Annotated in this window: 56 protein-coding genes and 5 pseudogenes; 32 read left to right on the top strand and 29 right to left on the bottom strand. The window is 61.2% G+C overall.

The window, feature by feature from the left end:
• The 3 genes and pseudogenes from HV770_RS38310 to HV770_RS34710 form a co-directional block, all read right to left on the bottom strand.
• Positions 1-210, bottom strand: a 210-nt coding sequence (locus tag HV770_RS38310) for a hypothetical protein (RefSeq protein ID WP_217468682.1), incomplete at its 3' end; no start/stop codon positions are given.
• Positions 198-392, bottom strand: a pseudogene (locus HV770_RS39950) (SMP-30/gluconolactonase/LRE family protein); the annotation flags it as partial. The pseudogene HV770_RS39950 and the gene HV770_RS38310, both read right to left, overlap by 13 nt.
• 304 nt (positions 393-696) lie before the next feature.
• Positions 697-1,143 carry a winged helix-turn-helix transcriptional regulator gene (locus tag HV770_RS34710; RefSeq protein WP_175165979.1) on the bottom strand — a complete coding sequence of 149 codons (447 nt, stop codon included), beginning with the start codon at positions 1,141-1,143 and terminating at the stop codon, positions 697-699.
• Positions 1,144-1,291: 148 nt separating this feature from the next.
• Here HV770_RS34710 and HV770_RS34715 point away from each other — a divergent pair, with 148 nt between their 5' ends.
• The 3 genes from HV770_RS34715 to HV770_RS39155 all read left to right on the top strand — a co-directional run bounded on the left by HV770_RS34715 (position 1,292) and on the right by HV770_RS39155 (position 3,238).
• Positions 1,292-2,146, top strand: coding sequence for an SDR family oxidoreductase (locus HV770_RS34715; RefSeq protein ID WP_175165980.1), 855 nt, complete (start codon positions 1,292-1,294; stop codon positions 2,144-2,146).
• Between the two features lie 476 nt (positions 2,147-2,622).
• Positions 2,623-2,913 (top strand): NIPSNAP family protein, encoded by a 291-nt coding sequence (locus HV770_RS39150; protein ID WP_246291494.1) that lies wholly within the window; start codon positions 2,623-2,625, stop codon positions 2,911-2,913.
• Positions 2,888-3,238, top strand: a complete 351-nt coding sequence (locus tag HV770_RS39155) for an NIPSNAP family protein (protein ID WP_246291496.1) — start codon at positions 2,888-2,890, stop codon at positions 3,236-3,238. The genes HV770_RS39150 and HV770_RS39155 overlap by 26 nt, the downstream gene beginning before the upstream one ends.
• A gap of 224 nt (positions 3,239-3,462) precedes the next feature.
• On the opposite strand, the gene HV770_RS34725 is transcribed toward HV770_RS39155, so the two are convergent.
• Both HV770_RS34725 and HV770_RS34730 read right to left on the bottom strand, forming a co-directional pair.
• Positions 3,463-3,879 carry a nuclear transport factor 2 family protein gene (locus HV770_RS34725; protein ID WP_175165981.1) on the bottom strand — a complete coding sequence of 139 codons (417 nt, stop codon included), beginning with the start codon at positions 3,877-3,879 and terminating at the stop codon, positions 3,463-3,465.
• A 178-nt stretch (positions 3,880-4,057) separates the two neighbouring features.
• A complete protein-coding gene (locus tag HV770_RS34730; protein WP_175165982.1) occupies positions 4,058-5,053 on the bottom strand; it encodes a hypothetical protein in 996 nt (331 codons plus the stop codon).
• Between the two features lie 1,698 nt (positions 5,054-6,751).
• Between HV770_RS34730 and HV770_RS34740 the strand changes: the two genes are divergently transcribed.
• Together HV770_RS34740 and HV770_RS34745 are read left to right on the top strand one after the other, a co-directional pair.
• The gene (locus HV770_RS34740; protein ID WP_175165984.1) at positions 6,752-7,012 is read left to right on the top strand and encodes a type II toxin-antitoxin system Phd/YefM family antitoxin; all 261 of its coding nucleotides are present in this window, start codon (positions 6,752-6,754) and stop codon (positions 7,010-7,012) included.
• Positions 7,009-7,431 (top strand): type II toxin-antitoxin system VapC family toxin, encoded by a 423-nt coding sequence (locus tag HV770_RS34745; RefSeq protein ID WP_217468683.1) that lies wholly within the window; start codon positions 7,009-7,011, stop codon positions 7,429-7,431. Before HV770_RS34740 ends, HV770_RS34745 begins: the two co-directional genes overlap by 4 nt.
• A 242-nt stretch (positions 7,432-7,673) precedes the next feature.
• Here HV770_RS34745 and HV770_RS34750 read toward each other — a convergent pair whose 3' ends face one another.
• The gene (locus HV770_RS34750) at positions 7,674-8,063 is read right to left on the bottom strand and encodes a 6-pyruvoyl trahydropterin synthase family protein (RefSeq protein WP_175165986.1); all 390 of its coding nucleotides are present in this window, start codon (positions 8,061-8,063) and stop codon (positions 7,674-7,676) included.
• Positions 8,064-8,181: 118 nt separating this feature from the next.
• A pseudogene (locus HV770_RS34760) lies at positions 8,182-8,712 on the bottom strand (GTP-binding protein); the annotation flags it as partial.
• A 188-nt stretch (positions 8,713-8,900) separates the two neighbouring features.
• Here HV770_RS34760 and HV770_RS34765 point away from each other — a divergent pair.
• Genes HV770_RS34765 through HV770_RS39600 form a run of 5 tightly spaced genes read left to right on the top strand, consistent with a single transcriptional unit; the run spans position 8,901 to position 11,821 of the window.
• Complete coding sequence (locus HV770_RS34765; RefSeq protein WP_175165987.1) at positions 8,901-9,188, top strand: ExbD/TolR family protein; 288 nt, start codon at positions 8,901-8,903, stop codon at positions 9,186-9,188.
• 47 nt (positions 9,189-9,235) lie between these two features.
• Positions 9,236-9,400 carry a hypothetical protein gene (locus tag HV770_RS38315; protein ID WP_217468684.1) on the top strand — a complete coding sequence of 55 codons (165 nt, stop codon included), beginning with the start codon at positions 9,236-9,238 and terminating at the stop codon, positions 9,398-9,400.
• Between the two features lie 5 nt (positions 9,401-9,405).
• Positions 9,406-9,651 (top strand): FeoA family protein, encoded by a 246-nt coding sequence (locus HV770_RS34770; RefSeq protein ID WP_175165988.1) that lies wholly within the window; start codon positions 9,406-9,408, stop codon positions 9,649-9,651.
• Positions 9,648-11,498: a ferrous iron transporter B gene (feoB, locus tag HV770_RS34775; protein ID WP_175165989.1), complete on the top strand. Its 1,851-nt coding sequence runs from the start codon at positions 9,648-9,650 to the stop codon at positions 11,496-11,498. The genes HV770_RS34770 and feoB overlap by 4 nt, the downstream gene beginning before the upstream one ends.
• A complete protein-coding gene (locus tag HV770_RS39600) occupies positions 11,495-11,821 on the top strand; it encodes a DUF6587 family protein (protein WP_343048396.1) in 327 nt (108 codons plus the stop codon). Before feoB ends, HV770_RS39600 begins: the two co-directional genes overlap by 4 nt.
• A gap of 213 nt (positions 11,822-12,034) precedes the next feature.
• Here HV770_RS39600 and HV770_RS34780 read toward each other — a convergent pair whose 3' ends face one another.
• A complete protein-coding gene (locus HV770_RS34780; protein ID WP_175165990.1) occupies positions 12,035-12,244 on the bottom strand; it encodes a hypothetical protein in 210 nt (69 codons plus the stop codon).
• A 247-nt stretch (positions 12,245-12,491) separates the two neighbouring features.
• Here HV770_RS34780 and HV770_RS34785 point away from each other — a divergent pair, with 247 nt between their 5' ends.
• From HV770_RS34785 to HV770_RS34810, 6 genes are all read left to right on the top strand, one after another.
• A complete protein-coding gene (locus HV770_RS34785) occupies positions 12,492-12,755 on the top strand; it encodes a BufA1 family periplasmic bufferin-type metallophore (protein ID WP_175165991.1) in 264 nt (87 codons plus the stop codon).
• Positions 12,756-12,841: 86 nt separating this feature from the next.
• Positions 12,842-13,687, top strand: coding sequence for an MNIO family bufferin maturase (gene bufB, locus HV770_RS34790; RefSeq protein WP_246291499.1), 846 nt, complete (start codon positions 12,842-12,844; stop codon positions 13,685-13,687).
• Positions 13,671-14,435 carry an HvfC/BufC N-terminal domain-containing protein gene (locus tag HV770_RS34795; protein WP_175165993.1) on the top strand — a complete coding sequence of 255 codons (765 nt, stop codon included), beginning with the start codon at positions 13,671-13,673 and terminating at the stop codon, positions 14,433-14,435. The genes bufB and HV770_RS34795 overlap by 17 nt, the downstream gene beginning before the upstream one ends.
• A gap of 341 nt (positions 14,436-14,776) precedes the next feature.
• Positions 14,777-15,346, top strand: coding sequence for a HoxN/HupN/NixA family nickel/cobalt transporter (locus HV770_RS34800; RefSeq protein WP_343048397.1), 570 nt, complete (start codon positions 14,777-14,779; stop codon positions 15,344-15,346).
• Positions 15,347-16,149: 803 nt separating this feature from the next.
• Positions 16,150-16,419: a MoaD/ThiS family protein gene (locus HV770_RS34805; RefSeq protein ID WP_175165994.1), complete on the top strand. Its 270-nt coding sequence runs from the start codon at positions 16,150-16,152 to the stop codon at positions 16,417-16,419.
• Positions 16,420-16,502: 83 nt separating this feature from the next.
• Positions 16,503-17,639: a WD40/YVTN/BNR-like repeat-containing protein gene (locus tag HV770_RS34810; protein ID WP_175165995.1), complete on the top strand. Its 1,137-nt coding sequence runs from the start codon at positions 16,503-16,505 to the stop codon at positions 17,637-17,639.
• Positions 17,640-18,094: 455 nt separating this feature from the next.
• Here the strand turns inward: HV770_RS34810 and HV770_RS34815 are convergent, their stop codons facing one another.
• Both HV770_RS34815 and HV770_RS34820 read right to left on the bottom strand, forming a co-directional pair.
• Entirely contained in the window at positions 18,095-18,727 is a 633-nt protein-coding gene (locus HV770_RS34815; protein WP_175165996.1) for an alkyl hydroperoxide reductase subunit F family protein, read from the bottom strand.
• A gap of 159 nt (positions 18,728-18,886) precedes the next feature.
• On the bottom strand, positions 18,887-19,234 hold the full coding sequence (locus tag HV770_RS34820; protein WP_175165997.1) for an OmpA family protein: 348 nt from the start codon (positions 19,232-19,234) through the stop codon (positions 18,887-18,889).
• Positions 19,235-19,250: 16 nt separating this feature from the next.
• On the opposite strand from HV770_RS34820, the pseudogene HV770_RS39160 reads away from it, so the two are divergent.
• A pseudogene (locus tag HV770_RS39160) lies at positions 19,251-19,541 on the top strand (transposase); the annotation flags it as partial.
• Positions 19,542-20,265: 724 nt separating this feature from the next.
• Here the strand turns inward: HV770_RS39160 and HV770_RS34830 are convergent.
• The 3 genes and pseudogenes from HV770_RS34830 to HV770_RS34840 form a co-directional block, all read right to left on the bottom strand.
• Positions 20,266-21,036: a DUF2182 domain-containing protein gene (locus HV770_RS34830; protein ID WP_217468685.1), complete on the bottom strand. Its 771-nt coding sequence runs from the start codon at positions 21,034-21,036 to the stop codon at positions 20,266-20,268.
• A 22-nt stretch (positions 21,037-21,058) separates the two neighbouring features.
• Positions 21,059-21,661, bottom strand: a complete 603-nt coding sequence (locus tag HV770_RS34835) for a DUF1326 domain-containing protein (protein ID WP_027803920.1) — start codon at positions 21,659-21,661, stop codon at positions 21,059-21,061.
• 464 nt (positions 21,662-22,125) lie between these two features.
• Positions 22,126-22,559: pseudogene (locus tag HV770_RS34840) on the bottom strand (PDDEXK nuclease domain-containing protein).
• Between the two features lie 127 nt (positions 22,560-22,686).
• Between HV770_RS34840 and HV770_RS34845 the strand changes: the two are divergent.
• On the top strand, positions 22,687-23,580 hold the full coding sequence (locus HV770_RS34845) for a LysR family transcriptional regulator (protein WP_175165998.1): 894 nt from the start codon (positions 22,687-22,689) through the stop codon (positions 23,578-23,580).
• Between the two features lie 129 nt (positions 23,581-23,709).
• Here the strand turns inward: HV770_RS34845 and HV770_RS34850 are convergent, their stop codons facing one another.
• Together HV770_RS34850 and HV770_RS34855 are read right to left on the bottom strand one after the other, a co-directional pair.
• A complete protein-coding gene (locus tag HV770_RS34850; protein WP_175165999.1) occupies positions 23,710-25,068 on the bottom strand; it encodes an MFS transporter in 1,359 nt (452 codons plus the stop codon).
• A gap of 34 nt (positions 25,069-25,102) precedes the next feature.
• On the bottom strand, positions 25,103-25,390 hold the full coding sequence (locus tag HV770_RS34855; RefSeq protein ID WP_175166000.1) for a hypothetical protein: 288 nt from the start codon (positions 25,388-25,390) through the stop codon (positions 25,103-25,105).
• An 11-nt stretch (positions 25,391-25,401) separates the two neighbouring features.
• Between HV770_RS34855 and HV770_RS34860 the strand changes: the two genes are divergently transcribed.
• The 3 genes from HV770_RS34860 to HV770_RS34870 all read left to right on the top strand — a co-directional run bounded on the left by HV770_RS34860 (position 25,402) and on the right by HV770_RS34870 (position 28,632).
• Positions 25,402-26,250, top strand: coding sequence for a sugar phosphate isomerase/epimerase family protein (locus HV770_RS34860; protein WP_175166001.1), 849 nt, complete (start codon positions 25,402-25,404; stop codon positions 26,248-26,250).
• Positions 26,247-27,149: an alpha/beta fold hydrolase gene (locus HV770_RS34865; RefSeq protein ID WP_175166002.1), complete on the top strand. Its 903-nt coding sequence runs from the start codon at positions 26,247-26,249 to the stop codon at positions 27,147-27,149. Before HV770_RS34860 ends, HV770_RS34865 begins: the two co-directional genes overlap by 4 nt.
• A gap of 106 nt (positions 27,150-27,255) precedes the next feature.
• Positions 27,256-28,632 (top strand): MFS transporter, encoded by a 1,377-nt coding sequence (locus HV770_RS34870; protein WP_246291501.1) that lies wholly within the window; start codon positions 27,256-27,258, stop codon positions 28,630-28,632.
• Between the two features lie 15 nt (positions 28,633-28,647).
• Here the strand turns inward: HV770_RS34870 and HV770_RS34875 are convergent, their stop codons facing one another.
• The gene (locus HV770_RS34875; protein ID WP_175166003.1) at positions 28,648-29,556 is read right to left on the bottom strand and encodes a LysR family transcriptional regulator; all 909 of its coding nucleotides are present in this window, start codon (positions 29,554-29,556) and stop codon (positions 28,648-28,650) included.
• A gap of 141 nt (positions 29,557-29,697) precedes the next feature.
• Between HV770_RS34875 and HV770_RS34880 the strand changes: the two genes are divergently transcribed.
• Genes HV770_RS34880 through HV770_RS34890 form a run of 3 tightly spaced genes read left to right on the top strand, consistent with a single transcriptional unit; the run spans position 29,698 to position 32,219 of the window.
• On the top strand, positions 29,698-30,471 hold the full coding sequence (locus HV770_RS34880) for a 3-ketoacyl-ACP reductase (protein ID WP_175166004.1): 774 nt from the start codon (positions 29,698-29,700) through the stop codon (positions 30,469-30,471).
• A 49-nt stretch (positions 30,472-30,520) separates the two neighbouring features.
• Positions 30,521-31,276, top strand: a complete 756-nt coding sequence (locus HV770_RS34885; RefSeq protein WP_175166005.1) for an alpha/beta fold hydrolase — start codon at positions 30,521-30,523, stop codon at positions 31,274-31,276.
• Positions 31,277-31,334: 58 nt separating this feature from the next.
• On the top strand, positions 31,335-32,219 hold the full coding sequence (locus tag HV770_RS34890; protein WP_175166006.1) for an alpha/beta fold hydrolase: 885 nt from the start codon (positions 31,335-31,337) through the stop codon (positions 32,217-32,219).
• Here the strand turns inward: HV770_RS34890 and HV770_RS34895 are convergent.
• From HV770_RS34895 to HV770_RS34905, 3 genes are read right to left on the bottom strand one after another with little or no spacing between them, the layout of a single operon-like run.
• Positions 32,216-33,262, bottom strand: coding sequence for a Gfo/Idh/MocA family protein (locus HV770_RS34895; RefSeq protein ID WP_175166007.1), 1,047 nt, complete (start codon positions 33,260-33,262; stop codon positions 32,216-32,218). The two genes, HV770_RS34890 and HV770_RS34895, sit on opposite strands and share 4 nt — an antisense overlap.
• A complete protein-coding gene (locus HV770_RS34900; RefSeq protein ID WP_175166008.1) occupies positions 33,263-34,153 on the bottom strand; it encodes an alpha/beta fold hydrolase in 891 nt (296 codons plus the stop codon). It lies immediately after the preceding gene.
• Positions 34,154-34,165: 12 nt separating this feature from the next.
• Positions 34,166-35,047: a shikimate dehydrogenase family protein gene (locus HV770_RS34905; protein WP_175166009.1), complete on the bottom strand. Its 882-nt coding sequence runs from the start codon at positions 35,045-35,047 to the stop codon at positions 34,166-34,168.
• Positions 35,048-35,317: 270 nt separating this feature from the next.
• Between HV770_RS34905 and HV770_RS34910 the strand changes: the two genes are divergently transcribed.
• The 4 genes from HV770_RS34910 to HV770_RS34925 are packed head-to-tail and all read left to right on the top strand — an operon-like array spanning position 35,318 to position 38,691.
• Entirely contained in the window at positions 35,318-35,917 is a 600-nt protein-coding gene (locus HV770_RS34910; RefSeq protein ID WP_175166010.1) for a nuclear transport factor 2 family protein, read from the top strand.
• Positions 35,917-36,996: a maleylacetate reductase gene (locus HV770_RS34915; protein WP_175166011.1), complete on the top strand. Its 1,080-nt coding sequence runs from the start codon at positions 35,917-35,919 to the stop codon at positions 36,994-36,996. The genes HV770_RS34910 and HV770_RS34915 overlap by 1 nt, the downstream gene beginning before the upstream one ends.
• 32 nt (positions 36,997-37,028) lie before the next feature.
• Positions 37,029-37,874, top strand: a complete 846-nt coding sequence (locus HV770_RS34920) for an intradiol ring-cleavage dioxygenase (RefSeq protein ID WP_175166012.1) — start codon at positions 37,029-37,031, stop codon at positions 37,872-37,874.
• 16 nt (positions 37,875-37,890) lie between these two features.
• The gene (locus HV770_RS34925) at positions 37,891-38,691 is read left to right on the top strand and encodes a sugar phosphate isomerase/epimerase family protein (protein ID WP_175166013.1); all 801 of its coding nucleotides are present in this window, start codon (positions 37,891-37,893) and stop codon (positions 38,689-38,691) included.
• 5 nt (positions 38,692-38,696) lie between these two features.
• On the opposite strand, the gene HV770_RS34930 is transcribed toward HV770_RS34925, so the two are convergent.
• From HV770_RS34930 to HV770_RS34945, 5 genes and pseudogenes are all read right to left on the bottom strand, one after another.
• Complete coding sequence (locus HV770_RS34930) at positions 38,697-39,476, bottom strand: IclR family transcriptional regulator (protein ID WP_175166014.1); 780 nt, start codon at positions 39,474-39,476, stop codon at positions 38,697-38,699.
• A gap of 93 nt (positions 39,477-39,569) precedes the next feature.
• A pseudogene (locus HV770_RS39955) lies at positions 39,570-39,934 on the bottom strand (alpha/beta fold hydrolase); the annotation flags it as partial.
• 273 nt (positions 39,935-40,207) lie between these two features.
• Positions 40,208-41,242, bottom strand: coding sequence for a Gfo/Idh/MocA family protein (locus HV770_RS34935; protein WP_175166015.1), 1,035 nt, complete (start codon positions 41,240-41,242; stop codon positions 40,208-40,210).
• A 14-nt stretch (positions 41,243-41,256) separates the two neighbouring features.
• Positions 41,257-42,612: an MFS transporter gene (locus HV770_RS34940; RefSeq protein ID WP_175166016.1), complete on the bottom strand. Its 1,356-nt coding sequence runs from the start codon at positions 42,610-42,612 to the stop codon at positions 41,257-41,259.
• 29 nt (positions 42,613-42,641) lie between these two features.
• Positions 42,642-43,487 carry a sugar phosphate isomerase/epimerase family protein gene (locus tag HV770_RS34945; RefSeq protein WP_175166017.1) on the bottom strand — a complete coding sequence of 282 codons (846 nt, stop codon included), beginning with the start codon at positions 43,485-43,487 and terminating at the stop codon, positions 42,642-42,644.
• Between the two features lie 136 nt (positions 43,488-43,623).
• Here HV770_RS34945 and HV770_RS34950 point away from each other — a divergent pair, with 136 nt between their 5' ends.
• The 3 genes from HV770_RS34950 (at position 43,624) to HV770_RS34960 (ending at position 45,878) form a co-directional block, all read left to right on the top strand.
• Positions 43,624-44,406: an IclR family transcriptional regulator gene (locus tag HV770_RS34950; RefSeq protein ID WP_175166018.1), complete on the top strand. Its 783-nt coding sequence runs from the start codon at positions 43,624-43,626 to the stop codon at positions 44,404-44,406.
• A gap of 387 nt (positions 44,407-44,793) precedes the next feature.
• The gene (locus HV770_RS34955) at positions 44,794-45,231 is read left to right on the top strand and encodes a RidA family protein (protein ID WP_175166019.1); all 438 of its coding nucleotides are present in this window, start codon (positions 44,794-44,796) and stop codon (positions 45,229-45,231) included.
• A 203-nt stretch (positions 45,232-45,434) separates the two neighbouring features.
• A complete protein-coding gene (locus tag HV770_RS34960) occupies positions 45,435-45,878 on the top strand; it encodes a VOC family protein (RefSeq protein ID WP_217468686.1) in 444 nt (147 codons plus the stop codon).
• Between the two features lie 229 nt (positions 45,879-46,107).
• On the opposite strand, the gene HV770_RS34965 is transcribed toward HV770_RS34960, so the two are convergent.
• The 3 genes from HV770_RS34965 to HV770_RS34975 form a co-directional block, all read right to left on the bottom strand.
• On the bottom strand, positions 46,108-46,521 hold the full coding sequence (locus tag HV770_RS34965; protein WP_175166020.1) for a hypothetical protein: 414 nt from the start codon (positions 46,519-46,521) through the stop codon (positions 46,108-46,110).
• Positions 46,522-46,829: 308 nt separating this feature from the next.
• Positions 46,830-47,204 carry a VOC family protein gene (locus tag HV770_RS34970; RefSeq protein WP_175166021.1) on the bottom strand — a complete coding sequence of 125 codons (375 nt, stop codon included), beginning with the start codon at positions 47,202-47,204 and terminating at the stop codon, positions 46,830-46,832.
• Positions 47,205-47,236: 32 nt separating this feature from the next.
• Complete coding sequence (locus HV770_RS34975; protein WP_175166022.1) at positions 47,237-47,959, bottom strand: helix-turn-helix transcriptional regulator; 723 nt, start codon at positions 47,957-47,959, stop codon at positions 47,237-47,239.
• Positions 47,960-48,473: 514 nt separating this feature from the next.
• Here HV770_RS34975 and HV770_RS34980 point away from each other — a divergent pair.
• Entirely contained in the window at positions 48,474-49,874 is a 1,401-nt protein-coding gene (locus HV770_RS34980; protein WP_175166023.1) for a TIGR00366 family protein, read from the top strand.
• A gap of 826 nt (positions 49,875-50,700) precedes the next feature.
• On the opposite strand, the gene HV770_RS34985 is transcribed toward HV770_RS34980, so the two are convergent.
• Together HV770_RS34985 and HV770_RS39960 are read right to left on the bottom strand one after the other, a co-directional pair.
• Entirely contained in the window at positions 50,701-51,435 is a 735-nt protein-coding gene (locus tag HV770_RS34985) for an OmpA family protein (RefSeq protein ID WP_246291504.1), read from the bottom strand.
• Between the two features lie 69 nt (positions 51,436-51,504).
• Positions 51,505-55,635, bottom strand: a complete 4,131-nt coding sequence (locus HV770_RS39960) for a YadA-like family protein (RefSeq protein ID WP_425497546.1) — start codon at positions 55,633-55,635, stop codon at positions 51,505-51,507.
• Between the last annotated feature and the right edge of the window lie 480 nt (positions 55,636-56,115).

The following is a 56,115-nucleotide window of genomic DNA, read 5'->3' on the forward strand; positions in this document are numbered from 1 at the left end:
TCCTAAAGCGACGGCAACCTGCGCGGGTTGCAACAGCCCCCAGTCGCGATGCGTCGCGATAAAGACCACCCAGCTGCTATCGCGCAACTCGACGGCCAGAAAATAGGCATGCGGATGGGCAGCGCGATCGTACGTGATTGCGCGAGAGAGCGGATCGTCGGAGCTGAAAAACAAACGGCGACGCTGGCGGCCTTCTGTCAAAAAAACCACCCGGCCAAATCCGAATACGCATGGACGGGTTGCTCCGCTGCGAGGCGACGGGCGACCTGCGAAGCGGATTCACCCGCAAGCGTTACACGATAGATCGCGCCAAAAATTCTCATGCTATTTTCGTCCATGCTTCCCACCCAGAAGCATCCATCCGGGTCAACCTTCCCACCATTGAGTTGGTTGCCGGGCCACGGTCTTCGCCAGGTTTAACCAGAAGCTGAAGGTCGCCAGTGGTTGGACCGACGAGGTGAAGCCCAGTCTTGATCGCGAGTGCGCGTTGCGGTTCTCTCGACGGGAGCTGACGGTCGACTTGTCCCCTATCAAGCTGAAGGCTGGCATTGAAGAATAACAAGGCTTCTCCGGTTTGAGCCTTCGCGATCGCAGCCATTCATGCCGCCAGTGCAGAAATAAACGCGAGCAAATGCCAAGCTTGGCCCAAACGGCTTTGCCTTGCCAAGCCAAGTCCGCTTTTTTTGCGTCAGGACTCTATTCCATCTGGGCGTCAAGATCGGTGCGCTGCTGAGATGGGCGCTTCGGTGCGGTCCGCATGTTCGCCTGCTCCGGTTGAACGCCCTCTGAGGCCTTGCCAGATGCCTCGCGAAGCAGCAGGCGGGAGCCGACTTCCACGATGGAGGTAATCGCAGGCAGCAATTCTCGCCCCAGCGATGTCAACGCGTACTCCACGGAAGGCGGCGAAGTCGCCAGCACATTGCGTTCGAGCACACCTCGCGCTTCCAGATCGCGCAGTCTGCCGGTTAATACCTTCGCGGTGATCGTCGGATTGTCGCGCCGCAATTCCGAAAACCGGCGCGGACCATTACTCAGACACCAGACGAGTTCAGGCGTCCAGAGGCCGCTGAGCAAAGCCATACATTTCGACATGGGGCAGCCGCCTGGCGGCGGGGCCACTTTCTTACGCGTCTTCAGGCTCACGTTGTATATCCATGGAGGTTTCCAGATGGTTACCTACATTCCGGCTGGTAACCGGAAAATGATGGTAACTGATGGGTATGTGGTTTCCAAGAGAAACTTTCATCCGTAGACTTGTAGTTCTTCAATCGATGCAAAAGGAGAACACAACATGTATGCGATAACGGGCGCAACGGGCCAGCTTGGCCGTTTGGTGATCGATGCGTTGCTGGACACTGTTCCCGCCGATCAAATCATCGCGGCGGTGCGCAGCCCTGCCAAGGCGCACGACCTCGCAGAGCGAGGCGTGGCCGTGCGAGAGGCCGATTACGCGCGGCCTGAAACGCTTACGACCGCATTTGCTGGCGTCGACAAAGTGCTGCTCATCTCTTCCACCGAAGTGGCGGGACGCCTGCCGTTGCATCGCGCGGCGGTCGAAGCGGCGCAACGGGCTGGCGTTTCGCTGCTCGCCTATACCAGCATGTTGCACGCCGACACCTCACCTGCCAGGCTAGCGATCGAACATCGGCAGACGGAAGAGGTCATCAGGGCCGCGGGCGTTCCTGCCGTCATCCTTCGTAATGGCTGGTACACCGAAAACCATCTAATGGCGCTCCCTGCGGCACTCGAGCATGGCGCTTTTATCGGCGCTGCGAAGGACGGTCGCTTTTCGTCTGCGGCGAGGAGAGACTATGCCGCAGCAGCGGCCGTAGTGCTCTCAACCGAAGGCCACGCGGGGAAAACGTACGAGCTGGCCGCAGACCATGCGTTCACGCTCAAAGAACTCGCTGCCGAGGTCTCACGGCAATCGGGCAAAACCATCGTGTACAACGATCTTGCACAAGATGCGTACGCAACCGTGTTGACAGACATCGGTCTGCCCGCAGACCTTGCCGCATTTCTGGCCGATGCCGATGCTGCAGCCGCTCGTGGCGCATTGTTCGACGATACCGGAGCGCTGGCGCGATTGATCGGTCGGCCTACAGTGACATTGGACAAGCTCGTCGCCGCGGCTTTGCGCGCCTAAGGCAGTGCGCGACAGCAGCGTTAGACTGGTGCATTGCCGATGAACGCTTCGGCACCACGCCCATTCCATTCGTCACCGCTGTCGCGCGCCTCGCGTTATCTGACGGCGCCCGGTAGCGATGTGCAACATGCAAACAAACACCGCTCGCCACCAGAGGGAGCATGATCCTCCGCCCTTGGAATTGGGACGACCCGCGCCATGATCCATGGGATGTACGGGGGCATCGCTGCAGGTTTCATTGTGCTCGTACCCGACACCTGCAGTCGGTACGCGCAACGAAGGTGCCATGTCATCGAAGTGGTTACGTTTAAGCTCAGGCACAATGCCACCAGCGCGCGAATGCAGGCGATTGCTTACGAAATCCGCACGAGCTTCAGATGCCCATTCTTCTTTTGGCTAGAATCGGCGTCAAAGCCGAGTCTTGAAGGCAAGGAAGCGACCGGCTCCCCTATCAGAACCGAGGATGGAACATTGACATGCTCTACGAACTGACAACCCTTTCGTGCTCTCTGCTTGAGCAGGATGCTACATCCGACGGCGCACGCCGCTGGGTGTCGGATGCCGATGCGAGCGGCGTCCTCCTTGGTTCATGGCGAACGGAAATTGGCGAACTTGCGCAAATCAAGGTTTTACGCAAGTTCGAGACTATGCAGGAACTGCAGCATGAACGTGAACGCGCCTACATGCACACAGAGCCGTTTCATATCGAGAACTCGCATATGCAGTTGGATCTCGAAAGCTATGCGCTGTTTCCTTTTTTTGCCTGAAGTCGAACCAGTGGTATCGCACAAGTTCTTCGAGTTTCGCCGCTACCTGTTGAAACCGGGTGGAATCGCGCCAACCATTGCAGCCTGGAAACAGGCAATCGCGCCGGCAAAATCCTACACCTCACATTTGATCGCAAACATGTACGCACTTGACGGTCCCCCACGCATCACCCACATCTGGGGATTCTCAAGTCTGGAGGAGCGTATGGCGTTGCGGGCACATCACTACGCCGAGGGTCTTTGGCCGCCTAAGGGCGGCCCCCAGCAGATCGTGAAGGCAACCTCAACCATTTGCCTGTCTGAAGCGTGGTCGCCAATGCGCTAAGATCGACCGGAGCGACGTGTAGATCTTCGATTGGTTGCTTGGCAACGGCTGGTTAAATGAAGGCGGTGGTCGGGGGCTTCGCGCTAAACACGATCGCCAGCGACCACACTTATGACCGTATTTTTTTCGAGCACTGCAACCGGCGAAATTGGGCAGCGACGTGTTTTCAGGTCAAACACGCGAGGATAATCGCGTACGCTGCGCTGACCTTCAGCCGCAACACTTCAGTGTGTTTCGTCCAAAGGAACCAGCATCATCGCCTTGCCGCCCAATCTGGGCGCGAGCTGCTGCTGGACTGCAATCACCGCCGGTAGCGGGCGCCATGCCATGGTCATGCTATCAACGAGGCCCGCATCGTCCAAATGCATATGGTCCATGCCGTCAATCACATTGTCACCGAGTCTGATAGTGAACACGGCAACAAAGTCAGCCCCGTCACGCAGTAGAAGCTTCGGCTCGAAGGCGTCCACCACGCCAAGAAGCTGGGTGAGCACTTTCACCACACTGTCCCTTCCTTCAAAGGGCGCGGGAGCGATCGGGCTGCGTAGGACGACGCTATCTGCCAGATGGACCCGGGTCCCTTCGACGTCGCGTCTGCCCATGGCTTCGAGGTAGGCGTCAAGATGTTCAGTGCTGGTCATAAGAATTCGCTCCTGATAAAAATGGGCGCTTCAGCTCAGTGCGTTCAGTCGCCAACGCTCTGGTGAGCATGGGTCGATCGCCTGATCCAGATGGTGCGCAAGCAATTAAAAAATCGGCTGAAACCTCATAGAGGCAACCCGCCTTTCGAATCCATGGTAGTGCATTGACGCAGCACCATTAACGGGGGTACGGGATGAGCGCGTAGAAACCTATCATGCGATTGTTTTCGATCACGAGACATTTCTTGTAGAACTCGCGAGCCCTATCCTTACTGATGTGCGTCTGTGACCAGATCTCCTCTGCACTTTCATGTTTGGCAAAGAGCATGACAGCCGTCTTGCGCGCTTCATATTGATGTAGCAGTCCTTCCTCCTGCAGCATGCTGGCATCCGGCTCGGGCCAGGTTTCGAAGGCCGGCACCCGGTCGCTGGCAACAATGGGCGGTCTTCCAGGCCGGCCACGACGGCTGCGACTGCCTTGCGTGTCCAGGATACCGGCATTGCCTGGCGCCGGAAGCAATGCCAGTTCCGATTCCGCCCGCTCCCTCAGCAACTGCATGACGTCAGGTTTATCCTCTGCGACCGTCCTCAAAATCGTGCTCGATGAAATTACGCGCATTTCGAGGTCAGCAAGTGCATGACCTCTATGAAGCAAACGTGCGATCGCGCCTAACCCTGCGCCCCGGTCGATATCTGGGCGGCGGCCAAGCAGCTCATCGAAAGTCAGTCGTTCCTGCACCCGTAGTTCGCTGTCGAGCTCGGCCATATGATCCGCCCAGCTCGATAGTTGGCGGGTCGCGGAGATGGCACGGTTTAGTCTGAGCCAGTTTTCGAATTTGATTTCCCAGAACTGCAGTTCGTCGAGCCACCGCACCCGGTAGGTAACGCCAAGGGACTGGGCGCGCGCGACGCACCGCTCTTGCAGTTCAGCGCGCACCGAGGAAGATTTTTCCCGAAAGACTTTCCACCACTCTGTAAGCCCGGAAGTGTAAGTAATTACGAGATCAGCGGCTTCCCGCGGCAGTTCGTTTGCTCGCATGATTTCATTGACCGAGTGCCGGACGGCGGTAAAACTCTCGACGTCCCTGTCGGCAACCAGCTCGCAGAGCGTAAATATCAGCACGGCATCGCGCCGAATTACCGAATACCCTTTTGGATTTGAAGAAAACGCCAACGTATATCGAGTCCGGGCGATCCCCGCGCTGATAACTGATCTTGTTGAGTGTGGGGGTCGGGCTCAAACAGCGGCAAAACCACAGGAGCAATATCGTTCATGGGATAGGATTTCCTGAGAAATCGCAGGTACGAACGCCCCCCTTGACTTTCCCGCAGGAAAAGCCAAGAATGATGCCGTCCTAAGGGGTCCGTCCCGCGGAACTGGGTTAGAGGGAGTTGCGCCAACAACTCCCTGTTCTGCTTACAGGACATGGGCGGTGCTCTAGGTCATCTTCGTTCTCTCCATTCCATAGCACCCGAAACTCGCATTTAAGTTGCCAGGTGGGTCGCCATCAGTAAAAAAATCTATTACTTCGCGTCGAATTCGAGATTTTGCATAATCATGAAATATTTTCAATAGATTTATTTTTCGCTATTTTATGCGGATGCGTTATTTCGTTACAAAAAAACATAACACGTAGATATAAATATCGAATATTTAATAGCGCACGTGTTTTGTTGCTCCTGAAACCGGGATGGGGCGAAGCGATGCCGCGTTATCTCGTAAGAGAGGACATTTAAGATCTCTCGTCGACCTTTATTTCGCATACCTACTTATATCGTTTTTTTTGGTTGATCTGGCCACCACGTCCGTATGCACGCCGCTCGCGCATAGCCCGGGCGACGCAGGAGCCTGTTGAGCAGGCGAACTCAATCCTGGGCTTCCACGAGGCAATCCTTGTAATCCCGCGCGATGGAAGATCCATGTCCGTCGCCGCTGCCGCGATCGGCGGCAACGCTTTGTCAGGGCAACTCCGATTGTCGTTCCGACAACCCTTGCACGGCCACACTCCCATTGGCCCTAAACCCACATTCAAGCCAATCGACGTACCGTTGAACTCGAGTCACCCGCGCTCTCTAATCGCTTGACCTGGCACGAGCGTAACCAACGAGGTGGTGCCAGCGACGTGTTGGATGCCACATAAAGTGAAATCTGTGCCGGTTAAGTAAAAAAATCGCCGCAAACGGCCGAAGTTCGCCTTGCCCGCAGTACGGCTACTCTGATAGCGTTCGCAGGAAACGTACCGGACGGCTGCCCCTTCCCGAAGAGATCTACGCAACTCGACGGAATTGCAGGAAATGATGGCAAGACGGGTCGAGTCGCAAGCACAGCGCGCCACATCGAAGGTGCCGGAATTTCCCCACCAGATATCGAAGACCTCACTTTAAGGTCAAAGCGGCCCACTCACATCCGGGCTTGCGACTGCCCATCCGACAGGGTCACCAATGCGCGCAAACTTGCAGCTCGTCGGCACTAACCTCCATACCTCCATCATTCGACTACGGTTTCCCTGAGCGATCGAGCCCTAACAGCTGGCTTACAGCCGGAGGAGATCAGATGCAGAGACCTGTCTCGGCCTCGAGGAACGAGGCCTGAATGATCTTTACCCCCTGATTTGTGTACACAAAAACTGGCCGAGATATTTGCCACCTGATTTGTGTCAATGCCGAAAGGTGCAACGCTCCGAAGCCGCCTCCGTGTACAGAAATCCCGGTGGTTATCGGAAGTGCAGCTAGATTTGGCAGCCGTTTGCGGGCCGGAATTTCCACCCGGATTTGTGTTCCATCGATTCCTGTTAGCCCGGTCGAGTCCATGAGCGCCGCCTTGAAATCATCCATTGATGTAGTAACATGTCTACATTGCAAGGAGTTCACCGTGAGCACGACGACCATCTCCAGCCGGGAATTCAACCAGTCGGCGAGCGAAGCCAAGAAGGCTTCTGCCAACGGCCCCGTGTTCATCACGGATCGGGGCCGCCCGTCCCATGTCCTGCTGAATATCGATGAATACCGGCGGCTCACCGGCGGCTTCACGACGCTACTCGAGGCCGTGGCCATGAAAGAAGATGACGTCAACGATGAGTTCGACGCGCCACGCGCGGAAATCGGGATTCGTGCGGCTGACCTGGACGAGTGATGTTTCTCCTTGATACGAACGTAATTTCCGAAATCCGTAAGCCGAAGACCGCCGATGTGAACGTCATCGCATGGGCGTCTTCTGTACCATCCGCCGCGCAGTTTCTTTCCGCCATCACTGTGCTTGAATTGGAACTCGGCGTTCTGCAACGGGAGCGGAAAGACCCCGTACAAGGTGCGACCCTGCGCCGATGGCTCGAAGTCCAGGTGCTCCCGCAATTCACGGGTCGGGTACTGGCGTTCGATCTGGTCGTCGCCCTTCGCTGCGCCCGGTTGCATGTTCCGGATCCGCGCGCGGAGCGCGATGCGATCATTGCCGCGACAGCGCTCGCGCATGGCATGACGGTCGTGACCCGCAACATAAAAGACTTTGAGGCTACCGGCGTTCCGTTGCTGAATCCATGGAAACCACAACCCTGAGTCATCCACGCAGCTCCGGCCCGTAACTGCCCGTCTGCACCGGTCAACGAAGAAGCCTCCGTTCCGGCTCGACCGCATCCGGGACAGTCACCACGAATGCGCGCCCTACCCGGCATGTCCGTTAGCCTGCGACGAGCAATTCCGCGTGCTGACTGGCAGCGCCGCGCATGTTCAAGCTCAGGCTCGACCCGCGGTAGCGTGACTCAACAGGAAAAGCAGAATTTGACCGAGATCTCACAATTTTAACTAAAAAGTTCACCGACTGGACCCTGACATCTGCCTCGCGTTACCCATCGGCACGCACGCATCACCACATCGACCAGCACGAAGAACACGCGCGAGAGTTGCTCCGCGCTGGGCGACACCGGCAGGGCAATCCAGCGCTGCGAATGGCTACGGCACATCTCCATGTACGCCGGGTCGTCGCAGTTCCAGAACACGAGCGTATGATCGAACGCATCCACGATCTCCCGGACCTCCCCCTTGAGGAGGCCGAAGTCATAAACCATCTGACCGTGATCGAGCGCATCGGCCTCGAGAATGATCTCCACGCGATAGGAATGGCCGTGGATCGACCATGCATGCCGCACGACATGCGCACCTTCAAACGAAAACAGCGTGCGGATCAACATCAGTCATCCCCTACGGTCACAATCCGTTCGCGATGCGGCGGTATCCCTGAACGAGCCTCACATTGGTCTGGGCGACGTCCTCGGAGAACTCTGACGCACTGGCAGTCACGCGGCCGCCCCACGCAGGGAACGGGTCGTCATACTGCGTCCATGCCTGCGGACCTTCAGCCATTTCAGCGTCGGTCAGCAGGCACGCATCCAGGCGCTGGCGCAGTGCCGGCTCGTTCATGTCGACACCAATCAGTACAAGTTCCTGGCGCGCATCGCCGACGTCCGGCTCCCAGTTGTGGTTGATGAATTCGAGGGATTCGGGATCGGTCGGCCAGTGCGATTTCGGCACTGCCGCCCACCAGAGGCCCGCCATGCCGCGGCGGCACACCGCGCCCGCCTGCGACCACGAGCTCGCGTACGTGGGACGGCTCGCGAGCCAGAAGAACCCCTTCGAGCGCACGACGCCCGGCCATTCGCTGTTGACCATATCCCCGAAGCGCTCAGCCTGCCTCGGACGCCGTGCGCGCCGCACGAAGCTGCGGATGCCATATTCTTCCGTCTTGGGCATGTGCTCCCCGCGAAGTTCCTTGAGCCACCCCGGCGCCTTCGACGCTTCCTCGAAGTCGAATAGCTTCGTATCCAGCACGCGGGCGAGCGGCGCGGACATACGGCGATCCGGCATGGCGATCACGTCGACTATCTGCACGGCGGTGTCTGCACCACCCGCACGGCAACCACTGCGACGATCACGGATCGGTCAGCATCGTTCAGTAACATCGCATCGAGCTATCCGGCGGAACGTCCGACGTTCGTCTGACCGGCCGGTGCCTGATCTTGCGACAGCAGATGGACACTGTGTTTCCCGAACTGACGAACCAGAAGGAGGAGGCCAAACCAGCTCATGTGGACATGTCGATCGAGGCGGACGGCACCGTGCTGTGGAACGGCACCGCTGTCGACGACGCGGCGCTGCGCGTCAAGACCGTGCAGGCCGCGCAGGCGGATCCGCAGCCGGAACTGCATTTGAACGCGGACCGCAAGGTAGCGTACGAAAAGGTCGCCCAGGCGATGTCCGCCGCGAAGAGCGGCGGCCTCACCAAGCTCGGATTTGTCACGAATCCTGCGCGACGCTGAACAGAAGCGCAGGTGAAACGCAATCTGCGACAACACATCACGACGAGATGAAGAGCAACGTGGCGCGAAGGTCGATTCTTCGCGCCATCGTCGGCAACATGACCGCGTCCAGCTATCGGTTGTTGATTGGGGCGCTTGCCGCCGGCACCCAATTAGCTGCAACAGGCCGTACAAAGCCTTATAATGAGAACGTTTCTCATTTCAAAATATAAGCCACATGCGCTTGTCCGAACTTGCCAAAGGTGCCGCCGCGCTCGTCGAGAGCGTCCAGGACGTTCACGATGCCGATGCGATCGCACAGCGTCTACGCGATCTCGGCTTCGTGCCGGGCGAGCCCGTACGCGTCGTGGCCGCTGGCCCGTGGGGCGCCGACCCGATCCTGATTCAGATCGGCTCCACCCGCTTCGCCTTGCGACGTGCTGAAGCTAACCGGGTCAATGTGCGCGAGGCAGACCGTTCATGAGTGCCGGCAATTTGCGCGTCGCCCTCGTCGGCAATCCAAACTGCGGTAAGACCGCGCTCTTCAACCAGTTGACCGGCGGTCGCCAGAAAGTCGCCAACTACGCTGGCGTTACGGTCGAGCGTAAGGAGGGGCGCTTCACCGCGCCGTCGGGACGACACGTCCAGTTGCTCGATCTGCCAGGTGCGTACAGCTTCGAATCGACGAGCCCCGACGAGCGTGTCACTCGTGACGTGCTGCTGGGCCAATATCCGGGCGAAGCGATTCCCGATCTGATCGTGTGCGTGGCCGACGCGACCAATCTGCGTCTGCATCTGCGCTTCGTGCTCGAGGTCAAACGGCTGGGACGGCCAGTCGTACTGGCGCTGAACATGATGGATGCAGCAGCCAGGCGCGGTATAGAGATCAATGCTCCCGAACTCGAACGTCGGCTCGGGGTGCGGATCGTGCAGACGATTGCCGTACAGCGCGGCGGCGCCCGCTCGCTGATCGAGCTGATCGACCTCGTCGACGCACAGATGACGCCGACGCGAGCCGCGCCGGCCGATACCCAGCAGCGCAATAGCGACCTGCACGCTGAAGTGCGCGCCCTCCTGGCTGCAGCGGTGACAATGCCACGTGCAACCGATGCGCGCGACGACGCAATCGACCGCTGGGCATTGCATCCCGTCTTCGGTCTCGCCATCCTGGCGTTGGTCATGTTTCTTGTGTTTCAGGCGGTCTACTCGGTAGGCAAGCCGATGACCGATGCGATCGGTGACGGTTTCACGTGGCTTGGCACGATAGCTGGAACCTGGTTACCCGACGGTCCGTTGCGCAGTCTTGTCACCGACGGTTTGCTTGGCGGTCTGGGCACTGTGCTCGGCTTTCTACCAGAAATTCTCGTGCTCTTTCTGTTCATTCTGATTCTGGAGGAGTCGGGCTATCTGCCCCGCGCGGCGTTCCTGCTCGATCGAATGATGGTTTCGGTGGGACTCACCGGGCGCTCATTTATCCCGCTCCTGTCCAGCTTTGCCTGCGCGATTCCAGGCATCATGGGCACGCGCAGTATCACCGATCCGCGCGATCGTCTGGCGACCATACTCGTTGCGCCTTTGATGACCTGTTCGGCCCGCCTGCCGGTTTACGCGCTTCTGATCGGTGCGTTCATTCCGACCTATCGTGTTTTGGGTATTTTCAACCTGCAGGGGCTCGTGCTGTTCGCGCTGTACATTGCGGGCATTGCCGGCGCAATGGCGGTGGGCTGGGTGCTCAAGCGCCTGCGCCGCGATCACGGCGAGCATGCGCTGCTCATGGAACTGCCCTCCTATCGACTGCCTAAAGCGCGAGATATCGCCATCGGGTTGTGGGAACGTGGCAGCATCTTTCTGAAGCGGCTGACCGGCGTGATCCTGGCGCTGACGGTGCTGATGTGGTTTATCTCGACGTTTCCCTCGCCGCCAGTGGGTGCCACCGGCCCTGCGATCGACTACACATTCGCCGGTTATATCGGCCACGGCCTGCAGTACATCTTCGCGCCGCTGGGATTCAACTGGCAGATCAGCCTGTCGCTGATCCCCGCCTTCGCCGCGCGCGAAACGGCAGTCGCCGCGCTCGCCACGGTTTACGCAGTAGGCGGAGATGCCGATACAGTTGGTCTGGGGCACGCACTCGCCGCCAACTTTTCTCTTGCAAGCGCGCTGTCGCTGCTTGTGTGGTTTGCGTTTGCACCACAGTGCATGTCGACGCTGGCGGTCATTCGTCGCGAAACGCGCTCATGGCGTAATGTGGCGATTTCGTTTGGCTACATGTTCGTTCTCGCCTACGCCGCGTCGTTGCTCACCTACCAGATATCGAGGTGGTTGACGTGAGCCTGAGTCTCGACGTTCAGTACATGGTCGTTGCAGTGCTGGTTGTGCTCAGTGCGCTCTACACTTTGCGCAAACTCGCTCCACAGCTGACCACTCGGTGCCAGGCAACGATTGCAGCCACGCTGCTGCAACCCGGTGGCGGGCGAGCAGCGCGGGCTTTGGGCCGATGGCTGCAGCCGAGCCAGGCGACTGGGAACTGCGGCGATGGATGCGATGCCTGCGGTAGCTGCGGCACACCGCAGGCGCCCCGAGGAGGTGCGGAAGAGCGCCCGCTGGAGTTTCGACCGCGACAGAATTCGAGCGACGGTGGCATGCGGCACTGACACCGCGCGCACCGTCGACCGGGCAAGGCCACCTCCCACGCGCCAGGCGCCAGGCGCCAGGCGCAGATTACCTCGGTCTCGCAGCAAGGAATCGACGGCAGCCTTTTCCGCATCGAGCAGTTCGAACAGGTGCCTCTCGGCGGCATCACCTTATAGCCTTGCAGTGCGTACTGCAGACGGACCGCATTGCCTTGCGCGATACGCGGCGCCCATTCAGCCCTGCGCCCAGTTCAGGCGCACCGCGGCACTCACTGGTTCGACTTTCTCTGCTACACGCCTGATGACCGGCGCCTCAGCGCGCGTTGGCGCATCAGACCTCGCGCGCTCGATCGACTCAAGTGCCCGCGCTGCGGTTTGACCGTTGTTCATCCGGATTTGCAGGCTGTAGTAAGCCGCAATGTTGACGATGTCAGTGTCGGACAAGGGTCTCGCCATCGCAGTCATCGTGGGGTCCTGCCGTTGTTGCCCCTCACGATAGGCATGCAAAGCCTTCTCGAGATAGGCACTATCCTGCCGCCGAGATGCGGCACACGCGCAATCTTTGAAATTCCTTCGGGCGAGTGACAGGCGAAGCATACCGCCGCACGCTGCTTGCCCGTCAGCCAAATGGAAGCTTGAATCGTTAGTCTTCTATCATTTAACTAACCGTCCCTCATCCAGGATGGAAATCATGAACTCAAAAATCAGCCGCCCCGCACTCGTCGCCGCCGCGCTCGCTAGCCTGGCAGTCGCAGGCGTCACCTCGGCACAGGCCGCGGAGAAAGTGGCGTGTTACGGCATCGCCAAGGCTGGCCAGAACGACTGCGCGAGCAAAACGGGTGTGCACGGCTGTGCCGGCGAAGCAAAAGTCGACAACGACAAAGGCGACTTCAAGAACGTCCCGGCGGGCACCTGCAAGAAAATGGGCGGCAGGACCGACAAGCACACCTCGTAAGCCATTGCCCCTGCGCTGGACGAATCGTGTTTCGAAGCAGATCCCCAAACCCGTCCGCATCCGCGCCACGAGGCGTAGGCATCGGGTTGCGTCACGCGCACTACCGTGACTTTCTCGACGGCGTGCCGCCGACCGACTGGGTCGAAGTACACAGCGAAAACTATTTCGGCGACGGCGGCTTCGATCTGCATGTGCTCGAAACCGTGCGTCGCGATCTACCGGTCAGCTTGCACGGCGTAGGTCTAGGGCTCGGTTCGGCAAGGCCGCTCGACCTTGCTCACGTCGCCAGACTGAAACGCCTCATCGAGCGGATCGAGCCCGCGGTCGTTTCAGAGCATCTGTGCTGGGGCGCGACGTCGGCAGGTCATCTCAACGATCTTCTACCCATGCCTCTCACCAGCGAGGCGCTAACGCTGCTCGCTTCGCGCGTCGCCGAATTGCAGGACGCACTGGGGCGGCCGGTTCTCCTGGAAAACGTCTCAACCTACGTGCGCTTTTGCGACGATCAGTACGGCGAGACAGCCTTTCTTGCAGAGTTGGTCTCTCGCACCGGTTGCAGTGTGCTGCTCGACGTGAACAACCTCTACGTCAACCAGTGCAACCATGGAGAGGACGCCATTGAGGCCATGAACGCGCTGGCGGTCGGGACGATCGGCGAGCTTCATCTTGCTGGCCACGGGGTGACCGATGTCGCGGTCATCGACGATCATGGCTCACATGTCACGAGCGAAGTCTGGGCACTTTACGAGTACGCACTGCAGCGGTTCGGTAACGTCCCGACACTGATCGAATGGGACACCCATCTTCCCTCGCTCAACGAGTTGCTCGAAGATGCGAACCGGGCACGCGGCATTCAGGCCGCGCTGCCTTGCGCGCCTTCTCTGCATGGCGATTCGATCGAATCGGATACTGGCCGTGCCGAGGCCTATTGAATCGCTGCAGCGCGAGTTTGCCCAGGCGCTGGAGGCCTACGGGCGCCCGCCCGCCCTCTCCGGCGGGCACGCTTCGCAACGCGAGCGCATCGATCTGTATCGCAGCAGCGTTCGCAGCCATCGGCGCACAGCACTCGCCAGCGCCTATCCTGTCCTGCTCGCGCTGGTCGGCGATGCCTACTTCGATGCCCTATCGGTTGCCTACGCGCGAGCGCATCCTTCGTCAGACGGCGATCTCAACAGCTTTGGCGCAGCATTACCGGTCTTCGTCGAAACGTACGAACAGGACGCCCGATTTCGCTATTTCGCCGACCTCGCGCGCCTCGAGTGGTCGCTGCACAAAGCTTACTTCGCCGCGGACCCTCAGGCACTCACGGCGCAGCAGTGGACGGCCATCCACCCGGACGATCTGCTCGGTGCACGACTCGCCGTGCATCCGGCCTGCGCGCCGATGTCGTCGCGCTTCGCGATCGCCGACATCTGGACTGCGCATCGACCGGGTGGCGTCTTTCCCCCCAGCCTCGAATCGCCGACCCACGTCCTTGTCGTGCGCCCACTATGGCGCCCGGAAATACGCGTCCAAAGCGCCGCTGCGCATGCTGCGTTTGTCAGCTTGCTCGACGGAGCAAGATTGAACGATGCACTCGGGGCGGCGTTCGACATCGATGCCGAATTCGATTTCATCGCGCAGTGGCGCGTCTGGATCGAGGCCAACGCGATTACGGGCCTCGCCGTCGAATCGCCATAGCTCCGCCGCATGTCGACAGCACTAATCGACACGGGTATAAGCTTTTCAGGTACCCCCGTTGAAGCGGGAAGCCGGTAAGGATCCGGCACGGTCGCGCCACTGTAATCAGTTGAAAGCACATCACAGCCCAGACTGAAAGTCAGACCTCGCTTTTTCATCGTTCAATCTCGTTCGGGACGCGTCATCCCACGGGGCAAGTTCATGATTTTCCGGTTAAAGCAGATTTTCGGTGATTCGAGTTCGCGCATTCGAACCCGCCTTTGCCGCATTTATGGCGTACTGATCGTCACTAACCTACTTGCCTGGGTTTAGGCGCTCGTGGCGTTCCGCCACCACCCTGTTTGCTGGGTACTGCGTTGCTTGCCTATGGCTTCGGCCTGCGTCATGCCGTCGACGCCGACCATATCGCCGCGATCGACAATGTGACTCGCAAGCTGATGCAGGAGCAGAAGCGGCCCGTCACGGTCGGCTTTTTCTTCTCGCTCGGGCATTCGACAGTCGTGGTATTGGCTTCTCTCGCGGTCGCCATCACCACGTCCGCCATGCAGGGACGCTTTGACCAATACAAGGAAGTCGGCGGAGTGCTCCGTACGCTGGTCTCCTCTCTGTTCCTGTTCGCCATTGCCCTGATGAATCTGATCATTCTGAAGTCGATTTATCAGGCGTGGCGCAAGGTGAAAAACGGCGGGCGCCATGTCGATGACGATTTCGACATGCTGCTCGCCAATCGTGGCTTCTTCTCGCGCCTCTTCAAGCCGCTGTTCCGGGATGATCACGCACAGCTGGCGCATGTACCCCTTGGGCTCACTCAGCTATCTGATCATCGGTGTCTTTGTGCTCAGTTGGGCCGCCTCGGCCATGATAGATGGGTGCGCCGTGAGATCCGGCTCCGCTGCGGGCTAATCAAATAGCGACTAGCTATTCACTGAAATAATCGTAAACCCGAGCAAAATGTCGGGGCCATGAACCGATTACGCCACCTGCTGACGCAGCACGCACCAGGACGCTGGATCTCGTATCTGGGCCTTCTCGTGCTTGCGCTGCGTCTGCTGCTTCCCACAGGAATAATGCTCGATACGGGCACGGCGGGTGAGAAGTCGGGCCTCGTGATTTGCAGCGGCCATGGGGGTCCGGCGGCACGCCTATCTGCTGCCTACGTCAGGTGCGTTAGGCACGAGCGGGGCTCGATTCGATCCCGCCCCGCTCGTGCCGCGGCCGGGCGATCAGCCATATCGCTACTCTCCCGGCCACGCTTAGGACTCCAACCTCCTCGTCCTGGCGGCAACACCTTCGCCGATTGATAACCGAGCGGCCTTGATGCCGCCATCTACGCGCATATCCACGCGTCGTCCAAACATGATCCGCAAACTCACGCTTTTCGCTGCCGCATCGCTCAGTACTTTCCAATCGGTCGCCCACGCCCAGGAGGCGAATAAGGACGCATCCGCCAGCACCTTGCCCGCCGTTAGATAAGCGCGCAGAAAGCCACCGAAATCACACGCCCGCTGGAAACCGGATCACATCTCGGCTTGAGTTCGCTCGAAACACTGGGGAGCATCGAACAGATCGACCGGGCCACCCTCGTGGAGCGCGGCGACGCGAGCATCGTCGACGCAGTCAGCCGGGCGACGGGAGCGCCATACCCCGAACCACCCCGCGGATCGTCTAAACTGCAGAATGACGAACAGGCCATTCCCGCTCGGCTACCCCCGCCATGGCGCACATCTTCTTCGCTGCTTCGATTCAACGGCATATCGCAACGCCCGAGCGCGAGATCGACGCGCGCACGCTCGGTGAAGGACTGGAGGCCGTCTTCGCCGCGCAACCTCGACTGCGCGGCTACATCCTCGACGATCAGGGCTCACTGCGAAGGCATCTCGCCGTGTTTGTCGACGGTCGGCCGGTGCGCGACCGACAACATCTGTCCGATGCGCTCGTTGATGAAAGCCGGGTTTACGTCATACAGGCGTTGTCGGGCGGATAAGAAGGTTCCACTCTTACTCGAGCTTTGCATGGGACCAGAGTGAGCGCTAAAGCGCCAACTCTGGCCGACAGGAGACACTCCACATGAGCGATCGATTGCTTGTTGCAACCCGTAAGGGATTGTTCGTTCTGCAAGCCGACGGCGCGGGCGGCTGGACGCTCGGTGAGCCGTATTTCGCCGGTGAGCCGGTGAGCATGGTGCTGCCTGATCCGCGCGACGGTTCGCTGTATGCCGCGCTCAATCTGGGCCACTTCGGCGTGAAACTGCATCGTCGGCGCGCGGGCATAGAGGATTGGGAAGAGTGCGCGGTCCCCGTCTACCCGCCGCAGCCTGCCGACGAGACGCATACCGGTGACGGCGCGGACAATGCGAGCGCCGCCGTGCCGAGCCCGCCGGCTCCTCCCTGGACGCTCCAGCAAATCTGGTCGCTCGAAACCGGCGGCTCGGACGAGCCGGGCGTCCTGTGGGCCGGCACGATTCCCGGCGGGCTCTTCCGTTCCGACGACGGCGGCGACACATGGCTGCTCATCCGGGCGCTGTGGGATCGCCCGGAGCGCCGAGAATGGTTCGGAGGCGGCTACGACGCGCCGGGCATCCATTCCGTGATGGTCGATCCGCGCGACAGCCGGCACGTGACGATCGGCGTGTCGTGTGGCGGCGTCTGGCAAACCGCCGACGGTGGCGCGACCTGGCGCGTTAGTGCCGAAGGCATGGAGGCAGACTACATGCCGCCGGAGCGGCGCGGCGATGCCAACGTGCAAGACCCGCACCGCGTCGTGCATTGCGCCGCGAATCCAGATGCGCTGTGGACGCAGCATCACTGCGCGATCTTCCGCTCGACCGACGGCGCGGCGCACTGGCAGCGGATCGAAGCGCAGCCATCGAGCTTCGGCTTCGCGGTTGCCGTGCATCCGCGCGAGCCGGACACCGCGTGGTTTGTGCCCGCCGTGAAAGACCAGTGCCGGATCCCGGTGGACGGCCAGTTCGTCGTCACGCGCACACGCGACGGCGGCCGCACGTTCGAGCGTTTCTCGAACGGGTTGCCGCCTGCACCGGCGTATGACCTCGTGTATCGGCACGGGCTCGCTGTAGATGACTCCGGCACGCGCCTCGCAATGGCGTCGACCACCGGCGCGCTATGGACGTCCGACGACGGCGGCGAAAGCTGGCATTTGATTTCAGCGCATTTGCCGCCTGCTTATTGTGTCCGGTTTGGATGAGGGCGCGTGGCGGGCTGGTGAGACATGAAACGCCTACATTGCCATTCATGCGCCGGACATAGCCTGAATGCGTGCATCGGCGTGATGGATCGATCCTCCGAGCTGTAGGCGCCGGCGACCCGCTTTGTGTAGCTCGGCTTGTCACAAGAGACTTTTTGACACTTCGCCGAACGTCTGATCAGCACCAGCAGTCACGCAGACGCCCCTGCGCGAGAGACAGCTTTTGGCGGAGGACTCGGCTCATTTTCGCCAATCGAACGGCCGTTTCCAAGCGCGGAGCCGCCCCCTGTACGTCCGGAGAATGATTCTGACGAATGACCCTTCATGGCCGAGTACAGCCCGATGCGGTCGGCTGAGGTCCACGCGTTGCGGACTTTCAGCGTTACAGAACGGCATCCCGGGGGCGAATTAGCGGGGATACCCGCAACAGATGTAACGGCAGGTCGGTGCTACGGCTAGGACGCCGCGCGCAGTGCCGCTCTCATGCTCATTTCTATGTCGTGAAGTCTCGCGCCGAGTTCCTCAAAGCTGCTGCGCCCCTCGCCGAATAACTCGCCGTTCATGTAGATCGTCGGCACAACGCTAATATCACGCGCCGACACCTCACTTTGAAAAAGCCCCCCGTCGATCGTAATGTTGTGAATCCGTGAATTGATCACCGTCATCATGTTCAGCGCTTGCACAACGTCCACACAGCTTCCGCAAGATAGTGAAATGAAGGTCTCGAAATAGTAGTCACGTTCCAGCGTTCGAATCCGTTCAATGGTCATACGGTCGGCTATGACGGGATGTCCTCCCACCTGGAGTATTGCAAGGACAAGGGACGAAAATTCAGGCCCTGTTGGAGTGGCGGCAAACCGAATGCCGGGTTTTGCTCCCGCCTGCCCGATTGAAAATGATGGCTTGCGTTCCTCGCCCTGCTGCTCCTCGATTACCGTCACCAGATCTGTCAACGACGCGATTTCGTTCAACATCGTCAGCATCTCGGGCGATTTTTGACCACCGTCCTGCGACACGATCAATTCGACAGGTCTACGGATGTTTCGCAGATACGTCTGTAATTGTGACCGGAGGCTGGTGTTTAACATGTCTCGATCCCCTAACGACTTTAAGGTTAGACGAAGAAGTGCAGGAACTGAAAGAGATCTGAACAGAACGTGCAGCGCCTTCTGCCATTTGGATCAAGAGGTTGCCGGACGATGCTCCCTAACGTCGGTGCGCTTTGGTGCGCTATCGCACATATTCCCTCAGTGGCCGCGCTGCCGCAGCGCCAGCAGCACGAGCTGCACGCTGCGGTTGCTCTGGCCGTCGACCGGGCGCCCGGCGAAGATCGGGAGGTCGGTCTCGGGCAGCTCGGCGACGAAGATGCGCGAAGCGGCGATTCCGCCTTCGGCAATCAGGGCGCTGCGCACGACCTGTGCGCGCCGGGCCGCCAGTGCCCGAGTGACCGCGCCGCCGCCGCGTGTGTCACTGTCGGCGAAGGCCAGCACGGCGGTGTCCGGATGGCCGCGCAGGTAGTCGCGCGCCTTCGCGGGTTCCGCCATGCCCTCGGCCGACAGCGCTGCCTGCCCGGTCTTGAACAGGATTGGATTCACTGCTGGCCATGACGGTGTGATTCTACATTCCGATCAAGGCTGTCAATACACGTCCATTGCCTTTGGACGGCGCTGCCGCGAAGCAGGCGTACAGCCGTCGATGGGCACGGCCGGCGATGCCTATGACAACGCGATGTGAGAGTCGTTCTTCGGCACACTCGAAGCCGAACTGCTCTGTCGCGAACACTTCGCGACCCACGAACAGGCACGGCGGCGTCTGTTCTCGTTTCTGGAGAGCTGGTACAACATACGCCGCCTGCACAGCAGCATCGGCTACTGTTCGCCGCTCGAGTTCGAAAATCTGCATGCGCAAGGTCAAAGCTTATCGCCGCGCGGGTTGTCCACCGCCGGGCAGCATCGTGGTCATGACAGGCGACCCGCCGCCCGGCCATGGACCACCCGCGATTCAACCTTATCGGGAGGTGCCACACCGCATTAAACTCAACTGCAAATCTATCCGTCGAACCGGTCAAGCTCACCGCAGGGATTTGTCGAGGCAGGTCGTGCGCATTGCCGTCGGACGACGGAGGTTGAACGACGAAAGGCGAAGCAACCTCGGGGGCAGGCGTGAACAGGCTGACGAAGCCCGTCCTGATAGTCGTAACGGCACTTTGTGGGAGCCTCAAGGCTGCGCCGCCTGATAGAACTGCGGATGAGACCACGCAGTTGAACTCGTACGGTCCGAGCGTGGAGACGAAAGCGTCATCGCGGCGCACCGTCGCCGCTATCCCGAGCCGACTGCCAGCATCGCCCCATCGGGAGCTTGTGGAATCGATCGATCAACCGGGCGGTGGGATGTCTCTTGCTCCCGCAAACGAAGAGGTCGCAGATAGGCTTGACGTACGCGGGCCGTTTCGGACCTGCTTCGGCGCTGGCAGTTTCGCTCTTTCCGCGCTCGGACATAGCGCATCGGTACCGCATTCACGCTCGTGATGTCGGTGCGATTGATCAACGGACACCAGTAAGGCCGCTTCCTGGGTGTAGCGGACATCTTCGGATGGGGTAGTCACTCGGCTGTTCGTGTCGCGCCCTCACCCCGTTGTTGCAACTGCGACACCGAAGCCAACCAGCAGCAACCCCTGCGCAAAAGGCAGCCATCGCGCTTGCGGCAGCATTTTTTCGAGCATCACGTAGATCGACAGAGCGGCCACCCAAAGCACGTTCATGACGCCAAACACGAAGAGCAACGCCATGAGTGCCCCGCAACAGCCGACGCAATAGGCCCCGTGCCGGAACCCCATGATCCAGGCACCGAGGGTGCCGTCGCGCCATTCGGTCAGAAGAAAACCGAGGGGGGAAGCACACTTGCTAAGGCACGCATGCTTTAAAGGAGTCAGCTGGAAGACTCCAGCAATGACCAGGAGAGCGCCCCCAAGCAGCGGGGTTGCGCTCACCATCATAGGTGTAACGAGGCGGGCCTCGAGCAGGCCCCACTGCGCGAGCGTCGCCAACAGGCTGAAGCCGGACCACACGGCCAGGTAGCCGAGAACAAATACGCTCGTGTGCACATACGGCAGTCGCTGCGTACGCCGCTGGCGGCTCAAGAACGCGAAACTCAAAACCATCGGTACGGTCGACGGGAGCATCATGGCGGCCATCATGATGGCCCACATCGCCAGCACCAGCAGCAGATCGAAGGCGCCCCAATCCGTCATGCGCGGCATGATGGCCATGGCTGCTCCCGCGTCCATGTGCTCCATGCCCCAGCTCATGTACAGCAGATAAATCCACGCGAGCGTCGCGGCAGCCGTGAGTCCCGACAGTACGATCACGCGGTCCCGCACCGGCAGCCGTCGCCTCACGAACCCACTCCGAAAACCTCGCTTAGCCATGGTAGGCGAACGGAGAATAGAAGCCGTTTCGGTCTGAGATTTCTCTGGAAAAGCCGTGGTCGGTGAAGCGAAAGCGCGTCGATTTCCCGATCACCGCCGCGAATCCTGGGACAGGGGTAAACGGGTGATTGCTGATGGTGACGTCGCCTCCATCCTGACCAGGCAACGCTTCGATTTCCATGTCCGCGACATCGGGTATGCGAAGGCTGCGACGCTTCCCGTCGAGGTGGTAGTCGATCGCGGCTGGTTTGACGCCCATCACTTCGCCAATCATCGGGCCCAGCGCGGCAAGCGGTCCCCCGGCTTGACCGGAGAAGATCTTACCCAAGGCCTCTTGCTGCGTCGGTGTCCCGCGTTCGTCGAGATAAAGCGCCACCCTCCACTTGTTTTGCAGCATGTGACCCGGCGAATACGCAAAGAGAGCGATGTTGAGTCCGTCCAGTGTCACGTCGGCGAACTCGCCTTGATCGACGTGCCAACCGATCAGCACCGCGCAGTCTCCATCCGACGGCGGACCGAGACAAACGCAACTGCACGGGGCGTAGCAGTTGCAGCTTTCGAAATACGTACCGGCAACCTTCCAGTTCTCAGCCATGGCATTGACCTCCGTCGTTCGGACGCGGGCAGGTGCGCGCGCTTATGGCATTCGCGCACGGCGCGTTTGCATCCGTCAGTGGCGATCCGGACGCCGGACTTGGCGAGCGAATCAATCCAAGTCTAGGTCGAAATGGCCGGGGCCGTGGGCCGCACATCTCGAACGCCGGGTCCTACGCGAACCCGGGGGCTGGAGGTTCGCAAACATGGCTGCCTCTGTCCCCAATTGCATGCTCGACTTGCTCATCGGCTGTCCTGCATCCTTCCCATGCCGCTCGGCATAGCACGCGGGCGGCACGGTCCGATGAAGGGAAAGTAGGTGCGTTTTCGAACTAGAAGTTGTAGTTGGCCACCGCCAAAGCCGCGACCGCTCGTCGGGTCGCAGGCGAAGCCGTTCCGCCAACGGTCAACGGGGCGACCCGTTTCGCCGCCAGTGCTGAAACACAGCGTGTCCCACACTCGCTTCTACGGCTTGTTCTGCAGCCGCAGCCGCGCCGTCTCAATTGACTGGTGAAGTTTGGCCTGCAACGTCTCACGCGACGGCAGCACGGTCAGATATTCGGCGACGTGAATCCCGCTCTTGTCCAGTTCGAGCAGTTCAATCTGCTCCTGTTTCTTTCCGGCGCAGAGGATAATGCCGAGCGGCGGCAATTCGTCCGGCTCCTGCTCATGTTTTGCCAGCCAGCGAAGATAGAGTTCCATCTGGCTTTGTGCTCGGCCTTGAAAGCGCCGAGCTTCAGTTCGACGGCCACCAGTCGCTTCAGCTTGCGGTTGTATAACAGCAGGTCGATGTAAAAGTCGTCGCTATCGATCTGTAGCCGCTTCTGGCGAGCCACAAACGTAAAGCCGGCGCCAAGTTCGAGCAGGAATTGCTCCATTTCCCGGCGGATGGCATCCATCCTTGATACGGCGCAGTCTTCGCGACGCGCCCGTTCCAATCACAGAAGCCATTATGTGGAGTTCCAATCAAGATGGCAAACGACTAATATTAATTGCATCTAGCAGGTTTTCGAATGGGTTGTCAGGATGATGGTGGATCTCGATTTACTGCGGGCCTTCGTGGCCGTCGCCGAGTCAGGCAGCTTCACGGCGGCTGCCAACGTCGTTGGACGTTCCCAGTCCGCTGTCAGCCAAAAGGTGTTGCGCCTTGAAGACGCTTTGCATGTCCGCGTCTTCGAGCGCACGAGCCGGTCCCTAAAATTGACGCGTGACGGCGAACGCGTGCTCGCTGCCGGCCGGCGACTCCTGGCGCAACACGATTCATTTATGCGCGAGCTTCGCGAGCCTCCTCAACTCACGCGCTTACGGCTAGGCGTTTCGGAAAACTTGGTGCAGCCGCAACTGCCGCTTATTCTGGCGCGATTTGCGCAGCGCTTCCCTTCTGTCGAACTCGCTCTGACCACCGGTTCCAGCCAGGGCCTTATCGAGGATCATGAGGCCGGCCTTCTGGACGTTGTGTTTGCGAAACGCAAACGTGAGGGTTCAGGTCATCGCGGGCGCGTGATTTGGCGGGAACCACTTGTCTGGCTGGCCGCAAAAAATTATCGAAGCGAGCCGGGCCGCCCCGCGCGCCTAGTCATGATGCCGGCGCCATGTTCTTATCGGGAAGTGATGATGGAGTCGCTTGATGCGTCTCGCCGTGAATGGGTCGTTGCCTGCACAGCCAGCAATTTGGTTGGCGTGCAAGCCGCCGTCGTTGGTGGACTGGGAGTCACCGTGCTAGGCAAGTCTTTCCTGCAGAGCGGCATGAAGATTTTGCCTGCGTCGGCGCAATGGCCGGCGTTGCCTGCTTCCGAGGTCGCCGTAATCGGCGAGGACCCGGCGAAACAGTTTATCCTCGAGCCGCTTGTCTCCATGTTTGTCGACGTCTTGACGGAACGTTCGTCGACGACATCGGATGCAGAGGTTGAATCGCTATAGGACACGGTGGCAAAACACCTTTGCGACCGATCGCCAACGCGGACCAACTCACCGCGCGTTACTTCGCGACCGGAGAAATCTAACGCCTCCTGTCGACCTTGCATCAGAACGAGAACCAAGCTACATCTATCACTTTGCTTCGGCTTCCCGCGCCAGCACCGCCAGCATGGCCGTATCGTCACGCTGGCCGACGGCATAAGCGGCAATGGTCGCGATTCCGATCGGTATCGTCAGAAACATGAAAAGCTCGAGGAAGTGCCATTCGAGGCCCAGCAGGATCGCTCCGACATACGCCCCCGATATCGCGCCGAAGCGTCCGATGCCCGTCATCCAACTCGTGCCAGTCGCGCGCATCTCCGTCGGGTAGTAGCTGGCGGCCATCGCCGTCCATCCTGTATTGGTGGAGTTCGTGCAGTAGCCGAGCAGGAACACCATCGACATCAAACCCGAAAGCACAAAAGACATCTTCGCCAGAACGACCGTAAAAATCCCGGCGGCGACGAGCGTCGTCATCATCACGGTGTACGCCTTGAAGCGATCCATTTCCCATCCGATGACGATGTTTCCGAGCGTGCCGCCGACCTGCATCATCGCCGCGACCATCGCGGCATCGCTCATCGAAAAGTGATTGCCCTTCACCATGATCGGAAGCCAACTATTGAGGAAATAGACCGTCATCAGGTTCATGAAGAGACCAACCCAGAGCGCCACCGTGACGCGCGTATGCGGCTTGCTCACGATCAGCTTCATGGCGGCGCGTCTCGCATGACCGCGCTCGCTGGTCACGAACACGGTCGACGGATCGACCGCGGACGGGTCGATCCGGTTGAGCACGCGCATCAATGCGTCGCGGCCGCCCTGCCTGACCGTCAGAAACCTCGCGGACTCCGGCAGCAGGACGGCAAGGACAAGCGCAAAAGCAATCGGAACGATGCCGCCGATCACGAGTATCGACTGCCATCCGTGACGTGCAATCAGATACGTCGATAAGAAGCCGCCGCCGGCGGCACCCAGCGTGAAGCCGCAATAAATCACCGTCACCATGATCGAGCGATATTTCCGTGGCGCATACTCGGAGGCAAGCGTCGCCGCATTTGGCTGCGACGCGCCGAGGCCCAGCCCCGCCAGAAAGCGCATGACCGACAGCACGGCGAGATTCGGCGACCACGCTGAAAGCAGGCTCATGACGCCGAAGAAGGCTACTGCGCCGATCACCACGCGCCGTCTGCCGAATCGGTCGGCGAGCGGGCCGCCCACCAGTGCGCCGATCGCAAGGCCAAACAGCCCCATGCTCAGCACCGGCCCCAGCGCCGCGTGACTTACTTTCCAGTCGTCCAGAATGGCGGGAGCAATGAAGCCCATCGCCACGACATCGAATCCGTCCAGTATCAGTACCGTAAGACCAAGCGCGAGAATCTTCCAGTGAAACGCCCCGAACGGGCGCGTGTCCAGAAACTCCTGTACGTCGAGTTGCTTCACAGTGGGCATCTGTGTCTCCGTGTTCGTTGCAGGCTCGCGGCGTTTAAAGCGTCATTCGCGATCCATAATCTATGTAGTTGTCCGAATCAAAAATCCCTCGACCGGATGGATCACCGGGTTGCTGCCTTTTGTATTGGATGCTTCGAGTGTAGAAATCGAGGTGAGCGGCAGTCAACGTATTTTGCGCAACAGTTTCCATCTGTGAACAAACAAGGGTTAATCCGTAGCGGATATTTTGGCGAAACGCTCTGCGTTTCTGCTCTTCGCGACGAAAATGCTTGTTCCCATAGCGCAACTCGTTCACATTTGGATATTTAAAATAAGCCACCATTCGAGGAATCCATGCAAACACCAACCAAAGGCTTTGGAGGCAGTACGTTTTCGTTCATGTGGCGCGAGTCTGCCTTCGATGCCATGCTGAAAATGCGCGACATTGGACTGAACGATTTCGATGCCCTCGTCGTTCCCGGCCACCTATGGCCCGACGATCTCTCGCCCGCCGACCGATCGAGTCTTGCCCGCGCGTTGCGAAACGAAGGCATTCGCATCGAATCGCTCAATCTGCCCGCACTCGACCTGAATCTCGTCAGCCGCGTCGAATCGTTCCGGCAATACTCGGTCGATCTCTATATCCGCACGATGCAGCTCGCGGCGGAACTGGGTTGCGGCGCGGTCGTTGCGGTGCCGGGCAGAGTATCGTCGCTCTTTCCTCCGCCCTCGAAAGACTCCGAGCTTCTGCTGCGGGACAGCCTGGAACAACTGCTTCGCGTAGCGGAGCGGCTCGACCAGAAAATCTTTCTCGAGCTTCATCCGCAAACCCCGATTCCGACCACCGCCGCGATGCTCGCGTTTCTCGACACCCTGCCTCACGAGCGACTGCTGATCGCATATGACGTCTCCAATGCAGAATTCGTCGGCGAAGACCAGGCCGACGCGATCAGACAATGCGCGCCTCGTCTCGGTCAGCTTCATCTGTCGGACGGCACGCGCAGCCAGTGGCGTCATGACCGTGTCGGTCTCGGCTTGGTCCGCTTCGACGAGATCCTTCGCGCAGCCGAGGACGTGAACTTTTCCGGCGTGTCGATTCTGGAAATCATCTCTTCGACGCCGCTCGACGATCTGCGCGCATCGGCGGAAGTTCTCGCGATGCACGCGGCCCCCGGACGGTCTGACGGCGAGGCACGTTCATGATCGAAGTCACGACGCAGATGCGCTCCCATCGCGGGCAGGACGTCCGGCTGGCTTATCGCCGCAGCGGACCGCCCGACGCCCGCCCAACCGTCCTGCTGCTGCACGGATGGCCGCAAACTTCGTGGGCATGGCGACATGTCATGCCGTTGCTGAGCCGGGACTTCGATGTGATCGCGCCCGATCTTCCTGGCTTCGGCGATTCGTCCAGACCGGAAAGCGGCTTCGACAAGAAGACCATCGCGCGCAGGCTGCATGAACTGGTCGATGCGCTCGGCATCACGCAGGTCGCCGTCGTCGGACACGATCTGGGCGGACATATCGCGTACGCGTACGCCGCACAATGGCCGCAGTCGGTGAGCCATCTCGTGTTCGTCGAAAGCAGTCTCCCGTCCTTCGGGCAGGAAGAGGCGATGGACGTATCGCGCGGCGGAAGCTGGCATTTCGGCTTCAACATGGCCGGCGACATTTCGGAGTCGCTGGTGCGGGGGCGCGAGTTCCTCTTCATCGACCACTTCGTGCATCGCGAATCCGTAGGCGTGTTCGATGCCGACTCGATCAGTCCCGACGATATCGAGGTCTACGCCCGTGCTCTCGCACGCCCCGGCGCGTTGCGCTGCTCATTCAGCTACTACCGCACCCTGCCGCTGGACCGGCAGGACAACGTCGTCTGGGGAAAGACACCGCTTGCCATGCCGGCACTGGCCATCGGCGCACGATGGGGCTACGGACAAGCGTCCGCCGATACGTTGCGCCGCGTGGCCGCTCACGTCACGGAGAGGTTGATCGACGATTGCGGTCATTACGTGCCCGAGGAACGGCCAGCCGAATTCGCCGAAGCCGTGCGCGAATTCATCTTCAAGCATGCCACGACGCGTCGACAAGCCCTATCGAAGCTTTGAATAAGGCTCATCGATCCGGCTTTATGGACACCCTCAGACGATCACCCGATACTCGACTCATGCCGGCAATCACTTCATGGCCCGGCCAGAGAATACGGAGACGTTTGTGCATAGCGATACACGGATGAACGTGGAGCAGTTCATCGATTCACAGCCCCTTTCGGCGTTCCAGAAGCGCGTTCTGGTGTTGTGCTTCCTGATCGTCGCCGTCGATGGCTTCGATACCTCGGGCATCGGCTTTCTCGGCCCTGCAATCCGCGCAGAGTGGCAAGTGGCTGCATCGGCGCTCGCGCCGCTGTTCGGCGCAGGACTGCTCGGCCTGACTGCAGGTGCATTGTTGTTCGGGCCTTTAGCGGATCGCTACGGACGCAAGCGGATCCTGATCGTGTCCATCTTTCTGTTCGGCATCGCGAGCCTCGCAACGGCCGCATCGCCCGGTCTTACCGCCCTCGTCATCGCCCGCTTCTTCACCGGTGTGGGGCTCGGCGGCGCCATGCCGAATGCGGTCACGCTGGCGCGCGAATACTCGCCGGGATCGCGGGCATCGAGCCTCGTCACGCTGATGTTCTGCGGCTTCACCATCGGTGGCGCGTTCGGCGGCCTCGCGAGTGCGCAGTTTGTCGGCATGATCGGCTGGCGCGGTGTGCTGGCGATCGGTGGCATCGCGCCGCTCCTGCTCGTACCCGTCCTCGCTGCGATGTTGCCGGAATCGCTCGGCTTCCTGCTCCTGCGCGGCACACCAAAAGATCGTCTCGTCGCAACGTCCATCGCGGACCGCATTCGCATACATGATGCGGGCCAGGTCTCGCTGTATGCCAACGCAAAGCCGCTTGATCGGACGTCGTCGGTTCGCGAGCTGTTCGCGCCCGGTACTGCACCCGTCACGCTGCTGCTGTGGACGACCTTCTTCATGCTCCTGTTGATCGTCTATCTGCTGACCAGTTGGCTGCCCGTGCTGCTCGCGGCCGCAGGCGTGTCGCTCAGGCAGGCATCGCTGATGACGATGATGTATCAGGTCGGCGCCACGATCGGCGGAATCTGGCTGGGCCGTCGCATGGACCGTTCGGACCCGCAACGTGTGCTCGCGCTGGCGTTTCTCGTCGCGACGGCGCTGATCCTGATCTGCGCGTGGTCGGAAGGATCGAAGCTCATCATCGTCGGAACGGTGCTTGGCATAGGTTTTTGCATTGGCGGCGGCACGATTGGCGGCTACGTGCTCTCGGGTAGCTACTATCCGACCAGCAGCCGCGCCACGGGCGTGGCATGGGCCAACGCCGCAGGGCGCGTCGGCGCGGTGCTCGGCTCCATGGCGGGCGGTGCGCTGATCGGCTTCGGCGTGAACTTCGAAACGTTCTTGCTCCTGCTCGCCGTGCCAGGTGTGATCGCCACGTTGGCCATGTTCGGACTCGAACGATTGCGCCGCGACGGGCGTCGGCGGATCACTTCGATGCGCGCTCCGCCGAAACCGAGTGAGCCGGCATGACCGATCCCGATGCATTCAGCACAGTGGCGATGTTTCGAGAAACAGGTCCGCGACGACCGACCGTAACCACCGATGCCCCGCGTCATGATGGTTGCGCGAATGCCAGTGCTGTTTCACCGCGTAAGCGGACAGATCGAACGGCAATGTGAACGAGCGAATCGACTTTTCCCGGAGCATCAAGGCTGCGAGCCGTGACGGGATCATGGCGACGAGGTCGGTGCGTGCGGCGATTTCCGCAACGCCGAGATAGCTGGGCACTTCGAGCATGACTCTCCGGTCGAGCTGCATGCCCCGCAGGATCCGATTCAGGATGGAGTGCCCCGTTCCGGATGGTGTGACCGTGATGTGCCCTTCCGCCAGAAACTCGCTGACGCTGGGCTGATCGCTCAGGCGCGGATGGTCGGCAGCAATGATGCCGATATACGTTTCCTCCATAAGCTTCTGTTGATAGAAACCGTCGTTGAGCTGGGGCATGAATCCGATGGCCAGTTCCACCTCGCCAGATTGCAGCATGCCCGGCGTTTCGTCGGCGATGTGCGTGATCGTAAGCTTCACGTCCGGCGCGATGGATCGCAGCCGGTTGAGCCAGCGGGGCAGCAATACGTTTTGCGCGACGTCCGTCACGGCAACACGAAAGTTTCGCGCGGCCCGTTCCGGATCGAACAGCGTCCGGTATTTCGACACGGCCTCGAAGGTGGCAAGCAGGCCGAGTACCTGTTCGTAGAGGTCGACGGCAAAGGGAGTCGGTTCCATGCCGTGAGCCAAGCGCACGAACAGCGGATCGTTGTAGTGCTCGCGCAACTTTGCCAGATTGAATGACACCGTCGGCTGCGACAGGTCCAGGTTGATCGCGGCCTGCGAAACACTGCCGGCCTTGTAGGTCTCCGCGAACACGGTGAGGAGCCTGACGTCGAGTTCTGCCATGTTTTTAACCCATCGAAAAGAGTCAACGTGCACTCGGTGGATGTTTTCAAGCTGGTGGGCTTGTCAGGTGCATCGATGAGGTTATCACCTGAGCCTGATCGCAGGCATTGCAATCCCGCATTTTTATTCGAAGGAAATCTTATGAAAATAAACGCGCCAGTCGCACTGGTCACAGGCGGCAGACGTGGCATCGGCCGTGGGATCGTCTGGCGTCTTGCGGACGAAGGATTCGATATCGTCATCAACGATCTGTTCGATGACGATGCCATGCGCGAGACGATCGACGGTGTGGAGGCCAGAGGACGCAAATGCGCGATCGCGCTCGGGGACATTGCCGCACTGGACCAGCAGGACGATTTCGTGAATCGTGCGTGGCAAGCCTTCGGACGCATCGACACGCTCGTGAATAACGCTGGCGTTTCCGTATTGTCGCGCGGCGATCTGCTCGATGTTTCGGTCGAAAGCTATGACCGCAATCTGGACGTCAATCTTCGCGGGCCGTTCTTTCTGACCCAGCGGTTCGCCCGCCGGATGATGGACATTCCCGATCCGGAACACTATCGCTCCATCGTCTGCATCTCATCGACGAGCGCGGATACCGTCAGCATCAACCGTGGCGAGTATTGCATCTCCAAAGCGGGCCTCTCGATGATGGTCAGGCTGTTCGCCACGCGACTCGCCGCACACGGCATCGCGGTGCATGAGATTCGCCCGGGCATCATTCGCACCGACATGACAGCGGTCTCGGCGGCGAACTTCGATGAACGCATTCGCGAAGGACTCACACCGATCCGTCGCTGGGGCACGCCGGACGATATCGGTAGCGCGGTTGCTGCACTCGCCGTCGGCACGTTTTCGTTCTCGACCGGCAGCGCTTTCGAACTCGACGGGGGCATGCATATCAACCGGTTCTAGGTTTTCAGTCGCGCGTGCATCGCGCCACTCGACACTCAGGAGGTCTCACATGAAGCGAACCATCGTTCTGATACACGGCTCATGGCACTGGGGCGGCTGTTTCCAGAAAGTCGCCACGCTGCTTGCCGCGCAGGGACATCCCGTGCTGTGCCCCGATCTCAAATCCCACGGCCTCGATCCGGCACGCTACGAGCAGGTCACGGACATGACCGACTACACGGCAGCCGTCAGCGCATTGCTCGACAACGCGGCCGAACCCGTCGTCCTGCTCGGACACAGCATGGGTGGCGTCGCGCTGACCCATCTCGGCGAGCAGTACCCGGACAAGATTAGCAAGCTCGTCTACCTGACGGCTTTCATGACTCCGCGCGACAAGTCCGCGAACGACTATCTCCTCTCCGACGGATACAGGAACGATCCTTCCGTCGCGAAGCTCTTCGATATCGTGATGCCTTCAGCGGACGGCAAGGGCGTTTCGTTGAACGTGGAAGCGCTCGCCACGGTGAGATCGTCGTTCTACGGCGATTGCAGCGACCGGGACGTCGCCGTCGCCGCTGCCAACGTCGTGCCGACGAACACGGCCGTGCCCTATCACGCCCGGACCGAAACGACGCAGGAACGATTCGGCTCGATTCCTCGCGTGTTCATCGAGTGCACGCAGGACTTTGCGCTTCCCATCGATCAGCAACGGCGCATGCAAGCCGACGTACCTGGCGCAAAGGTGGTCACGATGAACACCAGCCACTCGCCATTCTTCTCTCAGCCAGAGCGTCTTGCTGAAATCATCGGCGCGGAAGCCGGCTAACACTCGCCTTGGCGCGCACCCCAAAACCTGCATGACGACATGAATCGGAAAACACGATATGACGTTCGATAGCCCACTTTCTCCCGATCATCTTCCGGACGGATTCCGCCACGACACCGCATACGTGGAAGACGTGAAGCTGCACTATGTGACGGGTGGCCAGCCACTCGGCACGGCGCCGCTCATGCTTCTCATCCACGGCTTTCCGCAGAACTGGTGGGAATGGAATCGCGTGCTTCGTCCGCTCGGCGAGCATTTCACCCTGATCGTTCCCGACCTGCGCGGCGTAGGCTTTTCCGACAAGACCGAATCCGGCTATACGAAGAAACAGCTTGCAGCCGATCTGTTCGGTCTGGTCCAGAGTATCGGTGACGACCCGCCGCATGTCGTGGGCCACGATATCGGCGCGATGGTCGCTTACGCCTATGCATGGCAGTTCCCCACGCGCTCGCTCACCGTCCTCGATGCCTCCATTCCTGGCGTCGGCGATTGGGACGAGATTGCATCCAGCCCGCTGCTATTTCACTTCTCCTTTCATCAGAAGCGTTACCTTCCCGAGGCCCTGATTTGCGGTGGCCGCGAGCATATCTATATCAGCTCGTTCATCAACGATCGCATCGACAATGCGGCGGCGATCTCCGCAATCGATATGGCCGAGTATGTTCGCGCCTATTCGCATCCCGGTGCGTTTCGGGCGGCGATGGAGATGTATCGGCAATTCCCGCAGGATGTCATCGACAATCGCAACGCACCACGATTGCCCGACTCGCTTCCGGTTCTCGCGCTCGGCGGCGACCGTCGCTGGGGACCGCACATCGTCGGGCGGATGAGCGCGGTGGCCGACAATGTGCGTGGCGGTTCGCTGCCGCGCTGCGGGCACTTTCTCGCTGAAGAGCAGCCTGAACTGCTCGTCGCCGCTCTACGCGAGTTCTGCGAGCACTAAACGAGCGAGGGCGTCGCCGGCCGCGACGTCCGCGCCGCCTCGACTACGGCGAGCGTTGCCGCAAGCGTCCGGGCAGCGTCGTGTCCGTCGATCATAGGTCGGGCGTCGCCCTTCACCACATCCAGGAAATGACGTAACTGTGCCGCGTACACGTTCTCCGCGACGCAGGAAAGGTGCGTATCGTGAATGGGCTGATCTCGGCCTTTCTTTCCGCGATACGACCACAACGCGAGATCCGGCAGCGTGAGGGCACCATCCGTACCCGCGAAAAAATGCGTGGGTACGGGACGATAATCGAAGAGCGCGCGATCCTCGCCTGCCGTCGTGTCCCAGTTCCACGGCGCCGAAGTCGTGTCGGACAGACTGACATTGGCGAGCGCGCCGCTTGCGAGTGTCAGCGTGCACGCCGCAGAATCCTCGACCTCATGCCTACGAACCTCGTTCGACGTCACCGCCTGGACAGAGACGATTTCGCCGCACAGATGCCGAAGCAGGTCGATCTCATGAATCAGGTTAATGAGAACCGGCCCGCCACCGGGCTGACGCCGCCAGGGAACCTCGAAGTAAGCGTCGGGCTTGACCATCAGGCACATGATGTTCGCCAGAACCAGTTTGCCGATTCTGCCGCCGTCGATCGCGTCCTTCACTGCGCGCACCGCCGGATTGTGCCGGCGATGATGCCCGACCAGCATCGCGATGCCCGCCGTGGCTGCCGCAGCGGCAAGCGTACGGGCCGCATCGAGATCGTCGGCGATGGGCTTTTCCATCAGCAGCGGCAGCTTGCGCGCGACGCACGCCAGCCCCACTTCGAGATGCGTGTGATTGGGCGTGCACACGATGACGGCATGCACATCGCCGCTCGCGAGCGCCTCGCGATAGTCGCGGTAATACGGCACGTTCAGCGCCTCCGCGTACGCGGCCGCCTCGGGCGAAGGATCGGCAATCGCCGCGAGCCTGCATGCGTCGTTGTGAGCGATTTCATCTATATGACGCTTGCCGATCACGCCCGCGCCGATCACGGCAATATTGATTCGTTCGGCCATTCAACTCTCCTTTGTCGGTACGTGCCGCGCGAGAAACGGAACGAGTTCGCGCAACACTTCTTCATGCGATTCTTCCGGCAACAGATGACCGCCGCCGATGCCGCATCCGCTGACGTCGTCCGCCCAGTTGCGCCAGATGTCGATGGGCGTCGCAATCTGCCCTGCGCGCTCGCGCCTGCTCCAGAGCACGAGCACGGGGCATGCGAGCCGTGCGCCGCGCGCCCGATCGGCTGTGTCGTATTCCGAGTCCTCTTCGACTGCCGCCCGATAGTCTTCGCACATGGCGTGACGCACGTCGGGATCGCGGAAGGCGCGACGGTACGCGTCCAGCGCGATGGGATCGATGCGATCGAGACCGCCCGCCATCCTGGCCAGCGCGCGCTCGATGAACGCGTCGGGGGCCGCCGCGAGCATGCGCTCGGGAAGGTCCGCAGGCTGCGACAGGAAGAACCAGTGCCACGCATTCATCGCGAAGCGGCGATCCACGGCATCGAGCGCATCGATGATGGGCACGACCGTGAGCGATGCATAGGCCGCCACGCGCGCCGGATGATCCAGCGCAAGCCGATATCCTGATCGCGCCCCACGGTCGTGCCCGACGATGCCAAAGCGCTCATGGCCCATCTTGCGCATCAGTTCGACCAGCGCGTGCGCGACACGGCGCTTGGTCCATCGCGGCGTGCCCGACAAGGTACGACTGTCGCCGTAACCCGGCAAGTCCGGCGCGATGACGGTATATGAACGCGCCAGCACCGGCGCAATGTGACGCCACACGATGTGGGTTTGCGGATAGCCGTGAAGGAGCAGGACAGGCGCACCGGCGCCGCCCATTACGCCTTTGAAACGCACGTCGCCGGCTTCGATATCGAAACGGGTGAAATCATTGAACATCGCGAGTCCTCGTTAGGCTTGCACCGACGCGCCGTTCCAGTCGAAGGCATCGTCCAGTCCGAAGAACGATGCGGCGACCGGCATGGCATGGTTCATCATGTTCCTGCCGTGATGAACCTTGAGTCCGCGTGCGCTCGCTGCATTCAGGAGCGCGGTCATGTGCGGGTCCATGATGACGTCAGCGACAACCGCATGCGGCGGCAAGCGGTCGACGGCAAACGGCAGCGCGTCGTCCGCATCGAGGCCGAGCGGCGACGCATTGATCGCCACATCGACCTCGCGCATGTCGGACCCGTCCGCCATCGTGCCCACTTCGATGAGCGCCTTGCTGTCCTGCCGGATCGCGTCCGCTAACGCCTGAGCGCGCGTTTCGTCGAGATCGAACACGGTGAGACGGGCGATATCCTGCGTCGCCAGCGACCAGCCGATACTGCGTCCCACACCGCCGCAACCATGCATCGTCACGTGCGCATCTTTCAGTCGTACGCCATCGGCACGCAGTCCGTCGACGAACCCCGTGCCGTCGACGTTGTCGCCTTCCCAGCTTCCATCGGCGCGACGTCGCAGCAGGTTGATCGAGCCGATGCGTTGCGCGCGTGCGGTTAGCACGTCGGCGTGCTTCATCGCCGTGAACTTGTGCGGCATGGTGAAGATCATGCCGTCCACATTCGCGACGTCTTTGACACCGGCAATCGCAACGTCGACATGATCGGAGTGGACATCGGCGGGCAGCATCAGCGCATTGACGCCATAACGCTTCATCAGCGTGCTCCAGACGACCGGCGCGCGCACATGCGCAATCGGCGAGCCGAAGATGAAATACAGGCGCGTGAGTGCATCGGCGGGTGCATCGAGCCGCAAGCGCTCCGCGTTGGCATCGCTGGATACGGACATAAGCATGTTCTCCGGGTGAGGGGTGTAAGTCATGCGCGGCCGCGCTGTTCGCCATGCGCGTCTCCGTTGACTCGTCTCCGTGTTTCCATCTGGATTATTGTTCCATGTTAGAAACTTTCATTCCTATACGTCAACGCTTTTCAGCACGCGATTTCCATATGGAAACGAATTAGGGATTGTCCCGAGAAAGCATGATTTAGTCTTGACGTCCCGGCTCATGCTCAATCACTATGGGAACTACTTTCCGTATGAGAACACAAGGATAAATCGATGAACGAAGACATGCAGGAACGGATCGCGATCCGCGAAGCCATCGAAAACTGGGCAATGTGGCGCGATGCGGGCGACTGGGAACGCTTCGCCACGCTGTGGCATCCGGATGGCGTGATGATGGCGACCTGGTTTCAGGGCACGGGACCGGAATTCATCCGCGTCACGCGGGAAGGCTGGGCGCGCGGCGTCAGCATCCTGCATTTTCTGGGTGGCACGGCGATCGATCTCGCGGGGTCGCGCGCCACCGCGCAGACGAAGATGACCATCTCGCAGCGCGGCGACGTGCACGGTCATCGTTGCGATGTCGTCTGTACTGGCCGGTTCTACGACTTCTACGAAAAACTCGATGGACGGTGGCTGTTGCGCCTGCGTCAGCCGATCTATGAGAAGGATCGGCTCGATCCCGTGGATACCGGCGTGAAGCTCGATCTAGACGCGGAAATCCTCGGCCGATTCCCCGAGGGTTATCGGCACCTCGCCTATATCCAGACGAAGATCGGCTATGCGGTGAAGCGCGACATGCCGGGCCTGACCGGTCCAGCTGTCGAAGCGCTCTATACGCGTGGTCGCGCGTGGCTCGAATCCGGAACGCTGTGATGGATCGTCATGCACAGACGTTCGCCTACGAACCGTTGCCGGCGCGCGTCCTGTTCGGCGCAGGCCGGCGCGCGGATGTGGCCGACGAAGTCGCGCGGCTCGGCTGCGCACGTCCACTCATCGTGACATCGCCCGAGCAGCACACGCGGGGCGACGACATCGCTGCAGCATTCGACCCTGCATCGGCGAGCCGCTTTTCCGATGCCGCGATGCATACGCCCTGGCACGTCACCGTCCGTGCGCTGGACGCCGTTGCACGTGGCCGCACCGACTGTCTGATCGCGATAGGCGGTGGCTCGGCCATCGGTTTGGCGAAAGCCATTGCGCTGCAGACCGATTTGCCGCAGATCGTCTTGCCGACCACGTATGCAGGCTCCGAAGTGACGCCGATCATCGGCGAAACGCGGGACGGCGAGAAGCGCACGCAACGCACGCGCAAGGTGCTGCCCGAGGTCGTGATCTACGATGTCGAACTCACCTCCACACTGCCGCCGGCCATGAGTGCGGCAAGCGGCCTCAACGCCATCGCGCATGCAGTGGAGGCGCTCTACGCGGCCGATGGCAATCCGATTACCTCGCTCATGGCGGAGGAAGGCATTGCATCGCTGGCGGGCGCGCTGCCCGAGATCATGCGAGCGCCATCGTCAATCGACGCGCGTCGCATCGCGCAATATGGCGCATGGCTTTGCGGAACATGTCTCGGCGCGGTGAGCATGGGTCTGCATCACAAGATCTGTCATGCCCTCGGCGGAAGCTTCGACTTGCCGCACGCGCAAACGCACGCGATCATGATTGCGCATGTCGCCGCCTACAACGCCGATGCCGCGCCCGTCGCCATGATGCGTATCGCACGCGCGCTCAATGCGCAGGATGCATGGACCGGTCTGCACGAACTCGCGCGGGCGCTGAACGTGCCGCTCTCGCTCGAGGCAATCGGCATGCCGGAAGACGGTATCGACCTCGCCATCGAACGGATCACGCAGAATGCCTATTCGAATCCGCGAACGCCCGATGCGAGCACGCTTCGCGTCATGCTCACGCGCGCGTGGAACGGCGAGCCGCCAGCGCGCGTCGAATGAAGGCAACGAACACGTCACGTCAGGACGCACTCATGCGAAATTTCAACGAAGACAACATCACGCAAGCGGTTCTCGACCGACTGGGCGCGTGCACGAACGAACGCACGCGGGCCATCAGCGAGGCGCTGGTGCGGCATCTACACGCCTTCGTGATGGAGATCGAGCCGACCGAGGCGGAATGGGCGCAAGCCATCGCCTTTCTCACCGATACCGGGCAGATGTGCTCCGATACGCGTCAGGAGTTCATTCTGCTATCCGATACGCTCGGTGTGTCCATGCTCGTCGATGCCATCAATCATCGTTTCGCTGGCCGCGCGACGGAGACGACCGTGCTGGGACCGTTCTACGTCGAGGAGGCACGCGAAGTCCCGCTCGGCGCCGATATTTCGCATGTTGCCGACGGTCCGCCGCTGCTCGTGCGCGGCACGGTGCGGGACCCGCGCGGCGAACCCGTCGCGGGTGCACTGGTCGAAACGTGGCATGCGGACGATGAAGGTTTCTACGACGTCCAGCGCAGCACGGGCCGCGCTGCACTCGACATGCGTGCACGTGTTCGCACCAATGAGAACGGCTGCTTCTGGTTCCGTTCGATCGTACCCGCCGCGTATCCGATTCCGAACGACGGTCCCGTCGGCAAGATGCTCGACGCACAAGGCCGCCATCCGTATCGGCCGGCGCATGTGCATTTCAAGCTGAGCGCACCGGGCTTCGAGACAATCGTGACGCATGTTTTTCTCGATGGCGATCAGTATCTCGATTCGGACGTGGTATTCGGCGTGAAGGACGCGCTGATCCAGCGGCTCGGGTCGGTCGAAGACGAACCGGACACCGCCCTGCTCGTCTATGACTTCGTATTACCCGACCATCGCCCAAGCTGATTCGCCAAGGATTCCCATGCACAAGCTGTCCCTGCACCATCTCACGATGCTCGATGCACATCCGTTGGAACTCGTCGATGCCGCGCATGCGGGCGGTTTCGACTATTACGGCTTGCGCGTGGTCGCGCCGACCGCAGCGGATCGCATCGTCGATGTCGCACACGATGCCAGGCTGATTCGCGAACTCGAAGCCCGCATGCATGCGACGGGCGTGAAGCTCCTCGATATCGAAGCCATCTGGCTCCAGCCGGCTACCGACATCGGCGACCTGTTGCCTGCACTGGAGGCGGGGCATCGGCTTGGCGCATCGCATGCGCTGGCGGTCGGCTTCGACGACGATCGCGCACGTCTCATGCAGAACTTCGTCGCGCTCTGCGAAGCGGCAGCACGCTTCGACATGACCGTGGGTCTGGAACTGATCACCTACTGCGCGATCGGCACCCTGAGCGATGCACTCGCGACCGTGCGCGACAGCGGCCAGCCGAATGCGCGGCTCCTGATCGATGCATTGCAGCTCTTTCGTTCGGGCGCAAGCGTGGAGGACGTCGGCCGCATCGATCCCCGGCTCCTGGAATACATCCAGCTATGCGATGCGCCGCTCGAATCGCCGGTCTCGGTAGCCGAGCGACGCACCGAAGCACGGACCACGCGCCTGCTTCCCGGCCAGGGCGAACTGCCGTTGCATGCGCTGCTCGATCGACTCCACCCGGATCTGACGCTCGCGATCGAGGCGCCGACGCTGGCCTTGCGCGGCCTGCCGTTCGATGAACAGGCGCGAATCGTCATGCAGGCGACGCAGCGCTTTCTGATGCGTTAATAGGCCTATTCCGCGAGATATTGACGCTGGATGCGTGCGGCGGCCGCCTTGAGAATCGTGACCGAACGCTCGCCTACTTCGCTCGAAAACCGCACGGCGGGGATCGCGAGATTCAGCGAGCCGAGCGGAAAACCCGTCGAGGAAAGGATCGGCACGCCTACGCCGACGATGCCCGGCGTGTACTCTTCCATCGATTGGGCAAAGCCATGCGTGCGCACCAGCTCCAGCTCGTTCAGCAGCGCCTTTTTGGTCGAGATCGTGTTCTTCGTGAAACGCTCGAACGACAGCGAACGCAGGTATTCATCGCGCATCACATCGGGAAGAAACGCCAGAATGACCTTGCCGCCCGACACCGCATAGAGCGGCGCGAGATCGCCCAGGCGCATGTGCGACTGCAGCCGTTGCTGACTGACGACCGTAGCCACGACCTCGACCTCTTCGCCTTTCAGCTGATTGAGCGCGCACGACTCCGCGGTCTGCTGGGTGATATCGTGCAACACCGGTTCCGCGCACGCGATCAGACTGCGCAACTGATTGGATTGCTGCGCAAGCTTGAGAATGGCATCGCCCAGCCGATAACCCTTTGTCTCCGGCACGAACCGCAGATAGCCGCGATCGGTCAGATTCCGCATGAGCTTGGTGAGGCTGCTCTTGGGGATGTCGAGCGCCTCGGCAATTTCCGCATGCGCCATCTCGCGCCCCCAGCGTGCCAGCAGTTCGAACAGATCCAGCACCCGATCCGCCGACTTGACCGTGCTATTCGACTCGATTTCTTCACGCCGCATTGCTGCGCCTCCGTTCATATGGAGGAACAGTTTATCGCTCGTAGAAAGCCTGTCAAGGATGTCCTGACGTTTCGCATTCACAAGCGGAAACGCTCAGCGCGAAAGCGTCGAGTTCAGGAACGCCGCGAGGTCGCGATTGAAGCGATCCGGTTCCTCGATGAAGGGCGCATGCCCCGATTCCGCTTAGACCGCGCTTCGGACGCGAGGGTTGATCGCACGCGCACGCGCTATCGCAGCATGGGCGTCGATGAGTGCATCGCGCGCGCCATACAGCAGCAACACGGGCACCTGTGCGTTTCCGAGTCCTTCGATCACAGGCATGCTCGTCGACTGGACCGACGACTGCATCTCCCACAGTCCGGTTGCGTATGAAAGAAGGTGAGGAACGTGCGTTCGCCATCGAGATGCGTTTTCAGGTCCGAAGAGACCATGTCGCGATAGACCTCCGGATGCGCGACATGAAACACCTTCGTGATGAATGCGCAGATACAGCGCCTGATCGCAACCGGCTTCAGCCTTGCCGACATCCGCTCCTTTCCGGATTGCATGCGTCTGATCGAAGGCGCGGCTGACTGTCCCGAAACGAAGGCACTACATCGGGAGCGCCTGCAGTCCATCTTAAAGCAGATAGCCGATCCGGAAGGGCGCCGCAGCGTCTTCAGGAGACGCTCAACGAAGGTCGCGCGTCTTCCCAGGATTAGCGCGCGAGAGCGGTCCGTCGCCGCGAGCGGTCATTTGAAACGGACGACCTCTCCGGACTCGGCAGACCGTCTCACCGATGCCGTGATCTCAAGCGTTCTGGCGCCGTCGAAGCCATCGCAAAGCGGCAGTTCCTCCTTGCGTATGACCGCGCCGAAGTGGCGCATCTGCTCGACATAGGGATTGGCCGCAGCATGACGCACCTGTTCATCGGCCAGCGGATGGAACCATCCGCGTTCGCCCGCGTAGTGCCACATGCGCAAGCTCGGCAACGCCACCGAACCCTCCGTGCCGGAGATGAAGTGACTCTCGACGGGATGCCTTGCAAACGAGGGGTTCTCGCCGGAAGCCGTGTCCCAGCTCCAGGGCGAAGCAGCCGTGTCGGATAAGGTAATGGTCGCGACCGCGCCGTTCTCGAGCTGAAGGACCGTGGCGACGGTATCTTCCACGTCGAAGCCGCGAACCGCATTGGACGTCATGGCATGCAGGCTCGCAATCTCGCCGCAAACGAAGCGCAGCAAATCGATCTCGTGGATGAGATTGATCAGCACCGGCCCCGCCGCCGCCGTGCGCCGCCATGCTTCGTTGAAGTATGCGTCCGGCTTGAGGAACGTCGCGAGCACCGACACGCAGACGAGCCGACCCAGCTTGCCATCCCGAACCAGCGAACGCGCCGTGCGGATAATCGAGTTATGTCGCCGATGGTGACCCACGAGCAAGGGAACGTTCGCATCGGCTGCCGTCCTGGCCAGGCGCAGTGCTTCCTTGACCGTATCGGCAATCGGCTTTTCGACTAGCACGCCGACGCCCGCGCCAATCAGTTCCAGCGAAATCGGCAAATGCAAGGCGTTAGGCGTCGCGACGATGGCGCCATCCAGCTTCATCTCGTCGACCAGTGCACGATGATCGGCGAACCAGGGAATCGAGAACTCCTCGGCCAGCGCCCTGGACGCCACGTTCGGATCGGCAATGCCGACGATCTCGACGCCTTCTGCCTGCGCTGCACCGACCAGATGCGCGCGCCCGATTGCGCCCGCGCCGATAAGACCCACTCGTGATACTGACATCGCTGCTCTCCGATTCAATGCGTGGTTGCGCGGCGCAACACCGGGGCCGCATTGCCATGTACCCGGCCCTGCACATACGCTGCGACGATGGCGATGGCGACAGGCACCGTCAGGAACAGGAACAACTGTCCGAAGTTCCACTTGAAGCTGAGCAGTACGGCGCCGATCGATGCGCCGAAGATGGCGCCGAAGCGGCCGATGCCCGTCATCCAGCTCGTGCCCGTCGCGCGCATCTCGGTCGGGTAGTAGCTCGCCGCCATCGCGGTCCAGCCGGTGTTAGTCGAGTTCGTGCAGTAGCCGAGCAGGAACATGAGGGTAATGAGACCGGCCAGACCCAAGTTCAACTGCGAGATGGCAATCGTGAAGATGAGCGCCACGAACAGTGTCGCGATCATGACCTTGTGCGCCTTGAAGCGGTCCATCTCCCAGCCGATGACGATATTCCCGAGCGTGCCGCCCACCTGCATCATCGCGCCGACCAGCGCCGCATCGGGCAGCGAGAAGTTGTTGTCCTTGACGATGATCGGCAGCCAGCTATTGAGAAAATAGACCGTCATCAGGTTCATGAACAGCCCGACCCACAACGCCAGCGTGACCGTGGTATGCGGCTTCGACACGATGAGCCGGATGGCGCCCTTCCCCCCATGTTCGCGCTCGGCCGTCACCAGTTCGGTGGAAGCGTCCACCGTGCCCGCCTGAATCGTGTTGATGATGCTTGCGAGCGCCGTGCGTCCCTCGTGCTTCACAGCAAGAAACTTCGCGGACTCGGGCAGCACGAAGAACAGCAGCACAGCGAATAGCAACGGCGCGATGCCGCCGACCACCAGAATGGAATGCCAGCCGTGCGTCGGAATCAGATAGCTGGAGAGAAAGCCGCCGCCAGCCGCACCCAGCGTGAAGCCGCAGTAGATCACGGTCACCATGACCGAGCGATGCTTCCTGGGCGCATATTCGGATGCGAGCGTCGCGGCGTTCGGCTGCGATGCACCCAGCCCGAGTCCCGTCAGAAAGCGCATGACCGAGAGCACCTCGACGTTCGGCGACCACGCGGAGGCCAGGCTCATCACGCCGAAGAAGATGACGGCACCGATGATGACCTTGCGGCGGCCGAAGCGATCCGCCAGCGGTCCGCCGGCGAGCGCGCCGATCGCGAGGCCGAACAGTCCCATGCTCAGCACCGGACCGAGCGCGGCGCGGCCGATCTTCCACTCGGCGATCAGTGCGGGAGCGATAAAGCCCATCGCGACCACGTCGAAGCCATCGAGAACCAGGACCACGAGGCCCAGAAAAAGAATCTTCCAGTGGAAGCCGGAAAGGGGCCTCGAATCCAGGAACTCCTGGACGTTCAGTTGGTTGCCACGGGTGCTCATGTCGTCTCCTGTTTTTTATTCGGCGCAGCTCAAAGCAGTCCGCGCATGTATTCGATGCTGTCGGCGATCGCCTTTTCGTCGTCTTCGTAGGCGGGATGCAGGTAATCGATCTCAAGCGCCAGCAAGCCCGCATAGCCATGCTTGCGCAGCGCGTCGAAGGCGCGCGGCACGTCGATGAGCCCTTGTCCCAGCGGCACGCTCGGCCAGAAGGCAAACTCACGCGGATTACCGCTTTTCGCGGCGATGTCCTTGATGTGCGTTGCACGCGCGTAGGGCGCAAGCTTCTCGATGGCGAGCGACGGGTCTTCGAGCATGCGCAGGTTGTTGGCCGTATCGAGGCACACGCCGAGTGCGGGCGAATCGACGGTCTCTATCAGCTCAACCAGTTCGTCGGCGAGCAGGTCGATATGGTTTTCGATGGCGAGCACGACACCGTGGCTTCTGGCGTGACGGGCAGCATCGCTCAGTAGCGGCTCGAGGCGGGCCTTGTGCTCCGTCCAGTCGTCGATGCGCGTGCGGCGCCCGCCGCAGCAAATGCGCATCACCTTCGCGCCGACAGCCGCGGCAATTTCCGTATGCCGCTTGAGGTCTACGACTTCGTCCGGCGCCGCGCCCGAGCGCAGTCCGCCCGGATGCCCCCACGCCCACACCCGCTCGAGTTCGAGGCGGTCGAGCTGCGCGCGCAGACGCGCGATCTCGTCGGGCGTCGGATTCGGCAGAAAGCACGATTCGAGCGAAACGCCATCGACGCCCAACTCTTTTGCACGGTCGACGAAGCCCTCCATGCTGATTCGCGTCCCGGGGTCGTGCTCCAGGCCGGGATAAATCTCGCCGAAATAGCGGTGGTAACTGTATGAATCGATTGCCAGCTTCATGTTGATGTCTCATTTGGTGGTTTACCTTACCAAATGGATTATCAAACCACATTTCACGTTTACCCGATCGATGTTCAGGTGAAACAGGAATCCAGATGGGATAGAATGACCAGACTTCATTCCTGCCTGGCTCATCATGACCGCTGTCCGCGACCGAGCGCTTGCCATCGTCGAGCTGCTTTCCCACCACGTCCAAGGCCTTCCGATGTCCGAGGTCGGCGACCGCCTCGGCATTCCGCGCACGGCCGCGCATCGGCTGCTCACCGACCTGAAGGAAACGGGATATGTGAAGCAGGACGCGAATACCTCGCAGTACCGGCTCACTGTCAAACTCGCGTCGCTGGGGCTGAGCTACCTCGCGGCCACCGGCATTACCGATGCAGCGCAACCACTGCTCGACGATCTGGCCGAGTTCAGCGGAGAGCTGGTCCGGCTTGCTGTCGCCGAGGGCGACGATCTGATCTGGGTGGCGAAAGCGCAAGGCGCGCGCACGGGGCTGCGGCTCGACCCCGACGCGGGACTGGAGATTTACTTACCTGCGACGGCGAATGGCATTGCGTATCTCGCCTCCTTCGATGACGAGCGCGCGCTTGCGCTGATATCGCGTCAGGGCATGGAGCGCGCCCGCGAGATGGGGCCTGGCGCGCCGCAATCGCTACGCGCGTTGCTTGAACAGATCGAGCTGGCGCGCGAGCGGGGCTATGCCGTCGTGTTCGATGCCTACGAGGCGGGAACGAGTGCGGTCGGTGCCGTCGTGAGGCTCGACGATGACAGCGAGCCGCTCGGCACGATCAGCATTGCGGGACCGTCCATTCGCATGACGGCCGAACGCATGGATGCGCTGGCGCCGAAGGTCATCGAATGTGCGAAGGCGATGGCAATCGCCAGCCGGAGCTCTCCGCTGTTTGCGCGCGGTTGAGCGCGTTGGCATTTCCGGTCGGACAATTCTCACGGGCGCGTGAAACACGCTCGGCCAAAGCAGGAAGGCCAATTTCCGATCACGGATCACCGATCGTACCGGAGCAGTCCCTCCGGGACCGAAGAAGAACTGTCCCTTTGATAAGCGGCAAAAACGACACTTTGACTGGAATTTGGAAGGAGCAGCCGCTCTAGCGTCCGCGAAGGGGACTCGCCAAACGTCTCAAATTGGCCGCTTGGCGCCGGATGACCAAGAGCGGCGATCTCCTCGGCAGCAGCTTTCATGAAGGCATGAGTCGACCCCGCAACGGACCTTCGCCCGGCCTGATAACGGCCATTCGATGGCCATGTATGATGCCCTGCAACACCCCATCGTAGGAGTTTCGCAATGGTAGATGCAGTGAACCCGAGTGAAGTTTGGGCGCCCTTCGGCGCCTTCTCTATGGCGGTCATTCAAGGCGATGGCCGGATCGCTCACCTGAAGGGCCAAGTGTCGCTCGATCGGCACGGACAAATCGTCGGGCGAGGGGACATGCGCGCACAGGTAAGGCAGGTTCTGGAGAATATTCGCAGCGTCCTAGCGTCGATTGGTGGACAGATGGCGGATGTGATTTCGGTGGTTCACTATGCAACGGACATTGAGGCCTTTATGGTCACCGGCGACATTCGCCAAGAGTTTTTTGGCGCGCCGTATCCTGTCACGACGACCGTCCAGGTCCAACGTCTATACCGGCCTGAACTGCTAATCGAGATCGCGGCGATCGCCGAAATTCCCCGCTCGCGGTTTCGCCATCCTGGGCCGGGCAACCAGGCACTACGTGAGTGATTTCCTCGCACGGCAAGGCCTGGCCGGCTAGCGCCCCGCGACCAAGCGCGGCGATCGCCGCGGGCGCGGCCTCTCGCACAAAGGGCCTAAGGCGACTCTGAAGGGACATTGGCCTCGCTCCATAACAGCCATTCCTAGAATGCATCTACACAGCACATTGACGAGTGACGGGAAGCCCGCGCCGATTTGCGTTATCCGCAGTCATGCCATACTTCGAGCATCATTTACCTCGCGACAAAACAACCCATATGGCTGCACCGGGAAGCCTTCATCATTTGGAAATCAACGTTTCATCACTAGAAAGGTCGCTGCGATTCTGGGCGCCGTTACTCGAGCGGTTCGAATATACCGAACATCAGGTTTGGAATGGCGGCAGAAGCTACATACGCGACACCACTTACCTCGTGTTCACGCAAGTCGACAAGGTCGATGGCGCTTACAACAGAAGGAATGTGGGTTTGAACCACCTTGCATTCCATGCGGCGTCTCAAACGCAAGTCGATGAAATAACGCGATGGGTGAAGTCAAATGGATATCGCGTGCTCTATGAGGATCGTCATCCTTTCGCCGGCGGCCCCCAGCACTATGCCCTCTACTGTGAAGACCCCGACCGGATCAAGGTCGAAATTGTCGCCCCGGCCGGCTAGACTTCGAATGCTCGGGATGCCGCTCGAATGATCGATCCTAGCCGACCCCGAGGGGACGGTTAGGTTGCTCGACAACGGATGTTCAGTACCGCGGGTAAGGAGCGCCGCAGCCGGCTTACTATCTTATCGACACTCAGGCCAAGTCATTGCGGAACTGGCGGAATGAGGAATCCCTCTTTCTGCAAATCGGCGAAAATTTGCGAGACCAACATTCGAATCTTCACTTCGTTCAATGGAACCTGGTCCGGGAGACGGCCGTCATGGATACGATAATCGCTGTGCCAGTATTCTGTGCCAGTTGACGAATCGCGAAATATTGCGTGAAAAACGAAGTCGCTTCGCCGCCCCGCATGTTCAGGTTGCCGCCTTTAACGAACAGGACAAGTTCCTTCGTGCTCCTTCGTTCCACTGCGTCGTAACGACCCGGCCTATGGCGCAATCCCGGCATGGAGTTTGCGCCCGCAACGGAGATAGTTGCTTCAATATCCTTCTCGCGAGTCGTTTCATTTTTTCTTGATGATGACGCAATCGCGGCCCGCTTTCCGGCAGCGACAGCGCCCAGCAGGATGCCATTACCTCGGTTTACGGCAGGTGTTTTGAGATCTGCACCCCACGATTGGCTGGCTTTGACGATTCCAGCCATTGCGCTTCCGTTTTGTAGTCCGTTGATCGAGGTTCATGGTGCGTCAGCGGGCCGCTGCTGCAGGTAGTGAGACATCAGCGCCAAGGACATCTTGGACCACCCTTTCCCCTTCGATGTTGAGTCTCCCATCGTCCTCGAAAGCCGATCTTGACCGGTCACTGCCTTCTGTGACCGGCACGCGTTGCATGAACTTCGCAAGACAGCGATCGGCGGCACGCGACCCACATGGAATGGCCGCGTCATCCCGAAGCGGCCGTCCGCGAAGGAACGAACAATGACGCGGCGGGCAGCCGCGACGGCGGGTTCGCTCAGCTCTTGGGGAGAGAAAATATGTTGACGAGATTCCCGTCAGGGTCGCGCAGCAAGAGCGAGCGATTGCCCCACGGCATCAACGTCGTCGGCATCACGATGTTTGTCCCGGACGCATTCATCCGTTCGAACACCGCGTCAACGTCCTCCACTTCGAACTCCAGGATCGCCGATTGATTTGCAGCCGCAGTGGCAGCTCCGACGTTGAAAAGCTTGATCAGATGCTCAGACGAAATCGCAAGCGTCGCTCCTTCGAATCGCATTTCAGCAAACCCATCGGCCGGACGTACGGCCTCCATAACGGAAAGCCTTTGATAAAAATCGACGAGGCCGTCGATATCCCGGGTAACAACACGAACCGAAGCGAACTTCATTTTGAGCTCCTCGTCAAGAAAGGAAGCTCACTCTAATGGTCGATACTGTCAGATTCTGGCAGTATTGTGCGGCTGGCGACATGATTGAGCCTGCGCCACTCACGAAGCAGTGTTGACCGCCTTTTAGGGTAGCGCTCTTCCAAATGCTCGACGTTCGAGATCCGGTCCGAACGGAAATTCCGGAAATCAGCACGAAGCTCGCAGCAACACATCAGGACTCGCGCCTGGTCAAAATACACCAAGGCAAAGGGCCAAACGACACGGTGCGAGTGGATACCACTGGCGTCCAAGTATGTAATATTGAGCTTCTGTTCTTCTCGGACTGCGGCACGCAGAATGTCAGGCGAGACTTTTTGGGCGGCTCTCTTCAACGGTGCGCCGACTAGCAGCGAAGACTCCTCCAGTTCATGACGCAGTTCAGTGGGCAGTACGGCGGCTATCTTCGCAAGCGTGCTCAGCGCGGCGGACGATAGCGTCTTGTCGCAGCGATCGGCCGCCCAGCGCATGCCAAGCACCAGGGCGTCGAGTTCCTCTGAGCGAAACATCATCGGCGGCAGCAAGTAACCTGGTTTCATAACATAGCCAACGCCCGGTTCCCCCTCGATCATTGCTCCTTGCGCCTGCAAACTGGCGATGTCCCGGTATAGCGTGCGGATGCTTACGCCGAGTTCCTCGGCCAAGGCTCGGCCACGCACGGGACGTCGATAACGACGTAACACTTGCAGGAGATGAAGGAGACGTTCGGAGCGGGACATACGTGAATCCTGATATCGACACTGAGGCAAATCGACCACGCTATCGGTTACTTCAAGTCGAATGCAATAGGTCGCGTCCAGAAAGACATTGCATTGTTGACGATCGATGCGGCTCTGTCGAACGTCTCAATCTGGCTCGGGTTCTGTCTCATGCCGTCCGCATTCGCGCCTGAGCATCGGCGCCTTCGGCTTTCAGCAGCACGCGAGCCGCCCCGGACGGTCCCCACAACTGAAGCTGATCAAGATCTGCGGGCACTTTGCTGAAAGCTTCCGCCTATTCCCGGTCGCCGAATAAGGGTGAACCCTTATTCAGACAATGATCGATAAGGCGAATAATATGCTGTTCTCATACCGAATGAAGGTTCGAATAGCGAACACCCAATGTCGAAGGCCTGCCGGCGTCAACGCGTGAAAGGCTTTCGCCGTCAACCGTATCCCAACCGGATGGCGGGTGCGTGCCATGGCTCAAGACGCACCGGCCATCACCGGCTGGGCGTCACAAGAGCACTGCCCCATGAAGCGCAACACCGTTTCACCATCTACGGCTGCGGCTGGCCATCCTGCCGCCCCGCGCGGACTTGTCGAAGGTCTGGTTTATGTCTTCGAGCGCGTGATGCCAGATCCGTTCGTTCTGTCGATCTGCCTCACGCTCGTCGTTGTGGCGCTCGCGTTATTCATTGCGCCGCACGGCGAAATGCCAACGATCCTCGACGCCTGGTATGCGGGCACGTTCGGCATTCTCGGCTTCGCGCTGCAGATGATCCTGATCCTTGCCACCGGGTATGCCATCGCGGAAGCGCCGCTCGTACAGCGCGGCCTGCGCACGCTTGCCGTCCATGCGCGCACGCCTGCACGTGCGGCGTGTCTCGTGTTTCCGGTCGTCGCCTGCGCTGCATGGCTGAACTGGGGACTGGGGCTGATCGTCGGCGCGTTTCTCTCGCGCGAGATCGCGCGCCGTGTGGATGTGGACTTCGCATGGCTTGTCGCCGGCGGCTATTCGGCATGGTCCGTTTGTAACAGCGGGCTGTCAAGCTCCATCGCACTGTCGCAGGCTTCGCACGGCAACGCGCTCAATCTCGTTGAGAAGGCGACCGGTCACGTCGTCCCCCTCAGTCAGACCATCTTCGCGCCCTTCGTTCTCGTGCCGACGGTACTGGTTGTAATCGTGATGACCGTCGTCTTCATCAGGATGCATCCGAAGCCTGAGAATGTCGTGGCGTTCCGCGATACCTCCGAAGAAGCGGCCGACGCATCCGGCGATGACCCGCACGCGCGCCCGAGCGGGGCGGCGTCGTTTGCATCGCATCTCGAGCAGTCCATATTCGGCACGCTGTTCCTGCTCGCACTGGGCGTCGGCTATCTCGTGGTGACGTGGCGCAAGGAAGGCATCGACCTCGACATCAACACTACGATTCTCATCTTCCTGATGATTGGCCTCGCGCTTCAGCGCACGCCGATCGCGTACGCGAATGCAATTCGCCGCGCCGCGCGCCAAACCGGTTCGATGCTGCTTCAGTACCCGGTCTATGGCGGCATCATGGGCGTCATGAAAGGCACCGGTCTTGCGTCGATGATCGCCAAGGCGTTCGTGACGATCGCCTCGCCAGCGATGCTTCCGCTCTGGAGTTTTCTCAGCTCGCTCATCATCACGTTGCTGGTGCCGAGCGCGGGAGGCCACTGGGCCGTGCAGGGTCCGTTCGTACTGCCCGCGGCACTCGATCTGCATGCATCCGTACCGCGCACCGCGATGGGCGTCGCCATGGCGGAAAATGTGTCGAACATGCTGCAGCCGTTCTGGGCCGTGCCGATTGTTGCTATCGCGGGAATTCGCATTCAACGCGTGATGGGGTATACGGCGGTTACATTCGCCGTATCGCTTGTGATCTATGCGGTTGCGCTCTGGCTGGTTCCTTGAAGTCTGGCGGCGCAGTGTTCCGCTCCAGTTCTGCGCCCTTCGGGTGTCGGCCGCCCAGGAAAGACCGCTGCCCGGGCAGGAAATTTTTCCGTTCCTCGTGCAAGGGACATCAAAGCTTCGACGTCGTCGTGCCGGCGTCGGTGAGAGTCGACGTTCGATGTTCTGCTTTGGTCAGGTTGGCCATAGTTGGGTCGGGAGTCGCCTGATGGTGAGCGGGTGCACTTCGGCCATTGCGGACGTTCGTCGTTCGGGCGCCGTGCGGCGGCTGAAGGTTACTTTGCTGCCGCTGGCAATCAAGGGCCAACGAAAGTCGGCTGCGACAGTATCCGAGTGAGTCGTACCGTCCGATGCTGTTGAAAAAGTCGCTGCGCGGCGTTTCCCATGTGCCACCGAAAAAATCGACCTCCCGGATCGGCCTACCAACCGCTCGAGAACATCGGTCAAGGGTAAGAAGACCCTTGCAACCTCGCGAGAAAGACGGTCAGCGACTTTTCCAGCAACACCGACCGGAAGCTGACCGTCGAAATACCTGGAGCCTAACTTACGGACCGACAGTTCGCTTCCGGTTGCAGACACAGCCAGTGCTCGATTTCCTCCGACGCTGCGATCAGATCGTCGCAGGCTAGATGCTGCGGCATGCGCAGGAACGAAGGGCCACGGACGACCATGGTGACGGGCATGTGCAGGATGGCTTGCGACGTCGCGCAGACTGCTGCGAGACGCGCGCGCAAGCTTGACGCATTGCGCACCCTGGCGGGCCCGCGCGTGCACGCCCCAGCGCCGACGTTCGCTCGGTCATTGCGAGTCCGTTCGGCGCTGGGCCATCTCACTGCGCCCGAACTTCGATGGAGACCCGCCGGTCCGGTTGCAGGCAAGCGATGAGCGACTTGCTGCCGCCGTCCGGACATTGCGTTGTCGAATCGCGGGAGCCCACGCCGGTTGCATGAATCGAATCACCGTTCAGTCCATGATCGATCATGTACTCCCTCACCGTCTGGGCACGCGCGAGAGATAGCGGCTGGTTGACTGCGTCCGGCCCAAGCCGGTCGGTATGGCCGACGACCGAAATGGACTGAACACCACTGCGCTGCTTGATACGCGTGATGACCTGATCGAGACTGGCCACTCCGCCCGGCAGCATTGAAGCGCGGCTTGATTTGCCGAAGGCAAACAGCGCATCGCTTTGCAGCACGAACTGATCAACCGTTTGCGCCGCAGCTGCGACCGGCTGCGAGGCCGCTGCAGCCGGCGTAACCGTCGCGTCGCCACAGGCAAAGGTAAGCCGCCGCGTGACGTCGGTCTGGTCATTGTCCGGCAGCAGGCGCCCGACTTTCTGCACCGGGCGAACCGGTTCGCCATGACAGATCCGCTCGGCGACCTTCATGCAGGTAGCCGGTCCCTCGAATATGCCGTGACATTCGACCTGATGAAGCGTGGAACCGTCGGCGGCCGTAACCGTATAAGCATTAAACGTCGGCCCCGAGGCACTCGAACATCCGGCAAGCAACACCAGGCTCAGCGATAAACTCCAATCAGAAAGCTGCTTCATTACGTTCTCCATACTGTTTTTTCGTACGCCCGGTTCGGCGCACGATCAGGTTGTCCGCACTTGAGCGAAGGCGTCCGCGCCCTACCATTGCATGGCCGCGCCCATCCCGAAGGTTGTGCCGCCGGGACTCATGCCGACGCCTGCTTTCATCTTGATGTTCTCGGTGAGACGAGCGGTTCCGCCCAACGCCACAGCCTGATAGCCACGGAAGCCCGCCGTGCCGATGCCAAATGACAAGGTCTTGTCCTTGTCGACCTCCGGAATCATCGTCAATGCGGTTGCCGCGGCGATGCCAGAATAGGCATTCCGCGCGACCGAGTTGATGCCCGATTGCAGTTGGTCCACGCGCTGGTCGGTATAGGCATTGGCTTGCGCCAGTCCGGCATTGAGCTGGTCGACGTTGACTGCGTCCGTCCCTTGCGTTCCCGCCGCCACATTCGCCACCTGCCGGGTGTCGTTGAGCGAGCCGACGGACACCACGTTGCTGCGGCCTCCGTCCGAGCTGCCGGCCCCCAGCGCCACCGAGTTATTGCCGCTCGCGGCCGCGCCGACCCCGACAGCGGTCGCGCCCGTCGCGCTGGCTTGCGAACTGTTGCCGACCGCCGTGCTATTGGATGCCGATGCCGACGCGCCCTGCCCGCCCGCCGACGAATTGGAGCCGGTGGAGGCCGGTGGCGTCGGCGTGCCCGGCGAGGACGAGAAGCTGCCGCCGTTGTTGGTGGTCCGCTGGTTGATCAGCGTGGTCAATTGGGTCGACACCGCGTCCAGTTGCGAGACGTTCACGGCGTCGGTACCGGCCTTGCCGGCCGCGACACCGGTGATCTGCCGATTGCCGATGTTGAGCTCACCCGCGGACGACTGCGGACTGCTCAATCCATACGCGATGTAGTTGCTCAACGCGCCAACCGTCGTCACCGATCCGGCACCCAGCGCAACGCTGTTTGCCATCGTCGCGCTCGCGCCGGAGCCCATTGCGATTGCATCGATGGCGCTGGTTTGCGCCCCCGAGCCGATCGCAACGCCGCCTGCGTTGGCCGCCTTTGCGTTCGCCCCTTGTGCGATCGACTGGGCGCCGCTTGCGATCGAGCCGCTGCCGAGCGCGATCGCGTCGGCCTGCGCCGCATTCGAGCTCTCGCCGATCGCAACGCCGCCCGGCGCCGTGGCATCGACGACGGCGCCGTTGCCGATGCCCACGCCGTTGTCACCGTTGACTACGGTCGTCGGTCCAACGGCAATCGATTGCGCGCCGACCGCCAGCGAATCCGCGGCCGTCGAGTTCGCATGAAAGTACATCTGCCCCGACACGGCGAACGACGACAGCGCGCCCGCAAGCTGTCTGATCGTGACGGCGTCCTGCGCCTGCGTGCCGTCCGCGACGTTAGTCAGCTGGCGATAGGTGTTGCCGGCCGCGCTGCCGAAAGACACGGCGCCGAGCAAGGTTTGATCCGATGTGTTGAAGGGGATCGCATGGCTGCCGTTCGCAATCGAACCGATGCCGGACAGCACCGCGCGATCGGACACGGATGCCGAGCCGATGGCGACTCCGCCGGCCACCGAAGCGCTCGACAGCGCGCCTAATGCAAGCGCGTTGTTCGCCTGCGCGGCAGCGCCATTGCCGCCGGCAAAGCTGCTCACGCCGGCGGCCGTTGCCCCCACGCCCGCCGCCAGTGCATTGACGCCGGTGGCGCCGTCGTTGTTGTAGTTGCCGCCTTGCGTGCCGCCGTCGTTGACGCTGTAGTAGTGCGTCTTGCTGGCCGTCACTACCCCGGCGAGGTTGTCGACCGCCTGATCCGTCGCGTAAAGCTGCGAACCGTTCACCGCGTCGGTACTCGCCGCGTTCACCTGGCCGGCCGCTACGTTGGTCACCGTGCGCTCGTGACCCGCGCTACCCACGCTGACCGTGCTGGTCGGGGCAGTACCGGCGTACGTGTAGGCCGTGCCGTTGATCGTGCCGCCGGACGTTGCCACCGCCGCTGCCGTGGTCGAGCCGCTGCCCAGCGCCACCGCGTTGGCGTCATTGGCCACCGCGCCCTGGCCCAGCGCCGTGCTGTTGGCGCCGCCGGCGGTGGCGGCTACGCCGGCCGCAAGCGCATTGATACCGGTGGCGCCGTCGTCGGCGTAGTTGGCACCCTGTGTACCGTTGTCGTTGACGCTGTAGTAATGCGTCTTGTTGGCGGTTACCGTCGCGGACAGACTGCTGACCGCCTGATCGGTTGCGTACAGTTGCGAACCGTTTACCGCGTCGGTACTCGCCGCGTTCACCTGTCCGGCCGCTACGTTGGTCACCGTGCGCTCGTGACCCGCGCTGCCCACGCTGACCGTACTGGTCGGAGCCGTACCCGCGTAGGTGTACGCCGTGCCGTTGATGGTGACGCCCGGCGTGGCCACCGCCACAGCTGTTGTTGAACCGCTGCCCAGGGCCACGCTATTGGCGAATGTCGAGCTGGCACCGGCACCAAGCGCTACGGCGTCCGTGGCGCTGCTTTGCGCGCCGGAGCCGACCGCCACGCCTCCCTGGTTCGCGGCATTCGCGTTGGCGCCCTGCGCAATCGATTGCGCGCCGCTCGCGATCGCGCCGCTGCCAAGCGCCATTGCGTCGGCCGCGGCCGAATGCGATTGCTGGCCGATCGCAACACCGCCTGGCGCGGTTGCATCGACCACCGCTCCGTTGCCGACACCTACGCCGTTGTCGCCATTGACGACGGTCGTCGGTCCAACCGCGATCGACTCCGCGCCCACGGCGAGCGAATCGGCCGCTGTCGAATTGGCGTGAAAATAGTTCGTGCCGGTCACCGAAAACGACGACAATGCGCCCGCCAGTTGCCTGACGGTGACCGCGTCTTGCGCCTGCGTGCCGTCGGCCACGTTGGTCAACTGCCGGTAGGCGGTGCTGCTGCCGACGGACACTGCGCCGAGCAAAGTCTCATCGGAGGTATTGAACGGAATCGCGTGGGAACCGTTGGCGATCGATCCCGCTCCGGGCAGAACCGTGCGATCTGAAACCGATCCTGAGCCGATCGCCACGCCGCCGACAACCGAAGCCGTCGCTTGCAGTCCGAATGCGGTTGCATTGTTCGCCAGCGCCTGCGCACCATTGCCCAGCGCCGTGCTGCTCACGCCGGAAGCCAGAGCGCCGACACCCGCAGCCAGCGCGTTGACGCCGGTGGCGCCGTCGTCGGCATAGTTGGCACCTTGCGTGCCGCCGTCGTTGACGCTGTAGTAGTGCGTCTTGTCGGCGGTTACCGTCGTGGCAAGTGCGTCGACCGCCTGATCGGTTGCGTACAACTGCGAGCCGTTCACCGCGTCGGTACTCGAAGCGTTCAACTGGCCTGCGGCAACATTCGTCACGGTGCGTTCGGCGCCCGCCTTGCCGACGCTGACCGTGCTCGCCGGCGTCGTGCCGGCAAACGTGTACGCGATCCCATTGATCGTCGCGCCTGGCGTCCCCACCGCGACGGCAGTCGTGCTTCCCGCCCCCAGAGCCACCGCACCGGCGTTGGAAACCGTGGCACCGGAGCCGATCGCCACGCCTTGCGTCGCCGCGGCCGACACCGTTGCGGCGTCGCCGAACGCGACCGAACCGGCATTGTTCGCTTGCGATGCATTGCCCAGCGCGACGGCGCCCTGGCCGCTCGCGGTATTGGCATTGCCGAGCGCCACAGCGCCCTGGCCGTTGGACGTATTGTTCGCGCCCATGGTTATCGCACCGGTCCCGATCGCCGAGTTCGGATCGCCGATAGCAACCGCGCCATTACCGCTCGCGGTATTGCCTACGCCGATCGACACCGCCTTGCCGCCGGTGGCGGTTGCCGTCTGACCGATCGCAATGGCGCCGGCCGTGTTCGCGGTTGCCCCGGTGCCCTGAGCGATCGAATCGCCACCCGTGGCTTGAGCCCCGTTGCCCAACGCTATGTCGTTAGCTGTGGTCGGTGTGCCGTTTACGCCGGCCACAGCATTCATGCCTTGGGCGATCGAATCGTTACCGTACGCATTGGCGACCGGTCCCACCGCGATCGCATCAGTGCCAGTGGGAACACTGTCAGCCAATACCGAATTGGTGTGGAAATATTTGATCCCGCCGCCATTGTTGATGTTGGCAATCGCTGTGGTATTGGTCGACACCTGCTGGTTGGTGGCGAACAGCTGGGACCCATTCACCGCGTCCGTGCTTGTCGCGTTCAATGCGGCCGGCGCCATGTTGGTGATGGTCACCGGAGATCCGGCTCCCCGCCCCGCCGGTCGCACCGAGCGTGATCTTCGTTCCGCCCGCCGCGTCGTACTTCACCGCGATATTGGCGGTGTTGTCGATATTCGTATTCAGCGCGGTCAACGCGCCGGCAACCGTCGTCTGCGGGTTGGGTCCGCTTACGGCTCCGGTAGCGCTGACGGTGTTGACCGGCTGGCTAAAGCCGGTGATATCGCCGGTCGCCGCACTATAGCTGGCGCCGCCGCCCAACGTGCCAGCCGTCGACGCGCCGAGACTATTGACGCCGGTGACAACCGCGTTCAGTTGCGAGCCGTTGATCGCGTCGGTGCTGGTAGCCGAAATCACACCCGCTGCCACGTTCTGCAGTTGCCGCTCTTTGCCAGCGGAGCCGACCGACACCACGCCATTGGCCGCGTTCGCGATGCCGGCCGCGGTGCCGCCGTAAAGCGCAGTAGTGCCCGTATGGGGCGCTGCGGTCGTACTGC

Source organism: Paraburkholderia fynbosensis (genome assembly GCF_902859935.1).
In the GTDB taxonomy this organism is placed as follows: domain Bacteria; phylum Pseudomonadota; class Gammaproteobacteria; order Burkholderiales; family Burkholderiaceae; genus Paraburkholderia; species Paraburkholderia fynbosensis.

Excerpts from the sequence above, each read along its gene's own strand:
- HV770_RS34715 (WP_175165980.1), top strand. The coding sequence starts at position 1,292 with ATGTATGCGATAACGGGCGCAACGGGCCAGCTTGGCCGTTTGGTGATC.
- HV770_RS39150 (WP_246291494.1), top strand. The coding sequence starts at position 2,623 with ATGCTCTACGAACTGACAACCCTTTCGTGCTCTCTGCTTGAGCAGGAT.
- HV770_RS39155 (WP_246291496.1), top strand. The coding sequence starts at position 2,888 with ATGCGCTGTTTCCTTTTTTTGCCTGAAGTCGAACCAGTGGTATCGCAC.
- HV770_RS34725 (WP_175165981.1), bottom strand. The coding sequence starts at position 3,879 with ATGACCAGCACTGAACATCTTGACGCCTACCTCGAAGCCATGGGCAGA.
- HV770_RS34750 (WP_175165986.1), bottom strand. The coding sequence starts at position 8,063 with ATGTTGATCCGCACGCTGTTTTCGTTTGAAGGTGCGCATGTCGTGCGG.
- HV770_RS34765 (WP_175165987.1), top strand. The coding sequence starts at position 8,901 with ATGGACACTGTGTTTCCCGAACTGACGAACCAGAAGGAGGAGGCCAAA.
- HV770_RS38315 (WP_217468684.1), top strand. The coding sequence starts at position 9,236 with ATGAAGAGCAACGTGGCGCGAAGGTCGATTCTTCGCGCCATCGTCGGC.
- HV770_RS34770 (WP_175165988.1), top strand. The coding sequence starts at position 9,406 with ATGCGCTTGTCCGAACTTGCCAAAGGTGCCGCCGCGCTCGTCGAGAGC.
- feoB (WP_175165989.1), top strand. The coding sequence starts at position 9,648 with ATGAGTGCCGGCAATTTGCGCGTCGCCCTCGTCGGCAATCCAAACTGC.
- HV770_RS34785 (WP_175165991.1), top strand. The coding sequence starts at position 12,492 with ATGAACTCAAAAATCAGCCGCCCCGCACTCGTCGCCGCCGCGCTCGCT.
- HV770_RS34805 (WP_175165994.1), top strand. The coding sequence starts at position 16,150 with ATGGCGCACATCTTCTTCGCTGCTTCGATTCAACGGCATATCGCAACG.
- HV770_RS34810 (WP_175165995.1), top strand. The coding sequence starts at position 16,503 with ATGAGCGATCGATTGCTTGTTGCAACCCGTAAGGGATTGTTCGTTCTG.
- HV770_RS34815 (WP_175165996.1), bottom strand. The coding sequence starts at position 18,727 with ATGTTAAACACCAGCCTCCGGTCACAATTACAGACGTATCTGCGAAAC.
- HV770_RS34835 (WP_027803920.1), bottom strand. The coding sequence starts at position 21,661 with ATGGCTGAGAACTGGAAGGTTGCCGGTACGTATTTCGAAAGCTGCAAC.
- HV770_RS34845 (WP_175165998.1), top strand. The coding sequence starts at position 22,687 with ATGATGGTGGATCTCGATTTACTGCGGGCCTTCGTGGCCGTCGCCGAG.
- HV770_RS34850 (WP_175165999.1), bottom strand. The coding sequence starts at position 25,068 with ATGCCCACTGTGAAGCAACTCGACGTACAGGAGTTTCTGGACACGCGC.
- HV770_RS34855 (WP_175166000.1), bottom strand. The coding sequence starts at position 25,390 with ATGGTGGCTTATTTTAAATATCCAAATGTGAACGAGTTGCGCTATGGG.
- HV770_RS34860 (WP_175166001.1), top strand. The coding sequence starts at position 25,402 with ATGCAAACACCAACCAAAGGCTTTGGAGGCAGTACGTTTTCGTTCATG.
- HV770_RS34865 (WP_175166002.1), top strand. The coding sequence starts at position 26,247 with ATGATCGAAGTCACGACGCAGATGCGCTCCCATCGCGGGCAGGACGTC.
- HV770_RS34875 (WP_175166003.1), bottom strand. The coding sequence starts at position 29,556 with ATGGCAGAACTCGACGTCAGGCTCCTCACCGTGTTCGCGGAGACCTAC.
- HV770_RS34880 (WP_175166004.1), top strand. The coding sequence starts at position 29,698 with ATGAAAATAAACGCGCCAGTCGCACTGGTCACAGGCGGCAGACGTGGC.
- HV770_RS34885 (WP_175166005.1), top strand. The coding sequence starts at position 30,521 with ATGAAGCGAACCATCGTTCTGATACACGGCTCATGGCACTGGGGCGGC.
- HV770_RS34890 (WP_175166006.1), top strand. The coding sequence starts at position 31,335 with ATGACGTTCGATAGCCCACTTTCTCCCGATCATCTTCCGGACGGATTC.
- HV770_RS34895 (WP_175166007.1), bottom strand. The coding sequence starts at position 33,262 with ATGGCCGAACGAATCAATATTGCCGTGATCGGCGCGGGCGTGATCGGC.
- HV770_RS34900 (WP_175166008.1), bottom strand. The coding sequence starts at position 34,153 with ATGTTCAATGATTTCACCCGTTTCGATATCGAAGCCGGCGACGTGCGT.
- HV770_RS34905 (WP_175166009.1), bottom strand. The coding sequence starts at position 35,047 with ATGTCCGTATCCAGCGATGCCAACGCGGAGCGCTTGCGGCTCGATGCA.
- HV770_RS34910 (WP_175166010.1), top strand. The coding sequence starts at position 35,318 with ATGAACGAAGACATGCAGGAACGGATCGCGATCCGCGAAGCCATCGAA.
- HV770_RS34915 (WP_175166011.1), top strand. The coding sequence starts at position 35,917 with ATGGATCGTCATGCACAGACGTTCGCCTACGAACCGTTGCCGGCGCGC.
- HV770_RS34920 (WP_175166012.1), top strand. The coding sequence starts at position 37,029 with ATGCGAAATTTCAACGAAGACAACATCACGCAAGCGGTTCTCGACCGA.
- HV770_RS34925 (WP_175166013.1), top strand. The coding sequence starts at position 37,891 with ATGCACAAGCTGTCCCTGCACCATCTCACGATGCTCGATGCACATCCG.
- HV770_RS34930 (WP_175166014.1), bottom strand. The coding sequence starts at position 39,476 with ATGCGGCGTGAAGAAATCGAGTCGAATAGCACGGTCAAGTCGGCGGAT.
- HV770_RS34935 (WP_175166015.1), bottom strand. The coding sequence starts at position 41,242 with ATGTCAGTATCACGAGTGGGTCTTATCGGCGCGGGCGCAATCGGGCGC.
- HV770_RS34940 (WP_175166016.1), bottom strand. The coding sequence starts at position 42,612 with ATGAGCACCCGTGGCAACCAACTGAACGTCCAGGAGTTCCTGGATTCG.
- HV770_RS34945 (WP_175166017.1), bottom strand. The coding sequence starts at position 43,487 with ATGAAGCTGGCAATCGATTCATACAGTTACCACCGCTATTTCGGCGAG.
- HV770_RS34950 (WP_175166018.1), top strand. The coding sequence starts at position 43,624 with ATGACCGCTGTCCGCGACCGAGCGCTTGCCATCGTCGAGCTGCTTTCC.
- HV770_RS34955 (WP_175166019.1), top strand. The coding sequence starts at position 44,794 with ATGGTAGATGCAGTGAACCCGAGTGAAGTTTGGGCGCCCTTCGGCGCC.
- HV770_RS34960 (WP_217468686.1), top strand. The coding sequence starts at position 45,435 with ATGCCATACTTCGAGCATCATTTACCTCGCGACAAAACAACCCATATG.
- HV770_RS34965 (WP_175166020.1), bottom strand. The coding sequence starts at position 46,521 with ATGGCTGGAATCGTCAAAGCCAGCCAATCGTGGGGTGCAGATCTCAAA.
- HV770_RS34970 (WP_175166021.1), bottom strand. The coding sequence starts at position 47,204 with ATGAAGTTCGCTTCGGTTCGTGTTGTTACCCGGGATATCGACGGCCTC.
- HV770_RS34975 (WP_175166022.1), bottom strand. The coding sequence starts at position 47,959 with ATGTCCCGCTCCGAACGTCTCCTTCATCTCCTGCAAGTGTTACGTCGT.
- HV770_RS34980 (WP_175166023.1), top strand. The coding sequence starts at position 48,474 with ATGAAGCGCAACACCGTTTCACCATCTACGGCTGCGGCTGGCCATCCT.
- HV770_RS34985 (WP_246291504.1), bottom strand. The coding sequence starts at position 51,435 with ATGGAGAACGTAATGAAGCAGCTTTCTGATTGGAGTTTATCGCTGAGC.